Origin of the sequence: Luteolibacter sp. Y139, from assembly GCF_038066715.1 — a bacterium.
Lineage (GTDB): Bacteria > Verrucomicrobiota > Verrucomicrobiia > Verrucomicrobiales > Akkermansiaceae > Haloferula > Haloferula soli.
Window position 1 is genome coordinate 54,247 of record NZ_JBBUKT010000016.1, and the last position, 57,671, is coordinate 111,917.

Annotated in this window: 35 protein-coding genes (2 of these 35 only partly in view); 20 read left to right on the plus strand and 15 right to left on the minus strand. The window is 62.4% G+C overall.

Annotation, left to right across the window (positions count from 1 at the left end; genetic code table 11):
• Window positions 1-882 carry the 3' portion of a hypothetical protein gene (locus WKV53_RS26775; RefSeq protein ID WP_341407916.1) on the plus strand. 27 nt of this gene lie to the left of the window's left edge, so the window shows 882 of its 909 coding nt (coding positions 28-909); its start codon lies beyond the left edge, outside the window; its stop codon occupies window positions 880-882.
• Window positions 883-1,087: 205 nt separating this feature from the next.
• Here the strand turns inward: WKV53_RS26775 and WKV53_RS26780 are convergent, their stop codons facing one another.
• A complete protein-coding gene (locus WKV53_RS26780) occupies window positions 1,088-1,573 on the minus strand; it encodes a hypothetical protein (protein WP_341407917.1) in 486 nt (161 codons plus the stop codon).
• A 94-nt stretch (window positions 1,574-1,667) separates the two neighbouring features.
• On the opposite strand from WKV53_RS26780, the gene lpdA reads away from it, so the two are divergent.
• Window positions 1,668-3,056, plus strand: a complete 1,389-nt coding sequence (gene lpdA, locus WKV53_RS26785; protein WP_341407918.1) for a dihydrolipoyl dehydrogenase — start codon at window positions 1,668-1,670, stop codon at window positions 3,054-3,056.
• Window positions 3,057-3,150: 94 nt separating this feature from the next.
• On the opposite strand, the gene WKV53_RS26790 is transcribed toward lpdA, so the two are convergent.
• Together WKV53_RS26790 and WKV53_RS26795 are read right to left on the minus strand one after the other, a co-directional pair.
• Window positions 3,151-6,102: a LamG-like jellyroll fold domain-containing protein gene (locus WKV53_RS26790; RefSeq protein ID WP_341407919.1), complete on the minus strand. Its 2,952-nt coding sequence runs from the start codon at window positions 6,100-6,102 to the stop codon at window positions 3,151-3,153.
• 161 nt (window positions 6,103-6,263) lie between these two features.
• Window positions 6,264-7,988, minus strand: a complete 1,725-nt coding sequence (locus tag WKV53_RS26795) for a tetratricopeptide repeat protein (protein WP_341407920.1) — start codon at window positions 7,986-7,988, stop codon at window positions 6,264-6,266.
• Between the two features lie 205 nt (window positions 7,989-8,193).
• Between WKV53_RS26795 and WKV53_RS26800 the strand changes: the two genes are divergently transcribed.
• The 5 genes from WKV53_RS26800 to WKV53_RS26820 all read left to right on the plus strand — a co-directional run bounded on the left by WKV53_RS26800 (window position 8,194) and on the right by WKV53_RS26820 (window position 18,835).
• Window positions 8,194-9,084: a hypothetical protein gene (locus tag WKV53_RS26800; protein WP_341407921.1), complete on the plus strand. Its 891-nt coding sequence runs from the start codon at window positions 8,194-8,196 to the stop codon at window positions 9,082-9,084.
• A 48-nt stretch (window positions 9,085-9,132) separates the two neighbouring features.
• Window positions 9,133-10,749 (plus strand): ABC transporter permease, encoded by a 1,617-nt coding sequence (locus WKV53_RS26805; RefSeq protein ID WP_341407922.1) that lies wholly within the window; start codon window positions 9,133-9,135, stop codon window positions 10,747-10,749.
• A gap of 68 nt (window positions 10,750-10,817) precedes the next feature.
• A complete protein-coding gene (locus WKV53_RS26810; protein WP_341407923.1) occupies window positions 10,818-11,582 on the plus strand; it encodes a hypothetical protein in 765 nt (254 codons plus the stop codon).
• A 38-nt stretch (window positions 11,583-11,620) separates the two neighbouring features.
• Entirely contained in the window at window positions 11,621-13,687 is a 2,067-nt protein-coding gene (locus WKV53_RS26815; protein WP_341407924.1) for a hypothetical protein, read from the plus strand.
• A gap of 63 nt (window positions 13,688-13,750) precedes the next feature.
• Window positions 13,751-18,835, plus strand: a complete 5,085-nt coding sequence (locus WKV53_RS26820; RefSeq protein ID WP_341407925.1) for a DNA repair ATPase — start codon at window positions 13,751-13,753, stop codon at window positions 18,833-18,835.
• An 18-nt stretch (window positions 18,836-18,853) separates the two neighbouring features.
• Here WKV53_RS26820 and WKV53_RS26825 read toward each other — a convergent pair whose 3' ends face one another.
• The 3 genes from WKV53_RS26825 to WKV53_RS26835 all read right to left on the minus strand — a co-directional run bounded on the left by WKV53_RS26825 (window position 18,854) and on the right by WKV53_RS26835 (window position 20,333).
• Window positions 18,854-19,282 carry a nuclear transport factor 2 family protein gene (locus WKV53_RS26825; RefSeq protein ID WP_341407926.1) on the minus strand — a complete coding sequence of 143 codons (429 nt, stop codon included), beginning with the start codon at window positions 19,280-19,282 and terminating at the stop codon, window positions 18,854-18,856.
• A complete protein-coding gene (locus WKV53_RS26830; RefSeq protein WP_341407927.1) occupies window positions 19,279-19,881 on the minus strand; it encodes a pyridoxamine 5'-phosphate oxidase family protein in 603 nt (200 codons plus the stop codon). Before WKV53_RS26830 ends, WKV53_RS26825 begins: the two co-directional genes overlap by 4 nt.
• An 80-nt stretch (window positions 19,882-19,961) precedes the next feature.
• On the minus strand, window positions 19,962-20,333 hold the full coding sequence (locus WKV53_RS26835) for a hypothetical protein (protein WP_341407928.1): 372 nt from the start codon (window positions 20,331-20,333) through the stop codon (window positions 19,962-19,964).
• Window positions 20,334-20,470: 137 nt separating this feature from the next.
• On the opposite strand from WKV53_RS26835, the gene WKV53_RS26840 reads away from it, so the two are divergent.
• Window positions 20,471-21,355 carry a LysR family transcriptional regulator gene (locus WKV53_RS26840; RefSeq protein ID WP_341407929.1) on the plus strand — a complete coding sequence of 295 codons (885 nt, stop codon included), beginning with the start codon at window positions 20,471-20,473 and terminating at the stop codon, window positions 21,353-21,355.
• A 27-nt stretch (window positions 21,356-21,382) separates the two neighbouring features.
• Here the strand turns inward: WKV53_RS26840 and WKV53_RS26845 are convergent, their stop codons facing one another.
• From WKV53_RS26845 to WKV53_RS26880, 8 genes are all read right to left on the minus strand, one after another.
• Window positions 21,383-26,413 carry an RCC1 domain-containing protein gene (locus WKV53_RS26845; protein WP_341407930.1) on the minus strand — a complete coding sequence of 1,677 codons (5,031 nt, stop codon included), beginning with the start codon at window positions 26,411-26,413 and terminating at the stop codon, window positions 21,383-21,385.
• Between the two features lie 265 nt (window positions 26,414-26,678).
• Window positions 26,679-28,268: a family 43 glycosylhydrolase gene (locus tag WKV53_RS26850; RefSeq protein WP_341407931.1), complete on the minus strand. Its 1,590-nt coding sequence runs from the start codon at window positions 28,266-28,268 to the stop codon at window positions 26,679-26,681.
• A 57-nt stretch (window positions 28,269-28,325) separates the two neighbouring features.
• Window positions 28,326-28,871: a hypothetical protein gene (locus tag WKV53_RS26855; protein ID WP_341407932.1), complete on the minus strand. Its 546-nt coding sequence runs from the start codon at window positions 28,869-28,871 to the stop codon at window positions 28,326-28,328.
• A gap of 14 nt (window positions 28,872-28,885) precedes the next feature.
• Window positions 28,886-30,400 carry a DUF1501 domain-containing protein gene (locus WKV53_RS26860; RefSeq protein WP_341407933.1) on the minus strand — a complete coding sequence of 505 codons (1,515 nt, stop codon included), beginning with the start codon at window positions 30,398-30,400 and terminating at the stop codon, window positions 28,886-28,888.
• Window positions 30,401-30,419: 19 nt separating this feature from the next.
• Window positions 30,420-34,868, minus strand: coding sequence for a DUF1800 family protein (locus WKV53_RS26865; RefSeq protein WP_341407934.1), 4,449 nt, complete (start codon window positions 34,866-34,868; stop codon window positions 30,420-30,422).
• 289 nt (window positions 34,869-35,157) lie between these two features.
• Window positions 35,158-35,499, minus strand: coding sequence for an ArsR/SmtB family transcription factor (locus WKV53_RS26870; protein WP_341407935.1), 342 nt, complete (start codon window positions 35,497-35,499; stop codon window positions 35,158-35,160).
• Complete coding sequence (locus WKV53_RS26875) at window positions 35,499-36,026, minus strand: SRPBCC family protein (protein ID WP_341407936.1); 528 nt, start codon at window positions 36,024-36,026, stop codon at window positions 35,499-35,501. Before WKV53_RS26875 ends, WKV53_RS26870 begins: the two co-directional genes overlap by 1 nt.
• A gap of 127 nt (window positions 36,027-36,153) precedes the next feature.
• A complete protein-coding gene (locus WKV53_RS26880; protein ID WP_341407937.1) occupies window positions 36,154-42,288 on the minus strand; it encodes a beta strand repeat-containing protein in 6,135 nt (2,044 codons plus the stop codon).
• 536 nt (window positions 42,289-42,824) lie between these two features.
• Between WKV53_RS26880 and WKV53_RS26885 the strand changes: the two genes are divergently transcribed.
• The 3 genes from WKV53_RS26885 to WKV53_RS26895 all read left to right on the plus strand — a co-directional run bounded on the left by WKV53_RS26885 (window position 42,825) and on the right by WKV53_RS26895 (window position 45,639).
• Window positions 42,825-43,874, plus strand: coding sequence for a glycoside hydrolase family 43 protein (locus WKV53_RS26885; RefSeq protein ID WP_341407938.1), 1,050 nt, complete (start codon window positions 42,825-42,827; stop codon window positions 43,872-43,874).
• Window positions 43,875-43,949: 75 nt separating this feature from the next.
• Window positions 43,950-44,870, plus strand: a complete 921-nt coding sequence (locus WKV53_RS26890; protein WP_341407939.1) for an ABC transporter ATP-binding protein — start codon at window positions 43,950-43,952, stop codon at window positions 44,868-44,870.
• A complete protein-coding gene (locus WKV53_RS26895) occupies window positions 44,863-45,639 on the plus strand; it encodes an ABC transporter permease (protein WP_341407940.1) in 777 nt (258 codons plus the stop codon). Before WKV53_RS26890 ends, WKV53_RS26895 begins: the two co-directional genes overlap by 8 nt.
• 31 nt (window positions 45,640-45,670) lie before the next feature.
• Here WKV53_RS26895 and WKV53_RS26900 read toward each other — a convergent pair whose 3' ends face one another.
• Window positions 45,671-48,310 carry a PH domain-containing protein gene (locus WKV53_RS26900; RefSeq protein ID WP_341407941.1) on the minus strand — a complete coding sequence of 880 codons (2,640 nt, stop codon included), beginning with the start codon at window positions 48,308-48,310 and terminating at the stop codon, window positions 45,671-45,673.
• A gap of 162 nt (window positions 48,311-48,472) precedes the next feature.
• Here WKV53_RS26900 and WKV53_RS26905 point away from each other — a divergent pair, with 162 nt between their 5' ends.
• From WKV53_RS26905 to WKV53_RS26945, 9 genes are all read left to right on the plus strand, one after another.
• Window positions 48,473-49,051: an Hcp family type VI secretion system effector gene (locus WKV53_RS26905; RefSeq protein WP_341407942.1), complete on the plus strand. Its 579-nt coding sequence runs from the start codon at window positions 48,473-48,475 to the stop codon at window positions 49,049-49,051.
• A 7-nt stretch (window positions 49,052-49,058) separates the two neighbouring features.
• Entirely contained in the window at window positions 49,059-49,982 is a 924-nt protein-coding gene (locus WKV53_RS26910) for a type VI secretion system tube protein Hcp (protein ID WP_341407943.1), read from the plus strand.
• Window positions 49,983-50,000: 18 nt separating this feature from the next.
• Window positions 50,001-51,506 (plus strand): methyltransferase, encoded by a 1,506-nt coding sequence (locus WKV53_RS26915; protein WP_341407944.1) that lies wholly within the window; start codon window positions 50,001-50,003, stop codon window positions 51,504-51,506.
• A gap of 51 nt (window positions 51,507-51,557) precedes the next feature.
• Window positions 51,558-52,409: an alpha/beta hydrolase gene (locus tag WKV53_RS26920; protein ID WP_341407945.1), complete on the plus strand. Its 852-nt coding sequence runs from the start codon at window positions 51,558-51,560 to the stop codon at window positions 52,407-52,409.
• 48 nt (window positions 52,410-52,457) lie between these two features.
• Window positions 52,458-52,808: a DUF6370 family protein gene (locus WKV53_RS26925; protein ID WP_341407946.1), complete on the plus strand. Its 351-nt coding sequence runs from the start codon at window positions 52,458-52,460 to the stop codon at window positions 52,806-52,808.
• A gap of 167 nt (window positions 52,809-52,975) precedes the next feature.
• Entirely contained in the window at window positions 52,976-54,874 is a 1,899-nt protein-coding gene (locus WKV53_RS26930) for an RNA polymerase sigma factor (RefSeq protein WP_341407947.1), read from the plus strand.
• Complete coding sequence (locus tag WKV53_RS26935) at window positions 54,871-56,106, plus strand: hypothetical protein (RefSeq protein ID WP_341407948.1); 1,236 nt, start codon at window positions 54,871-54,873, stop codon at window positions 56,104-56,106. Before WKV53_RS26930 ends, WKV53_RS26935 begins: the two co-directional genes overlap by 4 nt.
• A 171-nt stretch (window positions 56,107-56,277) precedes the next feature.
• Window positions 56,278-57,255, plus strand: coding sequence for an amidohydrolase family protein (locus WKV53_RS26940; protein ID WP_341407949.1), 978 nt, complete (start codon window positions 56,278-56,280; stop codon window positions 57,253-57,255).
• Between the two features lie 83 nt (window positions 57,256-57,338).
• On the plus strand, window positions 57,339-57,671 hold the 5' portion of the coding sequence (locus WKV53_RS26945; protein WP_341407950.1) for a type II secretion system protein. The gene runs 117 nt beyond the window's last position; 333 of the gene's 450 nt are visible here — the first part of the coding sequence; the start codon lies at window positions 57,339-57,341; the stop codon falls past the right edge of the window.

The window sequence follows — 57,671 nt, forward strand, 5'->3', positions numbered from 1 at the left end:
ACCTGCCTGTTCACAGGCCTCCGCGCCGAGCCCGCCCCGGTCGAGGCTGCGGTGGAAGCGCCGGAATTCATCCGAGTGGAGGAGACCGCGACCGCCACCCAGCTTCAGACCGCCGTCACCCGTTACACCAAGGGCGGGGTTACCCTTGAACTGGTCGGGGCCGTCCACATCGCGGACAAGAAATACTACGAGGGCCTGAACACCCGCTTCACCGGCTACGACGCCGTGCTTTTCGAAGGCATCGGTTCCCCGCCGCCGCCACCCGCTGCCGGCGCTCCGGAGGCAGCGCCTGCGGAACCCGCCGAAGAGAAAGAGGAAATCCCCGCAGAGGAGGAGAAACCGGCGGCTCCGAAAAAGCCCGGCAAGCTGGACGGCTTGCATGCGGCCTACGAGTCCGGCGCGGATTGGCTGGGGCTGGCCTACCAGATGAAGGAAATCGACTACAAGAAGGCGAACTTCGTTCACGCTGACCTGACCGTCGAGGAGTTCACCGAGCTCCAGGCGGAGCGGAAGGAGTCGCTCCTCGGCTTCGTCCTCAAGGCCGGTCTCCAGCAGCCGACCAAGCCCATCAAGGAGCCCAGCACCATCCGGCTACTCACCTCGATCGTCCGCCGTGACAAAAACGGTATGAAGCGCGAACTCGTCCACACCCTCGGCGCGGGAGACGATCAGATCGCCGCGATCGCAGGGGACAGCGTCATCGTTTCCGACCGCAACGCCAAGTGCCTGCAAGTCCTCGACCAGGAGGTACAGGCCGGGAAGAAGAAGCTCGGGATCTTCTACGGCGCCGCGCACTACCCCGACATGGAGAAGCGCCTGCTGGCCGCCGGTTGGCAAAAGACCGGCCAAGAGTGGCTGGCGGCGTGGGATATCGCGAAGTGAGGGAGCGCTTTCGCTCTAGTCACCCCGGAGGGGTGTCAGCGAGTAGCCGGGTAAGCGAGGAACGAGTGCCATCCCCCGATGGCGGAGAGCGGGAAAGGAACCCCGGATGGGGTTCTAGCTGGGCTCGAAGAACGGACGCGGTTTGCCTGATTGGTTCGGACCGAAGGGCGGCACCAACCGCCCGCTGTGCGGGCTCGACCACCGGCTACTCGCTGGAATCCTTCCGGAATTTGCCGAGGAGGCCATGGGAGTTCGGCAGCACGGGGGTTACGCGCCTGTGGGTTTGGAACTGTCTCCAAAAAACCAAAGCTCCCGCCCAGAAGAAGGAGTAGGTCAGCACGGACAACCACAGAGGAACGTAGAACTCGTGAATCCGCCGGTAGCCCGTTTCCTCAAGCTCGTAGCCGAAATGTGCTGAAAGCCAGTATAATGGACGGTTGGAGGCCTGTCGGAACATCCCCGTCTCTTCTGCTTCAAGATGCCATTCGGAATCAGGATCGTATTCCCAGGCGATCATCAAGCACCCCTCATCGAAGAAGAAAGCAACCGCGGGGTTCGAGTCATTGACGCCATTGTCGAACCGCACCATTTGGGTTCCAGACCTCCACCAGCCCCACATCAAAAACACCAGTCCCGGCACCCCTAGCCAGAACAGCCGGGAGCGATACCAAGGTCGAATCCGGTCTTCCACCCGCTCAAAATGGCCCCGGCCCTTCCCCTTTGACAATCCGGGAACCCCCGACCACCCTCCGCGCGAACTTCCTATCGCATAACGCACTCCCACCATGGCCTACGATCTTATCGTCATCGGTGGCGGCCCGGCCGGCTACGTCGCCGCCATCCGCGCCGCCCAACTCGGCAAAAAAGTCGCCTGCGTCGAGGCTGACCGCGCCGGCGGTACCTGCTTGAACTGGGGCTGCATCCCGACCAAGGCCCTACTCAAGAACGCGGAGCTTTTCCACACGCTCTCGCACCGCGCCAAGGAGTTCGGCTTCTCCTTCGACAATCTCCAGTACGACTGGTCCGCCGTGATCGGCCGCTCGCGCACCGTTTCCAACAAGCTCGCCGGTGGCATCGAGTTCCTCTTCAAGAAGAACAAGGTCGACTACATCCGCGGCTTCGGCGCGATCACCGCCCCGGGCAAGGTGGAAGTCACCGCCGCCGATGGCTCGAAGAGCTCGGTCGAGGCGACGAACATCATCATCGCCACCGGCGCCAAGTCCCGCCCGCTGCCGCCGCTGCCCTTCAATGGCACCACGGTCATCGGCTCCAAGGAGGCCATGGTCCTCGAGAAGCAGCCGAAGAGCATGATCATCATCGGCGCCGGTGCCATCGGCGTGGAGTTCGCGTATATCTACAATTCCTTCGGCACCAAGGTGACCGTCGTCGAAATGCTGCCGCGCCTGGTGCCGGTGGAAGACGACGAGGTCGGCGACGCGCTTGAGAAGTCCTTCACCAAGCAGGGCATCCGCTGCCTCGTGAACCACAAGATCACCAAGACCGAGGACAAGGGCACCCATGTCGAGGTCACGGTCGAAGGCGCGAAGGAAACCGGCACGCTTTCCGCAGACGTGGTGCTCGTCGCCATCGGCGTGCTGCCGGTGCTGACCGGTCCCGGCGGCCTCCAGCCTGAGCTCACGGATCGTGGCTTCATCAAGGTGGGCGACCGCTACGAGACCTCGATTCCCGGCGTGTATGCCATCGGTGACGTCAGCGGCCCGCCGTTGCTCGCGCACACCGCATCCTTCGAGGCCATTCAGTGCGTCGAGGGCCTTTACGTCGACGGCCACACCCCGCGCAAGGTCACCGTTTTCCCGGGCTGCACCTACTGCCACCCGCAGGTCGCCTCCGTCGGCAAGACCGAGCGCGCGCTGAAGGAAGAAGGCGTCGAGTACACCGTCGGCAAGATTCCCTTCGTCGCGATTGGCAAGGCCATCGCTTCCGGCGAGCCGGACGGCTTCGCCAAGCTGCTCTACGGCAAGAAGCACGGCGAGCTGCTCGGCGCGCACATCATCGGTGAGAATGCCACCGAGCTCATCGCCGAGATGGGTCTGGCGCTCGATCAGGAACTCACCGCCGAGGAAATCCACGCGACCATCCACGCTCACCCGACCATGAGCGAGGTGATCCATGAGGCGACCCTCGCCGCCGAAGGCCACGCGATTCACTTCTAACAAAGTGGTCCGCACACTCCGTGCGCGGCTTCAGCTCCACTTCATCAAAAAGCCGCTTCGGAATTCCGGGGCGGCTTTTTTCGTGCCCGGCGACCTACCAATTCGCCGTGTAAAACCGCCGCGTCAGGTTGGTGGAACCGGTGTCCACGAACTGATAGGCACCCGTTTCATCCGCAGTCGTTTCGCCGAGTGTCGTCATCGGCAGCGTCAGATCGGTCGTGGCACGGATGGTGACCAGAGCATGGGGGAGGGTGATTCCTTGGATTACGAAGTGGCCATTCGGCTGGCGGTTCACCGCATCGACTTGGACCAGCGGGACTAGCGGCGACTTTGGCTGGAGCACCATGAACGCTGGTGCGCTGCCGGGGGCGAGGACTGCAAAAGGTGTGGCCACCCCGGACGGATCGATCTTCGTGATGGTGTCATCACCCGCGTTGCAGACGAAGCGGTTGCCGGCGAAGTCGATCTGCACGTCGCGGGGACCATTGAGACCGGCACTTGCCTCGGCAATGATGGAGCCGGTGCCGGTGGCGTCCGTCTCCACCAGACGATGACCGGTAGTGCTGGTGACCTGCGGGTTCCCGAAGGAAGTGATGGCCAGACCGGCGGGACTTGCCAGCAGGGGTGAAGAGGATTCGACCGACCATGTAGACGTGTCGTATTTCGTGACCAGATGGCTGCCGCTGTTAGAGACCAGCAGGTTTCCCCGGTCATCGAAGACGAGGCCGGTGGGATGATTCAAGGCAGCCAGCCCACCGGGCACCGCTCCGAGCGGCAGGCCGGCCGAATCGAAGACTTCCACGGCGTTCTGCGAGCTGCTCACCACATGCAGATTGCCAGTGCCATCGAAGGCGAGACCTTGCGGATCGATCACGGAGGCAAAGGACGAGAAGCCACCCGTGGTTGGGAACTTGAGGATCCGGCCTGCTCCGTTTTCCGCCAGGAAGAGCGAGCCGGCGGCATCGATGGCGAGGCCACGCGGATTGGCGAGCCCGGTGACGATGGGCACGCCGTTGCCGGTGGCATCGAGTTTCGAGATCGTCCCGCTACCGGCATTGGCCACGTAGAGCGCGAAGGTTTTCCGCTGGGCCCCTTGATAGATGCCCGCGATTTCCTGGGCGCTCAGCGCGCGATGGACGATCTGGAACTCATCGATGCGCCCAGCCTGGTTGGGAAAGCCGGGCGAGTATCCGAGCGACAGCGGACCTTGGACCGACGGCACCGGCGCGGATTGAATTTGGTCCCCGCCGACCTGCACGCCATCGACATAGAAGCGGAACGTGCTGCCGCTGCGGGTGACGGCGAGGTGGTACCAACGCTGGATGACGGGCACTACCGGATAGACCCCGGCATTGTTTCCTCCGGGCATCTGGAACTGGAGGGTGAAACCATTGAAAAGGAAGCGCCAACCCAAGCTGCCGCCGGGTTGCTCGTGGGCGGCGATGATCTGATACGAATCGCCCGCGAAGAAGCGGACCCACGTGGCGATGGTGAATTGCTCGCTGCCGAAATTCCACGCCGGGTCGTGGGGGATCTGGATGCCGGCCTGAGCCCCGTAGAGATCGAAGGCTTGCCCCACCACTCCGGGAGCAAAGGTGACGCCACTTGTTAGAGTCGCCACCCGGCCTTCTTGCAGATCGACGGCGGTGCGGTCGCCCGTCCACCAGGCGAGCAGATTGACCGGGGGCTCGACGACCGGGCGGCTCTTGCACTTGCCGTTCTCCCTCGCCTGATAGATGCCCGAGATCTCGGGAAGCGTGAGCGCGCGGGCGTACATCGCGACTTCATCGATCAAGCCGGCGAAGTGGCGCGGCGTGACGTTGTCGCTTTGACGACCGATCATCACCGGCACGTCGGAGGCCTGGATTGGCAGCCCGGTATCCGACTGGGCGACGGGCAGGCCATTCACGAAGATCGCGAAGACACCGGTCGCATTCTCATAGGCCACCGCGACGTGGGCCCATTGATTGAGTGGAAGGGTGCCGCCCTGGAGACTCATTTCCGCACCGACGCTCGTCGGATTGATCATCGCGCGGAGCTGGAGCGTGCCGCCGTTGTTGATGAGATACAGGCCGTAGGCGTCACCGGAGGAATTCTTCGCGGGATTGTTGTTCCACTTGGTGACGATCGCTTCCATCTGGCCATTCGCAGGCAAGGCAGACGGCTTTACCCACGCTTCGATGGTCAATGCACCCGCCTTGAGCACGTTGGGATTGCCAAGCGCGACGTAAGCGGCGCTGCCATCGAGGGCGAAGGCGCGATTCACCAGCCCGGGAGCGAATCCCGCACCGCCGGCGAGGGTGGCGTCGGCATTGGCCTGTAGGTCGAGCGCATTTCCGTCCGCAGCCCACCAGCCGATGATGCCTGCCGGGCGTGCGACGCAGGGCGATGCGGCCGGCGGACCGCCGATGGTCAACGTGAAGTTCTGAACGGTGTCGCCGCCGTCGTTATGGGCGATGATTTGGTAGGTGTAGGTTCCATCAGTACCCGCAGCCGGCACACCCTGGATCGAGCCGGAAGGACCATTGTCGGTGAAGTTGAGCCCCGTCGGCAGCGTCCCGCCGGTCAGGCTGACAGAGCCTGCTTCAGGATAGCCCCCCGCCGTCGTGACGGTGAACTGCGAGGGAACGCCCACGGTGAAGGAGGCATGGTCCGCGGAGGTGACTGAGGTCGGTTCAAAGACGTAGAGAGTGAACGGTTGGTCCGCCTGGGGATCCACCCCGTTGTAGGCGCTCAGGGCGAGCATGTACATCCCGCCGTCACCCGCAGCTCCTCCGGAAAAGGTGGCAGTGCCATTGCCCTGATCCGAGAAGGTGACGCCAGCCGGGAGGTCGCCGAAGCACGTGATGGACGGTGGCGGATAGCCGCCGGTTTGGACGGTGAATTCATTCGGGCTGCCCACCGTGAAAACGGCCTGCCCGTCGCTATTGAAGGACGGCGCCTGGGGCGGCTGGCCGGCCTGCACGGAGTGGGGAAGAAAACACGCCGCGGCGAAAAGAGACGCGGACACGAGACGCCGGAGCCGGGCGAGGGGCGCGGGATTCATGGGAGGGGAGGGGTTGGGAAGCGCGAGATCGCGGAAAGATGCTCCGCGTTCTCACAGCATCACTTTGCCTCCGATCCACGCGATGGAACAAGGCGAAACGATGGGCAGTCTTCCTGTCACGCGACCATCGGAATTTGGAATCGGGTGAGCTGGCGGTCTTCTCAGGAATCCTCCAGCGAGATTGGCTTGTCGGAATGCAGGCTTTCGAGGGCCGCGTCGATGGCGTCCTTGGCGTCGGGATGGAGCGCCAGCGATCGGGCGAGGGTTTGTCCGGCTTTCTCCTTGTTGCCCTCCTTCTGATAGATCGCGGCGAGCAACCGGGTCACTTTGAAATGCAGCGGGGCGGCCGGATCGGGAAGGACCGGCAGGATGCTCTCCCGCGCCTGATCCAAGGCTCCCTGGTAGAAGTAAGCCTTTCCCCGGATCATGAGGCCGCGGTTGAATGGTTGGGTTCCCGGCGGGATCTTCTCCATCGCCTCGCGGGTGATTTCCAGCGCTTCAGAAAAGTTGCCCTCCTTCACCGCGATCTCCGCCAGCGTCATGCTCGCCGAATCGAACCACGGTGCGTCGTGGAGGGCGGCAGTGGAAAGCTCCCTTGCCTTCGCCCATTGGTGGCGGGAATAGCAGATGTTCGCGGCGAAGGTTTTGCAGAGATACTGGCCGGGCCGGGTTTCTCCCGACCTGGTGTAGAGCAGCAGCGGATCCCTCCACAGACCGGCCTGATGGAAGAAGAAGGGAACGCCCGCCAGCTTCAGCAGGCAGACCGCGCCCATCGCACTCCAAGCCAGAGCGGTCAGACGAGGTTTCTCTCGGAGCTCGCTGGAAGCCATGTCACGCCTGACAAGAAGCCCCTCGGCAAGATCGGCGAGACAGATGACGAGCCCGATGCCAGGCAGCACCGTATAGTAGTCTTCGATCGGACCCGTTCCCAGCGGGATGAGATTGGACGTGGGGAAGCTGGCGAGCAGGAACCAGATGATCCCGAATGCTACCAGCGGAAGCTTCCGTGCGGTGAGGAACACCGAGCCGACCAGCGCAGTAAGAAAGATCCACCCGCCGGCGAGGTCGAGCGCCGTGGCGGATTTCCCCCAGATGAAGGTGCTGCAGAATTCAATGCGCCCGAAAGGAAAGAACCACATCGAGAAGTGTCGCCACAGCAGCCATGGGGCCGCGATGGTGAACTGCCATCCCGGCATGGCAGGCGCGAAGCCGAGATTGATGGAGCGGCTGCTGAGCGTGCTGCCTCCCTCCTGGCGCAGCATCAGGAAGGCGAGGGTGACCGCGCCGAGGCAGGCGTAGCGGACCAGCGATTCCTTCTTAAAGACGACCCGCTTCCGGAACCAATCGAGCGCGACTGCCAGCGGCACCGCGAAGATCGCGGTCTCGTAGGAAGCTAGGGCGAGAAACAGCAGGAGCAGCGACAGGCAAAAGGAGAGCGGGCGCTTGGAGTCGCGCGCCCGGTCATAGGCGATCAGGAATAGGGCGACGAAGGTCACCGCGATGCTGATATGGAGGCAGCTCATCCACACGACCGTGCTGGTATTCGTGGGGCTCAGGGCCCATGCCGCGGCTCCCAGGCAGCTCCCCGCGGCGCCAGCGATCCTCCGGAGAAATGCAAATACCGAGACGGTGGCTAACAGGTAGGCAATGAGTGGGACCAAGTGCCATACTTGAACCGAGGAAATCCCGTGAAGGTAGAAGTAGTAGAATGCGAGGTCTTTGAACGGTCGCGAATATTGGAAGGCGTCCGCCTTGAAGACATCGGTCCACTGCTGGAAGCCTGCCACGTGGCGGAGCGTGCTGTAGTCATCCTCCAGCGGCTCGGACCTCATGCCGGGCCACGCCACGACACAGACCACCATCAGCAGCATCACGAGGAATAGCACCTCGAGTAGGGGGCTGCGGCTACTTTGGCGGCCGGATATGGGTTTTCGAAGAAGCCCCATGGATTCACAGGCCGGCTGCCCGACGCTGCAAAAGGCTATCAGCGGCCAAGCGGGAGCCGGAAGAACTATTTCGGTGACATTAAGTTTCCAAAGCGGCGGCCCCTCGCTTGCAGAGCGCGGCCCCCGCGGCTAAAAGCATGGCCGGATGTCCGCGATGCTTGCCCGGTTTGCCCTCGTCTGCCTGACGATCCTGCCCATCGGTGCCGAGGAAGCCGCGCCGCCCTTCGTGCGCCAGGAGCCGAAGGTCTCCCTCCACTTGCCCGCAGTGAGCGAAGCCAGTGGATTGGCGGTTTCCCCGAAGAATCCCGACCGGCTGTGGATCGTCAATGACAGCGGCTGCTCGGCGGACCTCTACCGGGCGGGTACCGATGGCTCGGATCACGGAAAGGTCGCCGTGCAGGGCGCGAAGAACGTCGACTGGGAGGATCTTTCCTCCTTCGTTCTCGACGGGAAGCCCTACCTGCTGATCGCTGATACCGGTGACAACAACTCCAACCGGCCACAGTCGCAGCTCTACATCGTCCCCGAGCCTAAGAAGAAGGACCAGGAAGTCGCGGTCGCCTGGACCATTCGTTTCACCTTCGAGGACGGGCCGCGCGATTGCGAGTCGGTGGCCGTCGATGAGAAGGCCGGGAAGATCCTGCTGATCAGCAAGCGCACCTCGCCACCCTTTCTCTACGAACTGCCGCTGAAGCCGGCGGGAAATGAGCCTCTGGTGGCGCGCAAGATCGGTAAGATCACCGATCCGCTTTCTTCAGGCATGCCCCCGGTACCCTACGGCACCCAGCCGTGCGGGCTGGACCTGAGCCCGGACGGAAAGCTGGCCGCCGTGGTGACCTATTTCCGCGTGTTCCTTTTCCCCCGCTCCGAGGGTGAGAGCTGGGAGACGGCGTTTGCCCGGAAACCGGTGGCTCTTGAGCCCCATCGCCTGCGCCAGGCGGAATCCGTGTGCTTTTCGCGGGACGGCGCGTCGATTTTCGTGGACTCGGAGGGCGCGAAGTCGCCGCTGGTGTGCTGGCGCCGGGGGAAGGAATAGCGGGCACGCCTGCCTTGCCGGGCGGAGATATCGCGGCTAGGCAAGCGCATGGCCCGACGTTCCTTCAGCCTGATGCTTGCCTGGCGCTACCTCAATCCGCGCCGGGCGATGCTTTCCGCCGTCACGCTCATCTCGGTCACCGGTGTCCTGTTAGGCGTGCTGGTGCTGGTGGTGGTGATGTCGGTCATGGCAGGTTTGGAGAAGGAGGTGAAGGAGCGCTTCCTCGGCTACATGCCACACGTGCGGCTCGAGTTCGTGCCCTTCGGTGGCTTCCGCGAACCGCTGGAGCAATGGCGTGAAACGGCCGAGGCCGTGACCAAGGTGCCGGGCGTCAAGTCGGCTACCGCCTTCATGCAGGATTACGCCTTGCTCGATGTGGAGGGCAAGCAGCGGCCGGTATTCTTCCGCGGACTCGATACTCACGATCAGGCACAGATCGACGGCATCACCGCGATGCTCGATCAAAAGGACCATCCCGGCAGCAGCGCCGACATGGGGCTCGATGACCGGATCGTGATCTCGTCGATCATTGCCAGCCAATTCAAGGTCGGAGTGGGAGGCAAGATGAGCCTCTACTCGGCGCGCAATCTCGAGAGCGTGAAGCAGGTCTATGACATCACGGCACATCCGCCGGTGCGCGAGGAATTCGGGCCGGTTTTGGAGAAAGCGAAGGAATTGATCGCCAAGCCGTGGACGAAGCGCGGCGAACGCTTGTATCTGTCCGATGCTGAGGCTGATGCGATCTACCTGCCGCTTTTCGACATTTTCAAGCAAGGGGTGCGCGATCCAGAGAAGGAAATCATCACCAAGGCTCTGAAGCCCATCGATGATGGGGAGCAGGTCGAAGGTGGCGGGCTACTCTTGGATGCTGAAACTCCCAAGAAGATGGCGGCTGCTCTCGCCGAACTCGACACGACGGATGTGGCGCAAATGGATGCCGCCATCTTGAAAGGCATCAAGGAACTCGTGCTGCCGAAGGAGGCCACGGTCATTGGTGTCTACAAGGCATCCCAGATGGCGCTCTCCCCGGATATCTTCATGCCGTTGCCTTTGGCTCAAGAGCTGGCGGGCATGAAGGGTGCAGTTCAAGGGATCTCGGTGCGCCTTCATGATCCCTATCAGGCGGATCAGGTCGCCGGTGCGCTGATCAAAGAGCTGCCGCAGGGCTGGCGCGCGATCACGTGGACGGAAGAACTCGGTGACTTCTCACGCCTGATCGCGCAGCAGCGGATGATGATGTACTTCGCGCTTTCGTTCATCATTCTCGTGTCCGCGTTCTCGATGATGGCGGTGATGTTCACGGTCACGATCCAGAAGCGCCGCGAGATTGGTGTGATGAAGGCGCTCGGTGCGGCACCCGGCCAGATCGTGCGCGTGTTCGTTTATCAGGGGATGATCCTTGGTTTTGTCGGTGCGATTCTGGGAACCGCCTTCGGCCTGCTGGTCATCCGCTTCCGCGAGAACTTGCAGGAGGTCTTGCGGCAATTCGGCTTCGATCCGTTCTCGAGCGCTTTCGTTGGTTTCGATACGCTTCCGGCACAGATCAAGGCGAACGAGATCGTGATCGTGGCCATCGCCGCCTTCCTGCTGTGTTCGGTCGCGGCGTTCGTGCCCGCCTTCTTCGCCGCCCGCAGCGATGCCGCGAAGTCCCTGCGGAATCTCTAACTCGATTGAAATCGCCAGCGCTTTTGTAGTCGCAGGAAAGCAGGGAATCCGCTGGAATCTGCACAACCGTGAAGGAGATTTGGGAACTGGCAATTAGCCCGGCGATGCTGCCGCTGACGATTCTGTTGGTTCCGGTCGGCCTTTACTGGATATTGACCCTGGTAGGAATCGCAGGCCACGGGATTTCGCATGGCCACGGTCATGGTCATGTTTCCCACCACGGCGGAGGTCATCATGGTGGCGGCCATCACGGTCCCGTCCACGGTGCTCATGGCGCTGCCCATGGCCCGGGTCACGCTCACGGCCATGCCCACGCGCACAGCCATACCCACGGGCAGCATCATCATGGCCAGGGCGAGCACCACTTCTTCGCCGATCTGCTGCAAGGAGCGCTCCGCGTCGTCAATGCCGAGGAGATGCCCGTCATGGGAGTCCTCTCGGTTCTGATCCTCTTCCTGTGGGGCGGCGCGATGCTTGGCAACTACTGGTTCAACCCGGGTTCGAGCGGTTCCATGGGTGCGCTGGTCATCCTCGGGGCCCTTGTCAGCGCGGTGATTTTTACCCGGCTGGTGCTTACCCCGCTGAAGCCGCTTTTCAAATTCTTGCAAAACGATCCGGAGCCGGAAGCTCCTCTCATCGGCCGGACCGGCTATGTCCGCACCGCCTTTGTCGATGAGAAATACGGCCAGGTCGTGGTCGATAACCGCGGCGCCCCGATCATCGTGGGAGCCCGTACGGCCCAGGACAGCGAACCCATCGAACGGAATGCCCACGTCTTGCTCGTGAGCCGCGACGAGGACTCCGGTCTCTACGTCGTCCGTTCTGCCCAGTGATCCCGATCCATCCATTCTCCCCAACCAACGCTAATACCATGTCTGCGATTCTAGCTGACTTCAATGTACCGTCCGTAGTCACAGCGCTTATTGTCGGCGGCGTCCTCGTCGCCGTGATCGGTAGCGCGGTCGTCATGTCCATGTTCTACCGCAAGGCCCAGCGCGGCCAGGCGCTGATCAAGTCCGGTGCCCGTGGCACCAAGGTCAGCTTCAACGGCATGACCGTGTTTCCCGTGGTCGAGCGCATGGAGAGCATGGACATCTCCCTGAAGCGCGTGGAAATCGACCGCGTCGGCAAGAACGGCCTGATCTGCAAGGACAACATCCGCGCGGACATCAAGGTGGCCTTCTTCGTCCGCGTGAACCAGACGGAGGAAGACGTGCTCCGCGTGGCCCAGTCGGTCGGTTGCGATCGCGCCTCCAGCGCTGATGAGATCCGCGATCTCTTCGACCCGAAATTCTCGGAAGCCCTCAAGACCGTGGGCAAGCGCTTCCTCTTCACCGAGCTTTATGAAGAGCGCGAGACCTTCCGCGACGAGATCATCAAGATCATCGGCACCAACTTGAACGGCTTCATTCTCGACGACGCCGCGATCGACTACCTGGAGCAGACTCCGCTGGAAATGCTCGACCCCGAGAACATCCTCGATGCCCAGGGTATAAAGAAGATCACCGAGCTCACCGCGGTTGAAGCGAAGCTTTCTAACAACATCGTCCGCGACAAGGAGAAGGTCATCAAGCAGCAGGACGTGGAGACCCGCGAGGCGATCCTCGAACTCGAACGCCAGCTAGCTGAGACCGAGGCCAAGCAGAAGCGCGAGGTCGAGAGCGTTCGCGCCCGCGAACAGGCGGAAACCATGAAGGTGCAGGAAGAAGAGCGCCAGAAGGCCCAGCGCGCCAAGATCTCTGCCGACGAGGAAATCGAAGTCGCGACCCAGAACAAGGACCGCCAGGTCCTCGTCGCCCAGCGCAACAAGGAGCGCACCGACGTGGTCGAGGTCGAACGCGTGAAGCGCGACCAGGAACTCGAAGCGATCGAGCGCGAGCGCGTGACCACGCTGAAGGGCATCGAGAAAGAGAAGGCCGTCGAAGTGGAGAAGAAGGCGATCCAGGACGTGATCAAGGACCGCGTCGCGGTCGAGAAGCTCGTCGTGATCGAGCAACAGCGCATCAAGGATACGGAAGCCTTTGCCGGTGCCGACCGCGAGAAGCAGGTCAAGGTGACCCTCGCCGAGGCGGTGGCCCAAGAGGAAATGATCCGCAAGGTCAAGGAAGCCCAGGGCTCGCAAGAAGCCGCGAAGCTGCGCGCCGATCAGGAGCTCTACGGAATTGTCAAAGCCGCGGAAGGCGAGAAGAAGGCTGCCGAGCTCAAGGCCGAGCAGGTCGTCATTTCCGCCGAAGCCGAGCAATCCGCGAGCGAGAAGCTTGCGGTCGCCAAGAAGCAACTCGCCGAAGCCACGGCGAAGGAAATTGCCGCCCCGGGCCTCGGCGAAGCCGAAGTCCTGCTGGCGAAGGCCGATGCCGTGCAGAAGCAGGGCACCGCGGAAGCCGAGGTCAGCCGCTTGAAATTCGAAGCGGAAGCCGAAGGCATCAACAAGAAGGCCGAAGCCATGAAGCTGCTCGAGTCCGCCGGCCAGGCCCACGAGGAGTTCAAGCTCAGGTTGGAGAAGGAGAAGGCGGTCGAACTCGCCGGTATCCATATCCAGAAGGACATCGCCGAGGCTCAGGCCATGGTCATGGGCGAGGCGATGAAGTCCGCCAAGATCGAGATCATCGGTGGCGAGAGCAAGTTCTTCGACCAGATCGCCGGAGCCATCTCCCGCGGCAAGTCGGTGGATCGTATGGTCGCCCACAGCGAGGTGCTGCAGGACGTGAAGGAAACCTTCTTCAACGGTGACCCGGAATACTTCAAGTCCCAGCTCAAGGAATGGGCCGGCCAGTTCGGCATCTCCAGTGAGGACGTGAAGAACCTCACCGTGGGTGCCGCCATCGCCCAATTCCTCGGCAGCGCGACCGGTGACACCCGCAGCAAGCTGATCAGCCTGCTAGGTGCCGCCGACCGCTTCGGCCTGGCCGATCAGAATGCCGGCAAGGTGCTGAGCTGAACGCTTGATTTCTGAGACACGCGGTCGAAAGGCCGCGTGTCTCTGGCTTCCATTTTCCATCGTATGGCTGAGGAAACCCCCAAGCCCGACCAACTCGAAGGCGGCGCGTATGAAGTCATTCGCGCCCGGCTGGACAAGCACGCCGCGACTCTGCGAACCGGGCTCGATGCGTTGAACGTCGAACGTCTCCAGGTGTTCGGCGGCATCGAGACCGCATTGCTCGCCACCGAGCGCGTGTCCACGGAGCACAATTGCGTGGCCCGTGATCTGGTCGCGATCGGCAAGCACCGCTTCCTGTTCGGCTACAACATCCAGTTCGGCCTCAAGCAGACGACCGATATCAAGGACGTCTTCGCCGCCTACGATTTTAGCCCGGAGTCGCGCTCCTTCACCGCGCTGCCAGTGGAGGAAGTGCTCGCAGGCCCGCGCTTTGCCGAGGACTTCGCGTACCTCTTCAAGTACTACCGGGAGGCCGTCTTCCTGAAGTTCATGCTCATCGGCCCTCACCTTTACCTGGTGATGCGGGCCGGCAAGACCATCGACGACATCAAGGCCTTCAAGTGGCGGCTCGATGGCGATGGCACTCTCGAATACCTCGGCAACCGCTTCGATCACGAATGCGTTTTCCCGGCCCAGCAGGAGTTCCAGTGGCAGCGAGCCCACCGCGGCATGCATCGTGCCGGCGTCCACCCGCACATCTCGATTGAAGATCGCGTCTTCGTTGAAACCGTCGGCGGTGACCTGACCGTGAAGGTCGAGGATAACACCGCCACCGGCCAGGGCATCTACTCCGAGCCTGTCAGTGAAAGTGACCAGACGCTTGATGACGCGGAGATTTTCTACGCCACCGTCGGCTCGCTAATCCTGCTGAAGATTCTCCCCTATCGCGAAACCCTTCACCGCTATCTGGTCTTCAATGAAAAGACCAAGACGGTGCATCGCATCGATGCCATCGGCGACTCGTGCGTGCTGTTGCCCGACGATCACGGCCTGATCTTCGCCAATGGCTACTTGTTGCAAACCGGCGAAGCGAAAACCTTCGACCACGGTCTGTTAGACATGCGCTTCGAGCGCAAGGTCGCGAGCTCGAACGGTGAGGACGTCCTCTACTCCTTCTACAACCGTGCGGCAGGTGACTACGTCCTGCTCTCCTACAACCGGATCCAGCAGTCGGTGGAGACGCCGATCGTCTGCTCCGGATATTCGCTGTTCGGCGATGGCGAGCTCGTGCTGTTCCGTGGCGATGGCCAGCCGCAGAAGCACCACGCCCTGCAAATCTGGCAGACGCCTTATCTGGACGACGAGACGAGCACGGCGGCTGCCACCAATAAGGACTCCTTCCTCTACAAGATCGGCAATCCCGAGTTGGTCCGCGGCATGGCGGAGTCGCGCGAGCTACTCACCTTGCTGAACAAGGACGACTCCTTTGCCGGCCTCTACCTCGACATCGTCAAGCAAGCGGGTGACCTTCTCGATGCCTACTTCTGGCTGGATCGCAGCGAGTGCCAATCGCTCGCCGCGCCGGTTCGCGAGATCAAGCGGGCCGGTGAAGCGGCCATCGGCGAGTTCGAGAAGGTCCAGAAGCTCCGCGCCGTGGCTGCCGAACGCACGGCAGTGGTTCGCACGGCCGTCGAGAAGCTGGTCCGTGAAACGCAGACCTCTCCTCCGGATGCCTTGCAGGGCTTCGTTCATCAGCTCGCGGGGTTGCGGAAGCTTCGTGGCGAGATCATCGGCTTGCGGGATGTCCGCTACACGGACGCCGCGACTATCGCCGCGTTCGAGAAAGAGGTGGTCGAGACCTCCGATGCCGTGTCGGCCCGGACTGTCGATTTCCTGTTAGGCGAGGATTCCCTGAAATCCTACGCCGCAGCCATCGATACCCAGGAAGCCGCGCTCGCGAAGATCGCGAAGGTCACCGAGGCTGACGAAGTCGCCACGGCTCTCGACCAGGCGGCGACCGAACTGGAGATGCTGATCGAGATCGTCGGCGGATTGAAGATTGCCGATGCCACCCAGACCACGGCGATCATCGAGCGGATTTCCGCGCTCTACGCGCGACTGAACGGGACACGCGGCTCGCTGCGCAACAAGCGCAAGGAACTCGCGCGCGGCGAAGGCGAGGCGCAATTCGCGGCGCAGATGAAGCTGCTGTCGCAGGCGCTCGCGAACTACCTCGACCTCTGCGACACCCCGGAAAAATGCGATGAATCGCTGACCCGCCTGATGGTGCAGGTCGAGGAGCTGGAAGGGAAATTCGCCGAGTTCGACGAATACATCGAGCAGATCTCCACGCGTCGCGAGGAGATCTACGATGCTTTTGAAGGTCGTCGCACCCAGCTCGTCGAAGCTCGCGGCAAGCGGGCAGGTGCGTTCTTCAAGTCGGCCGAGCGAATCCTCGCCGGCATTCGCAATCGCGTCTCGTCCCTGGGCGAAGTGGAGGAAATCCATTCCTACTTCGCGGCTGATCCGATGATCGAAAAGGTCCGCGACTTGATCGGCCAGCTCCAGGAGATGGGCGACACGGTCAAGGCGGACGACCTCCAGACGCGCCTCAAGACGCTGCGCGAGGACGGCGTGCGGCAGCTGAAGGACAAGAAGGATCTCTACGTCGACGGCGAGAATGTGATCCGCTTCGGCAAGAATGCCTTCAACGTGAACACGCAGCCTTTGGAGATGGCCATCGTACCCCACGAGGATGCGATGGCGTTCCATCTCACGGGCACCAAGTTTTACGAGCCGATCACCGACGCGGAGTTCCTCGCTACGCGCGAGGCGTGGGATCTGGAAGTGCCAAGCGAGAGCCCGCGGGTGGCTCGAGTAGAGTATCTCGTGTGGCAGTTCCTTTATCGCGGAGCTGCATCGAATGACCTTCTCGCGGGCGTGCAGGCCTTCATGCAGCCCCGCTATGCCGAGGGCTACACCAAGGGCATTCACGACGAGGATGCGGCGAAGATCCTCGCTCTGTTGCTGCCGATTCATGCGGAAGCCGGGTTGCTGCGCTTCGGGCCGCGTGACCGTGCGGCGGCGGTACTGTTTTGGGAATCGTGGGACGATCCGGCGAAGACACGTCTCGCAGGACAGTTCGCGTCCTACGGGAAGCGTCGTAGTTTGTTCGCAGGAGGCGACGAGATTGAATCGTGGAAGAAGAGGCTCGCGGAATCGTTTGCGAAGTGGAGCGCCGACCACGGTCTGTTCACCGAAGTGCACGCGACCAAGGCGGCCGACTATCTTTCTGAGGAACTTGCAGCCGGAGGGGCCTTTCTTGTTTCTGCCGTCGCGGCCGAATTGAGCCGCCAATTTCAGCAAGCCCTGGTGGCGAAGCGGGCGGAGAGTATTTTCAAGGAGTTGCTCGGTGACCAGGACGCTCCCGCCTTCGTTCGCTACGAGATTGCCCGTGACTGGCTGGCGGGATTCGCGGTGAATCATCCGGAGGCTCTCACGGATACGCCTGCCGAGTTGCTGCCGGCAGTGATCGATGAAGCGGCGGTTCATTTCTCTCGCGGCGGCTTCGAGCAACGCGCGGTGAAAACGGTGCCTCTCTCGTTCCGTGTAGAGGGGCTGCGTTCCAGCCACACGCGGATCGTCGGTGGTGCGCTGGAGATTCACTATAGCGAATTCCTGGATCGCCTCGATCGGCATGAGCGCACCGATGCTACTGCCTTCCGTGCCTTGGCAGAGCGCAAGTCGCAGCTCACCGGTGCCAAGCGCCAGACCATGCGGCTGGATGAATTCAAGCCGAAGGTGATGAGCGCCTTCGTCCGAAACCGTCTCATCGACGAGGTCTATCTTCCATTGATCGGCGACAACCTTGCCAAGCAGCTCGGCACCGCCGGCGCGAACACGCGCACCGACCGCATGGGCCTGCTGCTGTTGATCTCGCCGCCCGGCTACGGCAAGACGACCATCATGGAGTACGTCGCCAATCGTCTCGGCCTCACGTTCGTGAAGATCAATGGTCCGGCTCTCGGTCATCGCGTGCTTTCGCTTGATCCCGCCGAGGCGCCGAATGCCTCCGCCCGCATGGAAGTCGAGCGCGCCAACCTCGCGCTGGAGATGGGCGACAATGTGATGCTATACCTCGACGACATCCAGCACACCGATCCCGAGTTCTTGCAGAAGTTCATCAGCCTCTGCGATGCCCAGCGGAAGATCGAGGGTGTGTGGAAGGGCCAGGCGCGGACCTATGACTTGCGTGGCCGGAAGGTCGCCGTCGTCATGGCGGGCAATCCTTACACCGAAAGCGGCGGCAAGTTCCAGATCCCGGACATGCTCGCGAACCGCGCCGACACCTACAATCTCGGCGACATCCTCGGCGGCCACGAGGCTGCCTTCAAAGGAAGTTACATTGAGAACTCGCTCACTTCGAACGCCACGCTCTCGAAGCTCGCCAGTCGCTCGCAGAAGGACGTGCTGATGCTCATCCGCGTCGCCGAAACGGGCACGCGCGATGGTGCCGACTTCGAGGGCAACTACACCCCCGCCGAAGTGGAAGAGATGCTCGCCGTGGTGAAGCACCTGCTCACCGTCCGCGACACCATTCTACGGGTGAACCTCCAATACATCGCCAGCGCCGCGCAGGAAGACGCCTATCGAAACGAGCCGCCCTTCAAGCTCCAGGGTTCGTATCGAAACATGAACCGCATCGCCGAGAAGGTGCTGCCGCTCATGACTCCGGAAGAAGTGCGGCAGATCGTCATCGATCACTACCGCAGCGAATCGCAGAACCTCACCACCGCCGCCGAGGCGAACTTGCTGAAGTTCTACGAGATGGAAGGCATGCTCGATGAGAAGCAGGCCACGCGCTGGGAGCAGATCAAGAAGGAGTTCGGCAAGCGCAGGCTGCTCGGCGCCGGCGGCGAGAACGATCCCATCGCCCGTGTCGTCGCGCAGCTCACCCAATTCAACGACGGCCTCGAAGCGATCAAGGACGGCATCTCACGAGCGGGCGAACGCTATGCCGCTCCCCAGTCACTCGCTGATCAAACCATCGGCCAGCTTCGCACCATCATCGAAGGCCTCCGTGCAGTTCCCGTGCAAGTGGACATCAAGGTCGTGCCCGTGCAGGACGAGAAGAGAAGCATTGAAAGCGTCGACTCGTCCGACAAACCGCCTTTGGCCTTCGAGCCGGAAGTGAGGCAAACGGATTAAAGGCGGGCGCTTGATGCATCACGACTCCCGCGACCATCGGAACTTGCGCTCCGCTTCAGTGATGGGCTGGTCGTTGATGCTGGCATAGCGGCGGGCCATGTAGCCGTGTTCATCGAACTCCCAGTTTTCATTGCCATGGCTGCGCCACCACTGGCCGGTTTCGTCGTGCCATTCGTATTCGAAGCGCACGGCGATGCGGTTGCCGGTGAAGGCCCACAGGGTTTTCTTCAGGCGATAGTCGAGCTCGCGCTGCCACTTCTTTGTTAGAAACGCGACGACCTCCTCGCGGCCGTTGAGGAAGTCGGTGCGGTTCCGCCATTCGGTGTCTTCGGTGTAGGCGAGGGAGACCCGTTGCGGATCGCGGGTGTTCCATGCGTCTTCGGCGGCCTGGACCTTTTGGAGGGCGGTTTCTTCGGTGAAGGGTGGGAGTGGCGGGCGTGGATTCATGGCGATGTCGGTGGATGGAGTTGGGATTCGAGTTCGGCGATGCGCGCCTTGAGAGGGGCGATCGCCTCAGTCACTTCGGCGGCAGTGTAGCGCGGGGTGATGTACTTCGGGCAGTTCCAGTCGTAGGAGACGATCCGGATCCGGAAGATGCGCTCGGTCAGCTTCACCATATCGGGCGCGGCGATTTGGGCGACCAATTCGGGATGCTCGCGGGCATCGAGCACCTCGGCGTGGCCGAGCAGTTTGAGCCGCACGCGCTGGGGATAGTCCATGAGGAACAGGCATACCCGGTCGTTCACGGCGAGATTGCCGGTGCTGAGCATCTGGCGGTTGCCCTTGTAGTCGGCGAAGGCGATTTCATTCGGCGAGATGACTTTCGCGAAGCCCGCCGGGCCGCCGCGGTGTTGGACATAAGGCCAGCCGGTCTCATTGACGCTGGACAGGTAGAAGCTGTCGCGTGATTCGATGAAATCAATCTCATCCGGCCCCAACGGATCGTTTTGGATCGCCGGAGGGAGCGATTGGGAGCGGCCATAGTAGTGCTGCTGTGCGGCCCGCACCGCCGGGGTGAAGGCGACTTCGAGGAATTTGTGGGCCATGGCGATGGGAATGGTTCGGACTGAATTGGATGGGGCTACCGGTGAGCACACTTGACGTGGCCGACCGGATTTTGGTGCGGTTAGAACACCAGCACCTGCCAGCCGTCAGCGAGGTAGCGCCTCAGGCTGAGCAGGCCGGTGGGACCCGCCGCAGTGTTGTCCTTCTTTTCCGGAACGCCGGAGGCTTCGAGGCCTTCGGTCGCACCGAAAACGGCCGCGCAGGCACAGGACGCGCCTACCACGAGGTCGCGCACTTCATTGTAGAGGGCATTGGCCGGATGAGTGATCTTCGAAAGCTGCTCGGGCCAGCGGGTGCCAGTGCCGATGAAGCTGACTTCTACCTCGTCTCCGGCCTGCTTGCCTTCGGCGGCCACGGCGAGCGCATTGAATGCCCGGGCAAGGGCTTCTTCTCCGGCCTTGGGATCGCTGATGAGAATGACGGCTGTTTTCATGGTGTCGCTTGATGTCTGTTGGTGGTGTGCTCGCGGGAATGGTTCCCGGTCGACGAGCACATCCTGCCGCGATCCGCGTACTTTGGATAATGCCGCTTCGCTGTTGCAGCTATGCCGGATCGGCATAACATAGTGGCGTGATTGATCGCATCCGTTCGTTGCTGGCCGTCATCGAAGAGGGCAGCGTCAACCGCGCCGCAGTCCGGCTACGCATCACCCAGCCCGCCCTGAGCCGGCAGATGAAACTGCTGGAATCTGAAGTCGGCGGGCGCCTGCTGGAGCGTGGATCCAGCGGTGTGACACCCACCGGCCTCGGCCACGCGCTGGTCAAGGTCATGCGTCCCGTCGTCGATTCCTACGATGCAGCGCTGGCCGACGTGCGTCGCCAAGCGCGCGGCTTCCGCTCGGAATTGCGCGTGGGATTCCTGATCTCCGCCGCGCAGCCCATCCTGACTCCTGCCCTCGAGCGGCTGCGCAACACGCATCCGGAGATCAAGCTCAAGCTCCACGACATGTCGCCCAAGGAACAGATCGACGCCTTGGAAGCCGGGGAGATCGATCTCGCCCTGATCGGCCAGGAAGGGGCGGTCGCCGCGCGTGATTTCCATAGCCTCAAGCTCGGCTCCCTCGGCGTGTGCGCCGCGCTTTCCTCCGGGGACCCGCTGGCAGCGCGGAAGCGGATCGCCATCAAGGATCTCGCCGGCCGCGATTTCATCGGCGCGGATGAAGATCATATGCCGGGAAGAAACCGCTGGATCGCTTCCCTCTGCCGGTCGGCTGGTTTCAAGCCGCGCTTCTTGTCGATCATCGACGGGATCACGCACATGCTGTCGATGGTGGCTTCCGAATCAGCGGTCACCTTGCTGCCGGATTACTTCAGGGCGGCCAGCCACCCGGGCGTCACCTTCGTGCCAGTCGCGGATGCGAATGCACGCTGGGACCTAATCGTGCTGTGGCAACGCGGCAAAACCTCCGCGGCCACAACCGCCCTCGTCGCCGCGCTCAAGGCGACCGCATCGTAGCTAGAGGCTCCTAACAGTCCGAGCCCCTTATTGAGGTTCCATCACCCTCAGCCGCAGGTAACCCTTGCCCATCTCCGGCTTCGCCACCGTGGCAGTCACCGGCACACCTCCCGAGCCGATCTCGCCTTGGTTGACGATTTCCCAACTCCACGAAAACTCCGAGAGATCGATGGAAAACTCGACCCGGAATTGAATGCCCGCGGCCACCGCCTGCACTGAAGGCGTGTAGGTGTAGCTGAGGACTTCGCCATCTCCATCGAAGGTGACCGGAAGCACGCCTGGCTTGCTGGGATCCATGCCCAGCGCGAACTTCACCAGGTTTGGAATATCATCGCCCTGCGGCGTCGCATCGTCTGCGCCGGGACCGTCGGTGCTGGTGCTGCCGGGGAAATAGGTCTGCCGCCAGCCTTCGAGGATCGTGGCCGTGGTGAAGAAATCGACTCCAGTGTAGACGGTCCCGATGCTGCTCGTGGCATAGGCCGCCACCGCATAGGTCGTATTCGGCTGTAGCCCGGCAGCGGTGGTATTGAAGGCCCCCGTGGTGCCGCTGACCACGATGCGCGTCACGCCTTCCGCCCCGATCCGCGGATTTTCACTCACGCTGAGGCTTGAGAAAACGATGCCGCGTTCCGTGACCAGAGCATCGCCTTGGGAAATCACGTCGCCACCGAGCACCGCGGTGTCATCCGTCACCTCGCCGATGGTCGGACCCGTGATCGTGGGCAGCGCAGGCGCGGGTCCTGTTAGAACGTGCACGTGCTCCAGCTTGCTCCCGATTCCCGTAACCAGCCGGCCGCTCAGCGCGCCGTTGCCCGTGATCTCCACGGGAGTGAGGCTCAGGACCGTGCTGCCATCGCCAAGGCCGGATGGGAGATAGCCCCACGCATACAGACGTCCATCCGATGTCACCGCGAGGCTGTGCCGCAGGCCCGCGCGGATCTTCACCACCGTCTTGCCCGCCAGCGCGCCGCTCATGTCCACCATCACCGGAGAGCTGCTGGAGTTAGCCGTCGCATCACCGAGTTGGCCGCTTGTATTCGCGCCCCATGCATATACCTCGCCCTCGCTGGTGACTGCGAGCGCATGGCTGTAGCCGCAACTGATCGCCGTGACCGTTTTCCCCGCGAGGACTCCCGTGACATCCACCCCCACCGGTGCGGCACGATCGGTAGTGGTGCCATCACCCAGCGCTCCTTGCCCGTTCGAGCCCCACGCATAGACCCTTCCTTCGCTGGTGAGGGCCAGACTCCTCTCGTTCCAGGCGCTGATCGCAGTGATCGTCTTCCCGGCAAGCGCGCCGCTCATGTCGACCGCCACCGGCGATGCTTCCGATGGCCCGGCCGCACCGGTGCCAAGCTGCCCGGCATTGTTCAGGCCCCACGCATAAAGTTCACCCCCGCTCGCCAGCGCCAGCGTGAATCCGTCGCCGACGCTCACCGCCGTCATCGTCTTGCCCGCCAGCACGCCGCTGTCATCCACCGGGTAAGGCGTATTCGCCGGGAAAAACCCTCCATGCCCGAGCTGGCCGTAGGCGCCATTGCCCCACATGAAGATCTTTCCATCGCCCGTCAGCGCGGCACTCGCCGCATTGCCCGCACTGATCGCGGTGACGGTGTGACCGAGTAGCGCGCGATGCATGTCCACCGGCACCGCCACATTGCTGAAGGTGCTCGTGCTATTGCCCAGCTCGCCATAAATGTTCGCCCCCCACGCAAACAGCTTCCCGTCCCCGGTCCGTACCAGCGTGTGTCCCCAGCCATCTTCCACCTCCGCGATCGTCTGGCCCCACAGCGCTCCGGATTGATCGATCGCCACCGGCTCGGCGCGATCCGTCGTGGTGCCATCGCCGATGCGTCCCGACTCATTGACACCCCACCCGAGGAAGGCAGAGCCCGAGGGCGCTCCACCATTTCCCGTCAGGATGATCTCGAATGTGGTCTGATCCGGATCGTTGCTCGTGAGGTAGAGCGCCGCCGTCTTCGTCCCCTCGCTGTCAGGAGTGAAGGTGACTGTTAGACTCGTGCTGCCTCCCGCAGTCACCGATGTCGAAGGCGGGGTCGTGATCGCAAACAATCCCAGATCCAGCCCGGCTTTCGTCACCGTGAGTCCAGCCATGGCACCCGTTCCTACATTGGAAATGTCGAAGGAGATCTCCTGGCTGCTGCCCACCGCTTGCGTTCCCCAACTGCAAACCGAACCGCTCACCAACGCCTTGCCCGGCGATTGCGACACCGCGATGTCCGCCTCCACCGGCAGCGCCCCATGCGCGAGCGCCACGAGGTGTTCTCCGCCGATGTCGATGCGCGAGATCATCTTGCCATGAAGCTGGCCGCTCATGTCACCCGCCACCGGACTCAGCCGATTGAACATCAGCCCGCCCGACTGCCCTTCGGCAAGGGCACCCCAGCCAAAATACTCCGTCCCGGAAGCCGAGGTCGCCATCGTCACCCCCTGTCCGGCGGTAATGCTCCCGAGAAGCTTCCCCGCCAGCGCGCTGCTCACATCCACCGCCACCGGACTCGTCCGCTGGCTCTTGGTGCCATCGCCAAGCTGGCCGCTCTCGTTCGCACCCCACGCATACGCCTTCCCGGCAGCAAGGACCGCGGTATATCCATAGCCGGCGGAAAGCTGCGACACGCGATTCCCCGATGACGGCTGTGGGATCGCTGACAGATCCACCAGCACCGGCGTGTTGCTGCTCGTCAGCGTCCCATCGCCAAAGGCTCCGGTGCTGTTGTCGCCCCACGCGTAGCACAAGTCATCCGTGGTCGTGACGATCGTGTGCTCGTCCCCCGCACTGATGAGGTCAATGAATTTGCCCGCCAGTGCTCCGGTGACTTCGGCAGGCGTGTTGTAAAACGCGCCGCCACCCGTCCCGAGCCTGCCATTGGAGTTGTAGCCCCACGCATAGAGCTTCCCATCGGAGGTCACCGCGAAGCTGTGATGCGTGCCAGCCTCGATCTTGATGACCGTCTTCCCATCGACCAATCCACCGGCACCAACTGCCACCGGTTGCGTCTGGAACAAATACGATCCGATCCCGAGCTGCCCCTGGCCATTGTCACCCCACGCATACACCTTCCCCTCCGAAGTCAGTGCCAGGCAATGCTTCCCTCCCACGGAAACCGTAGTCACGAACTTCCCCGCCAGAGCCCCGCTCGTCAGCACCGCCACCGGCGAAGCGCTGTCGACCTGATTGCCACTGCCGAGCTGGCCCACGTCATTGACGCCCCACGCATACACGAGCCCGTCCTGGTCCACCGCCACTGTGTGGTAGCTCCCCGCGTCCAGATCGCGCAGGAAGCGTCCGGCCAGCACGCCCGTCTTGTCCACATGCACCGCGGAGGTGCGGGAAAGGGTGCTGCCATCACCGATCTGTCCGAAGGTATTGCCCATCCACCCATAGCCATCCCAGTCCATCTCGGTCGCACCGGAGCCATCGACCGGAATCCGGAAGGGATTGGCAAAAGCGCCGCTGCTCGTGCTGGTCACACTCACCATCGCATTCTTCGCACCGGAGGAGGTGGGACTGAAACGCACGTGAAACACCGCCGTCTCTCCCGCCCCCAGCGTCGTCGCGGTGAGTCCCAGCACCTCGAACTGCTCCGCATCCGCACCCGAGGCCGTCACCGTCAGTCCCTCCAGCGGCAGTTGCCCGTCATTGCGGATCGTGAAAGGCCGGAGCTCCTGCGAATGCAGCGGCAGGTTGCTGAAATGAACCGTGCTTTGGTTGTCGGTCCGCTGCGATCCACCGGCTCCCACGCCATTGAAAACCTGGAGGTAAGGCGCGGGATCCTGTGCCGCGAGTAGATAGCCGCCGAAGGAGTTGATAGAGATCGCCGTCGCGATCTTCCGGTCCAGCGGCCCCGTCATGTTCACGGCCACCGGAGTGTGGCTGTCGGTCGTGCTGCCATCGCCGAGTTGACCGTGCTCATTTTGTCCACAGGCATAGACCTTGCCGTCCGACGTCAGCATCAGGTGGAAATCCAGACCCGCCACGATGTCCGTCACCGTCTTGCCCGCGAGAGCTCCGCTCATGTCCACGGCGACCGGCTCGTAGCGGTCGGTGGTGGTGCCATCGCCGAGCTGGCCGTGATCATTGCGCCCCCATGCATAGACCTTGCCGTCCGAGGTCAAGGCCATCGAGGTGAGCACTCCCGCTGAGACCTTGGCCACGGTCTTCCCTGCCAAGGCTCCATCCATGGTGATCAGGACGGGAGAACTGGCGCTGGCGGTGCTTCCCGTGCCCAGAGTCCCCCAGCTACCGCTGCCCCATCCGTAAACTTTTCCCTCTGTCGTCACGGCCAGCGAATGCGACTGGCCGGCACTGATGTCCGTCACCGTCTTGCCGGACAGCTCCCCGTTCATGTTCACAGCCACGGGTTCGGCGCTGATGCCCTGGCTACCGGTTCCGAGCTCGTATCCGAAGTTGCGGCCCCACCCGTAGATTTTTCCCTCCGAGGTCAGAGCCAGGCTGAACGGACCGCCTGCGCTGATCTTCGTGACCGTCTTGCCGGCGAGCGCTCCGGTCGCGATGACCTCCACCGGGACCAGTTCGGGATCCGGGAAGGTTAAGGGGGAGTCTTGATACATTTCGCCATTGCCTACGGCCCCGAAATAAGTGTCGCCCCAGGCATAGACCTTTCCTTCCGACGTCAGCACCAGCGAGTGATCGTTGCCGACTGACACATCCGTGATCGTCTTCCCGGCCAGCACCCCGCTCATGTCCACCGCTACCGGCTCGGGGCTTCCCATCACGGTACCATTCCCCAGCGCTCCGCCCGCTCCAGCGATTCCGCCCCATGCATAGAGTTTGCCATCGGACGCCAGCGCCAGCGCCGTGTGGTTCGAGCCCTGCATCAGCGTGATGGATTTCCCTGCCAGCGCGCCGCTGGTCACCACCGGGCTCGGCGTCAGGCGTTGCTCGGAGGTGCCATCGCCGATCTGGCCGAAGTTATTCCAGCCCCAGCCATAGCAATCGGCAGCTCGCGCCGGTTGGAGAACTCCGGAGAGGGTGGCTAGCAGAAGACAACTCAGGGAAACAAAGGTCGCTTTCATGGGAGGGGTCGTCAAAAGCCGGTCAGGAACAGGGAAGTCCTGCTGACCGGGGTGAGATGGGCGAGCTACTACCTAAATCACCGCCACAGATCAACGTTGCCTTTACTATCGGGCATTATGAAACATGCCCGGTCCCTTACAAAAGTTGGACCTTGTAGTGTGGATTGGCCTAACACCGCCAAAAAGCTCAGCGCTTCCTGCGGCGGAACCGGATCATGAACCCGTTCGTCGGCGATCTTCTCCCATGTCCCCGCATGGCGGATATTCAGGGACGTTCGTAGTGGAGCTCCACCAAATCGAAGTTTCCTGTGTCGCCGGGTTTGCCTGCAACAACGACGCCGACTCGGGGCGCGCGGTCCCATGGCGGGATGAAGGCGCCGTCAATCTCTTGGTCGCCGATGGCTTTCCATTCCTTGCCGTCGGTGCTGGAAGAGAAGCGGAACTTATGGCCTTCGCGAACGACCATGCGGAGTTGGAGCTTTTCACCCTCGGGGAGAGGGCTGGTAGCCAGTTGCTTTGGCTGGCCCTTCTCCACTTTCGAAAGCACCAGGCTTTTGTCTTCGATCCGAAGGACGAGCGCGCTCTTTGCTTCACCATAGATCGCGATACCCTCTTGCGCTGGACCACTAGGCTCGACGGTGGCGGTGAGTGTGTAGTCTCCTTGTTGCACACGAACGCCGAGGAAGGTTCCGGCCGGACTCGCCTCAGGCGCATCCGAGACGCCGAGATGAAGCGCGCCGTCCGCGATCTTGATAGTGGGTGAGTGACGAAGATCCCACTGCCATGCGAGTGCCGGTTTTGGATTGTCGAAAGAGTTCGCGAAATCCGCGGGGCTCGCCGCCTGCTGCTTGCCGAAGGGCGAGATTCCCGTCGCGCGAGGTGTTGGACCACCTGCGAAGACTGGCCAGCCATTGTCCTGCCAAGAGATTTCGCCGAGAAGACCCTGCCGGCCGGTGTAGACATTCTCCTTCGCGTTGTACGCGTGATAGAGGAAGAAGTCCCGCTTGTCCGGAAGCGTGACGAGGGTGCCGTGACCCGGGCACTTCCATTCGTCGCCGCCGGAAAGGATGGGATTCACGGGAGACGGTTCCCACGGGCCTTTCAGGCTCTTGGCACGAGAGACTTCGAGCTGATAGTCGCAGCCGCGGCCGCAGCAGCCCTTGGTGGAATAGAAGACGTAATACCAATCACCGCGACGGGTCATGACCTGGCCTTCGGCAGAGATTGGCTTGCCGCCTTCCTGCAAGAGTTCAAACGGCTCGCCCTTTAGCTTCAGGGCATCGTCCGTCATTTCGCTGGCGAGCAGGGAAACGGGGCGGTTCTTTTCCAGGCCATACGCTTTCCAGGAGAAGTAGAGCTTGCCGTCGTTATCCTTGAAAACGAAGCCGTCGATCGCCTCGGAGCCCCACTCCAGGATGATGCCTTTGTCGGTGAATCCTTTCGCCGGGTCGTCGCTCGTGGCCACGCCGATCACCGAGACGTTGTCGGATTTCCTACGGGCCGTGTAGTAGACGTAGAAGGTGCCGTTGTGGTGGTACAGCTCGGGTGCCCAGAAGCTGCCGGACGTCCATTCCGGCATCTTTTCAAAGACGTGGCCGATCTGCTGCCAATTGACGAGGTCCTTCGACGTGTAGATCGGGTAGTGAGGCGCCCATTCGGAAGAAGTACCCGCCGCATAGTAGGTGTCGCCGACGAGGATGATGCTCGGATCGCAGAAGTCTCCGCCGATCACCGGATTGCGGTAGGTGACGGCGGGTGCTTCCTGAGCCTGCGCCTTGAACGCTCCTCCGCAGAGAGCAAGGCCAGCAAAGGTCGAGATCAACGCGAAGGCGCCAACGTTGGAGCGGGGATTCATGGACCCATGAGGCCCTCATCATGCCGGAAAAAGCAAGGAACCTGTGAATCTTCGCCACTACCCCTGATTCAATATGATGTCGTCCGCGTTGAAGAGCTTGCCGTCCGGACCGGCGGAGCGCAGCCCGAGGACATCACGCGAGACCGGATGGAAGTAATAGGGCGTGCCCCAGCGATCCAACAGCCTGCCGGTGCTTGAGATAGCTGGGTGCTTCGCGGGCAGCACCGCGAAACCCTTGTCATTCCGGCCGGTGAGCTGACTGACGATCTCATCGTTTTCTCCCCCTGCGGGACTCGCCCCTTCGTTCGCCTTGCGGAAGATGGTCACCAATACATCCAGTATCTCCAAATCGTCCGCCGTAGTCGTGTCGGGCGCATTCAGCCGTCCCGCAATCTCGGCGGCTTCAGGAAGCAGCGTGATGGCAGGTTGGGATTTCCGCACCAATGTGGGAGGCCGTTTGACATCTCCATAGTCGCACAATGCGGGCGTCGCTACGGGAGCCCCACCAAGGGTGGAGGAAGACACCGCGGCCTTCCTCCACCCGATGGAGATTCCGATCATCGTCAGGGCGATTCCTGAAAGGAGGATCGTTTGTTTTTTCATCGGCCCAATCCAGATCAGAGGAACCCGAGATTCGCGCTGCTGCCGAAGGGATCTTCGAAGCGTGAGAGGTTCGGGAAGATGTCCGCAAGGTAGGTCGGCGAAACGCCGAGCCACTTGGCGGACACGGAGGCATACTGATCGACGGAGGTCGTGGGGATCCAGCGGCCGCGATTGCTGGACCCGGCATCGAGTCCCGCGCCGAGCACCAGCGAGGGGAACGAGCCATAGATCTGGCCGCCATTCACCGGCCCTCCGAGCACGATCTGGTGACCACCCCAGCCGTGGTCGGAGCCCGCGGTCGCGGCATCCTGTCCATTCGGCGTCAGCGTGCGGGTGAAGTCCGAGTGGGTGATGGTCACCACGTTGTCATTCACGCCGAGCGCCTTCAGCGTGTCGCTGAACGCCTTCAGGCTATTGCCCAGCTCTCCTAACAGATTGTTCTGGGCATCGAGCTGGTCCTGGTGGGTATCGAAGCCGCCGATGCTCGCGAAGAAGATCTGGCGGCTGTTCCCCAGCGCGGTGCGCCCCGCGATCAGCTTGGCAATTGCCTTGAGCTGGTCGCCGAGGTTCGACTGCGCATTCAGGAACAAGTTGTCGAAATCGACGCCCGTGGCGGCGGCGGCCGTGAGTGCCGCGCCGACGAGGCCTTCATTCGCGCGAGCCCGCTTCACGACCTTCGCATGATCATCATCGAGCAAGTGCTGGTAGGTGTGGTTCGTGATGTCATCGAAGGCCTTGAGCCGTTTGCCGACGGTGGTCGTCTTGTAGCTGCCGTCGCCATTCAGGGCATTGCCATAGGGATTGCCACCGGCGGCGTAGCCCGCCAAGGGGATCGCTCCGTCCGAAGTCACCGCGTATTGGACCTCCTGGTCCGCCACTTGCAGGCTGTTGATTCCGGAGAGGCTCACCGAAAGAGACACTTGTCCCTGCGCATAGCCTTGCGAGGCGAGGAGATCCGCAATGCGACCACCCCAGCCGCGGCTGAACGGCTGGTCTGGCACCGAGCTCTGCCACTGGACCTGCTGGTCGGAGTGAGAGAAAAGCTGCGGCGGCAGCGGCACCGTGCCCGCGTTATAGTCGGCCCGTGTGGTCGGATACACCAGCGTTCCCACGTTCGCGACGAAGGCGAGCTCGCCGCTGTTGAAGAGCTGGGCGAGACCTCCGGCCGCGGGATGCACGCCGTAGTCCGCACCTGCTCCTGTCAGGGGAATCGAAGCGGGCTGACCTGCCACGTAGGCGGGATCATTCGCATCGAGGATCTTCAGCACGCCGCGCGCACTCTTGTATTGGCTATACGAGCCGTGGCCCTGGCGCGGGATGAGCAAGTTATTCGAGTCGTTTCCGCCGAAGAGGAAGAGCACGACCAGGGCCTTGTAGTCGCCCGTCGGAACTCCTTGCGCGAGGGCCGAGTTCACCAACCGCAAGTGAGCCAAGGTGTTAATCACTCCCGTCATGCCAAGCGAAGCGCAAGCAGACTGGCGGAGGAAAGAGCGGCGATTCTGCAGCGAGTCTTTGTCCTGTGATTTCATGGTGAGGAATGGTGTGGGATTACTTCTGGTTCACGTATTCCGGTGAGGTGGCGAGCAGGTAGAGCAGCTCCTTCACCCGCACGGCGGTGGTGGTGGCAGCATCGAGTGATGCGGCCGATTGGATGATGATGCTGCGTGGATTTGGCGTGGCTGCGCTGGCGTAGCTCGCCTTGAAGTTCCCCGCAGTGAGCAGCAGATCGAGTTGGTCGAGCACCGCCGTGGACGCTTGAGTGACACTGTCGCCTGCGGTGATCCGCGCGTCGTAGAGCTGCTCGTAGACGGTGCGATCAAGCTTCACGTTTTCCTCCAGCGCATCGGTCGAGCCGACCAGCCGGTTCACGTTCTGGCCGTCATTGTTCTGGATGATGGTGTTCGCGTAGTTGGTGGTGCGGATCACGCCGGTCTCCGTGCTCAGTTGGAGCTCGGGAGCGACCAAACCTGCCTCGGCCAGTGCGCCACCCGGATTGAAGCCAGGCAGGAACCAGTTGAAGACGGTCGGCGCATTCTGTGGCGTCTGAGCGAGTGCGTCGTCCGTGTTCGGATAGCGATACAGCGTGGTGCCGGTGGGGAAGTTGTTGAGTTGGGCCGCCGGGTAACCGTAGGCGCTCAACGTGGACAGGGGCAGCGATGACTTGCCGTCGAAGGCACGCAGCAACTGGATGTAGCGGACGATTGGTTCCTTCTGCTTGCCGGAGCCGACTTGCTGCACGAGCGACAGGTCACGCGCTTCCGGATCGAGGAGGATGGCCCTGAAGACCGCCTTCAACGCTCCGCGGGTGCCGGAGCCGTTGTTCTCGAACTTCTGCGCGACGCGATAGACGTAGCCGCGGCTCGGGTTGGAAGTGACCAGCCGTTGGATCAGTTGCCGGCTGACAAATGGTCCGACATTCGGATGAGCGAAGATGATGTCCAACGCCGCATCCAGATCCGCCTGGCCTGCGAGACCGGCAGTGATGTTGCTTCCCAGCACGGTCTTCGCGCCGGTGTCGTGATAGGCCGCGAAGTTCTTCAGCGGATTCGTCCACGATGCCTGGTAGTAGGCCGGGCCGTTTCCTTGGAAGAAATTCGTATTGTCCTGCACCGGGTAACCGGAGCCCGCCGCGCCGTTCTTCTTGCTGAAGCTCCAGCCGGTGAAGACACGGGCGAGGTTCGTGATGTCGTCGTTGTCGTAGGTCGCGATCGGCAGGCCATCGCTTCCCAGCTTCAGCGTGCCATCCGGATGAAGCTCCACGAGACCGATGGAGAACAGCTGAAGGATCTCCCGCGCGAAGTTCTCGTCCGGGCTGATCAGCACGTTGCCATTGCCGTCCGTCACCTCCTTCTGGTTCTGAAGGTGGCTGAGGTATTTCCCCATCACCGGGCTCTTGCTCACGTCCCCGAGCAGGGTGCGGAAATTTCCGTCCGCGCGGGTGCCGAGCTGGTCGTAGTAGTTCGCAAGGCCATAGTGCTTGTTGCGAAGCAGGGCGAGATCCTCCGAGACCACGAACAGCTCACTCAACGCGAAGGCAGCCCGCTGACGGAGCTGGTCCTGTGCCTTCGTCGAAATGAGCCACCAGCCGCGGCGACGATTGTGGTAGGACGGTTCGTCGTTGTTCGTGAAGTTCGAGGGCGAGGCACCGCGCAGGTTCCACTCGTGGGCATCCGCCGCTTCGGTGTAGTCTAATAGCTTGGTCTGATCGTAGGCGAACTGGGTATCGATCCACGCCGAGTAGGCCGCGATGCGGTCGCCGCCATACGTGGTCTGGATCGAGTTCACCAGTGCATCGATCTCCGCCTTGGTCGGACCGAAGGTTGCCTGGGTCAGGAAGCGGGACACGTCACGCGTCAGCGCATCACCCGTCAGCACCGCTGGTGTGGGCGGCGCGGGTGGCGCCGTGAAGGTGCTGGAGCCGGTCTGCCGCGTGAAGGTGCCTGCAATCTCTCCGCCGGGATAGGTGCCGGTGCCGATGTTCAGGTAAACCCACTTGCCGCCACTCTGAAAGAGGCCATCGATGAGATCCTGCCCGGCCAGCGCGCCGACGGGATTGATGGTCCAGGTTTCATTCGACACCTGGCCGATCGGCAGGGTGGGCCGCAGTTCCGGTCCCACGCCCGAGGTCACGCCGTATCGCAGGTAGGCATTCACCTGATTCGATGTCAGGCCGCTGAAGCTGAGATTCACCCGTGCCGCGGTCTTCGATCCATTCAAAAACAGCGTCGCGACACCGGAGCCATAGCTCTGCGCCGTGCCCTGCCGGGTGAGATAGGCCACGAACAGCTGCTCGTTCTGCGGTGCATCGGTCGCGTCCTTGATCTTCACCGTCGCCGCGTTCGGCGAACCGACGGAGTATCCCGAGCCGGTGGAAACCGTAAGCGAAACGCTCTCCGGATACTCCTCCAGCGCATCAAGCGTGGGAACGATGAACACCGTTCGAGTAGTCTCCCCGGCCGCGAAGGAAACGGAGCCGCTGAGGGTCGCACCGCGGTCGTCCTTCACCACATAATCGCCGGACGATGCCGTGCCACCCAAGGCGAAAGCCACGGTCGCCGGTGCCACACCGTTTCGGGTGATCAGGAATGCAGCACGTCCGCCCTCTTTCTCAAAGGCATCCGGTGCCAAGGTGGTGACGGTGATGCTGCCGCTGCCATTCGCGGCATTCGGATTGGTCCCGTAAGTCTGCTCGGCGAGGTTGTTGAGCCCGTCGCCATCGGGATCGAGCGTGGCGTCGGCGGCGTTGTTAGGATTCAGGCCGTTGGCGAGCTCCCATGCATCGGGCAGCCCGTCCTCATCCGTGTCCAACGCTCCGGCGATTGAGAGAAAGCCGGTTTTCTCCGCGGTGTGGGCCACGTTGACGTCCAGCGACGTTTCCTCCTGCAGGCGCAGGTCCGCGCCGATCGCGCTGAGATTGCGGAAGCGCAGGGTCACCGGATCGGTGTCGTTGCGCGTCTGCACGTCCGCGAAGAGGAGGGGATCAGCGACCTTCCGGGTGAAGGACTGCGACTTGAAGAACTCTGTCACGTCCGCCGCTGTCACGACCGTGTTCACCGAAAGGAAAGGCGGCGTGATGAGACGGCCATTGCCCTGCTGCACCGCCAGGTAGTGCACCGCCTCGTTGACGTGCGTCTGATCCTGCGCGGCTTCTTCTTCGAGCCTAACAGAGAAGCCCGTGGCCGTGACTCCGCTGATTCGCGACTTCACCGCACTGGTGCCATTGCGTGTCGTCGTCTGCGTGAGCACCACCGGAGCCGCGGCAAATGCTTCCGAGAAAGTCAGTGCCGTGGCTGCCTGATTCACAGCGCTCGCACGTCCAAACTGCCAAAGCAGGCCACCGATGATGTAGCTGCCCTCCTCCGCCACCAGGTAGTGCACCTGCTCCTGCGCATGCGCGCCGTCCTGATAGTCCCATTCGTCGAGCTGCCACTCGAAGCCCGTCGAGGTCACATTGCGGACGCGGATCCCCACCGGCTCAGCATCGTTCTGCGTCGATGGTCCGAAGATGACGACCGGGTTCGCGTAGCTCGTGGAAAAGTTCACGGTCTGCCAAGTGCTCGCAGTCGCTTGGGCTTGCACTAGCTCGCCAAGCTCCAGCTTCGAACGCACCTCGCCTTCGGTTTCGCCAAGCACCAGGAAGCCGACATCCTCGGCATTGCCATGCAAGGTTTCTGTCCCCGCCGATTGCTCCTCTTGCAGGAAGATCTCCACTCCCGTGCTGCTGAGGTTCCGGCGCCGGATCACGAAAGGATCCACACCATTGTTCGTCTGCGACTGCGCGAAGATCAGTGGCTGCCGCACCGTGCTGCCGAAGGTGATCGCCTTCCACGCATCGGTGACGTTCGCGCCGGTCTTGGCCGCCTGGAAGACCGCACCATCCAAGGTGCCGGTGGAAGGCGCGATCGCGATCCAGCCGACCGACTCATTCGAAAGCGTCGCCGTATCCGACTCCTGCGTGATCGTCTTGAGCTGGAAATTTGTGGTGGTCACCGCCTGCACGCGGCTCGTCACCGCCTTGGCATTCGCGGTCGACTCTACCTGGGCCAGCACCACCGGAGCCGCGCTGAAGCCGCTGCCCAACGTCACCGTCTGCAAGGTGCGGGTCACGCTGGTGGTTCGACCCGCCTGCCAGGTCTTTCCATCGATCGTGTGCGTCCCCGGCTCGATCGCGAGGTAGTTCAGGGTCTCCTGACCGTGGACCCCATCAAGGTAGTCCCACTCATCGATCTGGTATTCGAAGCCGGTCGCCGTGACATTGCGGACGCGCGCCGCGAAGCCTGCGGCATCCGCATTCGTGGCTGTGCCGAGCACCACCACCGGAGTCGACGGAAAGGCCGTGGTGAAGGTCACCGCTTTCCACGTGCCGGCGTTCGGCTGGGAAAGAATCAGCGATCCGGATTCATACTTCGGGGCGGCTATCACGCTGGTGGCGAGACCAGCAGACAACAAGGAGCTAAGGACGGCGCTACGGCGCCATCCGGGTAAAGGATAGTTCATGTTAGAAACGTAAGGATTTCCAACGCCAGGAGCCACGTGGCCTGGGGCGAGGATTGGATTTCTCGGTTGCTTGGTCGCCCGGAGCCTTCCGGGCTGGAACCGCCGCCGTGGGGAAAACACGGTGGGCGAAATCGACGATCCTCTTCAGAGGTCTCAGTCGGCACTCAGGGACGCGGATTCACCGCGCAACCTTGAGCTGATCGAATCCTTACTAACTTGAGCGCTTTAGGCAATGAATAATTTCAAATCGGGATTCGACCCGAATGAAATCTCGCTAAGTCGCTCTCCCTCAATCCTCCTCCACATGCTTGCGCAGCCGCACCAGTGCGCGGTCCCAGCCAGCGGAGATGCCACCGAGAAATTCGCGGGCCTGGCGAAGCGGGCTCTCCTCCAGCGTGTAGAGGCGCTCGCGACCTTCCTTGCGCGCGGAAACCACGCCCGCTTCTTCCAAGACTAACAGATGCTTCGTCACCCCCTGCCGCGTTACGGGCAGCCCTTCGCCTAGCTCGCTCACGGAAAGGGGTGAGCGCTCGACGAGGCGATGCACCAGATGAAGCCGCGTGGCATCTCCCAGCGCGGAGAAGACACGCGACATCGCCGGATCGTTGGGACGTGACGGAGGCTTGGGCATCAGGACGCGCTCTCTTTATCAAGATACTTGGCGATGTTCTCCAGTTGCGATTCCCAGCCGCCGGTATTCATCAGGAAGGCACGCTTGCGCCGTGCGGGTGGCACGTTGTCGAAGCCGGACTCCACCACCTTCAAGAGCGTGCCATCGCCTTCGTCGGTGAGGTGGAACTCGACAAGTGTCTTCGGCTCGGTCTCCGGATCGATGCCGGCGTCGATCCCGAAGGGAATCCAGCGAAACGCGAATCGATGCTCGGGTTCGATGGCCTCCACCACGCAGAAGACTTCCGGAAGAACCTTCGCGATCGGTGATGGCGGTAGGCCGAGTTCCTTCAACCATTCATCGATCATCTCCTGCGAGAACTCACCCTTGAAGCGGCCCTTGATGGGCTTGCCCGCTACCCAAGGTCCATCGAGCTCGACGCCGAACCACGCACCGAATTCGCGGCTGTCGGTGATGGCTCGCCACACGCGCGCGCGGGGCGAACGGAGAACGATCTGTTTTTCAATGCGATCGGTAACGTCATTCATGGGCAACTAATAGGTTGCCAAAACGATGCGCCCTCTCCTCCAGAAGCGCAACCGAAAAGTTGCTTTTCCTTTAGGCCCGCCTCAGGCGCGCTTCATGGAGGAGATGCAGTAGCCTGACGGGCAAGGCTCATGGGATCGCGATCCGGACCCGCGCGAATTTCTTCGACGCGCCGCTCGCAGGAATCACCACGGTGATGTCATCGGGATCAGTACCATTTTCCACGACGGTCAGCGCCGGACTGGTGATGGCGCTGGTGGGAACGGTCACCGATGTCCACGGGGTTACGAGATTCGTGGAACTCTCCACGGTGACGGCGTAGGCCTTCGCGGCATCCACGCGCTTGAACTGAAGTACGATGTTTCCCGTAGCATCCAGGCTGCGCGAAATGATGGACGAACTGGCGGCGCTCGCCGGAGAGGTGCCGGTCATGAACTCGATGCCATTCGGCATGCCATCGTGATCAGGATCCGCATCGGGCGAACGGTCCGGCCCGGTGATGCTCGGATAAGTGGCGAGCCACCCATCATAGCCTGCCGGATTCGGAGTGACGGACACTTGGCTCGAGATCGGGGTTTCTTCCCCGCCATTCACCGCGGTCACCACGTAGTAGTAGGGTGTGCCATTGGTCAGGCCGGTATTCACGAAGTTCGTGGACGAGACGTTTCCGACAGTGGTGTAGGAGCTGCCGCTGATGGTCGATCGCTTCACGTTGTAGGAGGCGGCACCGGGAGTCGCCGTCCAGGCCAAGCTCGCCTGTGCATCTCCGGGCGTCGCCACCAGATTCGTCGGCGCGGACATCGTCGGCGCTCCATAGACCGCGAGCTGTGCGTAGCCCACCCAGCCGTTCTCTGAAGTCGGCGTGGTGAAGTCGAACTTCACCGCCGCCACGTTCGTGGCCAGCACGCCGCTGGATGCCGTCAAGGTGGACCGCGTCGTGGACTGCACGCCCGAGGGATTGGTCGGGTTGTAATTGACCGCGCGCAGCGTGATGAAGGTATTCGGCGTGGCGACCTTCGAGTAGGAGACCGTGTAGGCCTGCTGGTCGCGACCGGCATCCGCCCAACCGCCGTGGACCATGATCTTGGTCAACGTATGGCCGTTGGCGTTGGCCGGCAGCGTGTAGATGACCGAGGTTCCGGCGCCATTGCCATTGCCGCAGCTCAGGTAGTTGAAGCTGTTTTCTCCGCCCGTGGTCGGGCTGATCGAAAGGCTGCGAATCGTGGTGAGCGCGGCTGAGTTCTTGCCATTCGAATTGATGCTGAAGTTGCCCGCGGCAGTCGAGGGCGACATGCCACTGATGAGACTGTCATCTGCGGCCAGCTTCCAACTCGGAGTGAAGGTGGTGTTTCCGCCCAGCCCGGTCTGTGCCGCCATCGCGGCGATCACGTTGTTCACGGGAGCAGGTGCAGCAGTGACCGTTAGAGTGGACGCGTTGCTGGTGGCCGTTCCACTCGAATTGGTAGCCTTCAGACGGTAGCTTGCCGTGTCGCTGGTCTGCAGGTTGCTCAGGGTCAGCGTCGGCGTGTTCGCTCCGGCGATGTCGCTGGGGACGCCGCTCACCACCTTCTGCCATTGGTAGGTCAATGGGGTGGCGCCCGTGATCGAAGCGCTGAAGGTCACCTGGCCACCCACAACATCCGCCGCCGTTGCAGGGGAGGTCTGGAGGGTGATGGCGGGCTCCAGCGGCGTGCCATACACGGCGATTTCAGTGTAGCCGACCCAGCCATTTTCAGGCGCAGGCGTAGTGAAATCGAACTTGAGCGCGGCGACGCTGCTGGCGAGCGGGGCCGCGGTGGAGGAAGTCAAGGTGGAGCGGGTCGCGCATTGGACGGCCGCGGGGTTCGCCGGGTTGTTGTTGACCACTGCGAGCGAGATGAAGGTCGTAGGATCAGCGACGGTGGAATACGAGACCGTGTAGGCCTGTTGATCGCGACCGGCATCCGGCCAGCTGCCATGGACCACGATCTTCGAGAGACTGTAGCCAGCCGGCGCGGTGCCGAGATTGTAGGTCACTGATTGGCCCGCGCCTCCACCGGCGCTCACCTGTGTTGCGGTCGCGCCGCCGGAGTTATAGGCCGAGCGGCCCACGCTGCCATCGGTGAGAACGTTGGTGCTATTGGTGAAGTTGCCAGTGCCGATTTCTGACGGTGACTTGGAGGCGATCAGGCTGCCTGGTGCGACTTCCCAGGTCGATGTAAACTGCGGGCTCGCACTGCCGAGACCTGTCTGTGCCGCATGGCTGGTGATCACATCGTTCACCGGCGCTGGCACGCTGGTGACCGTGAGCGTGCTGGTTCCACTCACGGAAACGCCCGCCGTATTGGTGGCCCGGAGGCGGTAGGATCCCGCATCGCCCAGCTGGAGATTGGAAAGCGTCAGTGTCGGCGTGGTTGCACCAGCGATATCGATCGATTGCCCGTCCACGAGCTTCTGCCATTGATAGGTGGTCGGAAGGCCGGTGCTGAAGGCCGCGACGAAACTCACCTCGCTGCCAACCACATCCGTCGCGGTGGCAGGCGAGGTATTGGCGACGAGCGCGGGACCGGGATTGGCCGCGAGCGGCGGGTTGAAGCTGATGCTGTCGATGAAGATCGTGTTGTCGCCACCGTTCAGGTTCGTCCCCGCGAAGGTTAGCGTGTGATACGGCGCCGTGGCGGTGAAGGTCGCCGTGCGGGCCGCGAAGCTGGAAGTCCCGCCCGAGTAAGATTGGACCACTGAGTCATCGATCTTCACATCCCAGGTCTGCTGATTGCCCGAACGCTGCGCGGCCATGTAGGAGATGGTGTAGCTGGTTCCCGGGGTGAAGCCGGTGAAGGTCTGTGACGTGGTGCCGGTGAATTGAACGAAGCCTACCTGTGTGCCTTCCGGAGCAGTGGGACTGCCGAAGGCGCTGCCATTCGACGCAATGCCGGTCGCCGAGAATTTCCACGAGGCACCCGAAGGTGTGTACTGGTACTGGCCACCGCCGAGCGCCGGGGTCTCGAAGCCGAGATTCAGGCTGCTATTGGAAACCGCGAATTCCAATGGCACCGAATCGGCAAAGCTACCGTTGTTAAACAGCACGCGCGCATACGCCGTCTGGAGACCCGCTTTCACATCTCCCCAGGCGCAAGTATATGGCGCATTGGAATCCTGCCCGATCAGCGTCTTCCCGACGAAGAACTGCACCGCATTAATGGCATTGCCATTCGCCGTCACGGATGCCGTGAAGCTGACCGGCGCATTGTTGCCAAAGGCGGCATGATTCGCGGGGCTGGTCAGGGCGACAACGGGAGTCACCGGCAGAAGCGCATCGCTCCGGCTAATGGAGACATTGTCGATGAAGACGGTGCGGTCACCGCCGGAAAGATTGGTGCCGACGAAGGACAGCGTCTGTGTCGCTGCCGATGCCACGAAGTTGGCGGAGTAGCAGGTAAAGCTGTTGCTGCCTGCGGCGTTCGATTGGATCACCGTGTTGCCGATCTTCACGTTCCACGTTTGTCCGCCGAAGCTGCCCGGCCGTTGTGCGGCGAGGTAGCTCAAGGTGTAGGTCTTGCCGGAAGTGAATCCCGAAAGTGTCTGTGTGATCGTTCCGAGATTCTGGACGAAGGCGATCTGGCTGCCATGTGGCGCATTGGGATTGGAGAAGCCACTGCCATTCGCTGCAATGCCGGAGCCATTGCCGGGAGTGCCGCTGAAGGTCCATGATCCTCCCGTAGGATTGTAGCTATAGGCTCCGCCGCCCAAGCCGGGAGTTTCAAAGCTGAAGTTGGGGACCGCCGGACTCGCGACGAGGATCTGCACGTTGTCGATGAAGATCGTATTATCGCCCCCGGCCGTATTCGTGCCAACGAAGGACAAGGTATGGAACGAAGCCGTGGCGGTGAAGGTGTTGGTGCGGATGCCAAAACTTGAGCCACCACCCGAGTTGGACTGGAGGATCGTGTTGTCGAGCTTCACGTCCCAGGTCTGCTGGTTGCCGGGACGCTGCGCTGCCAGATAGGAGATGGTGTAGGTCGTGCCCGGTGTGAAACCCGAGAAGGTCTGCGAGATTGCCCCGGTCGACTGGATGAATGCCGCCTGGTTGCCTTCCGGAACGGTAGGATTGTTGAAGGCGCTGCCGTTCGTGACGAGGCCGGAGCCATTGCCCGCGACGCCGCCGAAGGTCCATCCACCCGTGCTGCCAGTAGGAGTGTATTGATGAGTGCCAGGGCTCAAAATCGGTGACTCGAAGCCACCCGCCACTGACAGCGCGAGGGCGCTGACTTGGGCGGAGGGGTTGCTCTCACCATTCGCGTTCACCGCGGTGACCACGTAGTAGTAGGTCACGCCGTGCGTGAGGTTACCGTCGGAATAATTGCTGGCAGTGACCGTTCCCAAGCTCGTGTAAGGCCCGCCCGGAGTGGTGGAGCGCTTCACATTGTAGCCGGTCGCCCCGTAGCTCGATCCCCAGTCCAGCTCGATCCGCAAGCTGCTGTTGAGCACCGCGGTCAAGCCAGTTGGCACCGGCGCATAGAGTTGATTGACGGCGATGACGACGCGGCGGTTCGTCTCGGTGAGCGTCGCATTGTTCACGTTCGTGATGGTCACGAAGAGCTCGAACTGCGCGGCATAGAGCGCCGGGTTATTGGCCAGCGCCCAGTAGTCCAGCTGCGCGTTGTTCGCCACGGTGACGACGCCGGTGTTGCTGATAGAGAAAGTGCCGCCGGTATTGCCCGAGGTGATCGTATAGACCAGCGGGCTGCTGTTGGGATTGGTGGCGGGCACGTTGCCGACCACTGTGCTGTTAGGCGCGCGCTCGTTCACGCTCAGACGCGTTGGCTGCCGTGCTCCGGCGACAGTGCCGGAGATGGCGTAGTAGCCAAGGCTCGCGTAGTTGGTGAAGCCATTGGTCAGCGGATCGTTCTTGCCGGTGCCGGTGACGCGGAAGGTGTAGGTGCCAGCTGCCAGGGTCGTCGTGATCGTGGACGAGACGTCGTCCTGCGCATTGGCAGTGGCGAGAATCGTTCCCGAGGCATCGGCGAGCGTGGCCATGGTGGCAAGGTCACCCCAATCGCCGGGAGCCACCGGATCCACCTTCAGGTTGATCGCGCCGCCGGTGGTGGTGAATTGAAAGGCGTCCGTGTCGCCGGTGCGCTCGATCACGCCTTCCGCGGATGCCGTGTTGTTCGCCTGGATCTCCAGGTATCGCGACGTGGCCAAGCTGTCGCCCGTGTCGTCGTTCCGGTAGCCGACGTTGTTGTTCGTCGTGGTAATCGTGCTGAGCTCGTCCTGCGGTTGGTTGGCATTCGCATACTCGCCCTTCGCCCAAGTGGTGACCGCTTGGTAATAACCCACTCCCATGATCGGCGCCCATCCGGTCTCACCGCCGCCGTGGCCCCCATAGTATTCCACGCCACCGGTCTGGCCTTGGTGAGCGAGCCCGAGCGTGTGACCCACTTCGTGCGAACCAACTTCCGCCGCTGCCTTGCCCACGTAGTAAACCGACCAACACACGGTGTCGTTGCCCCAGTTCCATGAGCCGAAGTAGGCCACACCCGCTGCCGTGACCGGCGTGGTGGTGAAGCAGCAGCGCTGGCGGCTGGCTGCTGGAGCCGCGAGGAAGACCTTGATGTCGGTCGTCACGTTGATGTTGAAGGGCATGTAGTCCTCCGCCACGCGCTTCCAGATGTCCTTGATCGTGTCGTTGCCGATGTTGGGACGAGCATAGGTGATACCGCCCCAGCTGTTCGTGTAGCCACCGGCGAAGTCTAACAGCATCACCGCCGGTGAACCGGGAAGGGTCTGCAGGGAGATGATCTCGTCATTGTGCTCCGGCACATAGTCCGGCGCCAGATCGGGGCGCAGCGGGGCGATCTGCTCGGCAAGCCACTCCGGATCGGCCTCCTCCATGTTCAAGCAGACCACTTCGTCCTGGCGACGCTTCCACAGCTCGGGCTCGCCATTGGTGCCGGTCGGCTCCACTCGATAGGCGACCTTGCTCGCCGGAAACTCGACCACGCCGACCGCCTTGCCGGCCTTCCCGCCCTCCGGCGGCGTGATGAAGAAGAACTTCCCTTTCTCCGGTGCCGTCAGTTCGCCGGACACGTAGGAGACGACCGCTCCATTGAACTGGACGATCTTGACGACGCCTTGGGCGATGGCTCCGTCTGTTAGCTCGAAGCGAACCGGGTCGCCTTCCTTCGCCTGCTGGAAGCTCTCGATGTAGCGGACATCCCAAGCCCGCTTCGAAGTGCCGGGTCCGTGCAAACTCGCCGCGTAGGGATTGAGTGCGACATTCATTTCGCGGGACGCGGGAGCTGTCGAAGCGGCAGCAGGGGAAGAAACCCCGGCCTCAGCGAGCACAGGAGCAGCCGCTTCCACCGCGGCCGTCATCGTGCCTTCGGCGGCTGGCGCGGACTCCCGCACATTTCTGGCCGTCGTCGGCGATGGGGCAGGGGAATGCTGCTTCCACAGTACGGTTCCAATGCAGAGCGCGAGGAGAAGTGCGGGCCACAGGAGCCGGCGAAAGCCAGGAGATGAGGAAGACACGGGATTTACGGGCGTTGGGTTGGGTGCCTTGGGTCGGCGGCACATGGGCAGACTCGCCCAATCGTCAGCCGTGCCCACACGGACGTGAGCAGTCGGAACGGCCTCGGAATTGGGTTTGGAAGTGTCGTCCCGACCCCGGCTGAGACACCGGTCGCGAGAACGAGCAATGATCTCAGTATCAGAAGAAGCGTGGTCCCGCCTACCTACGGGTTTCTAGAGGGTGGATCGCCCTAGGGGGGCAAATTGCCGTTTCCTTCTCTCCCCGGCGCTCGTAGGAATCCCATGCGATGAAATGGATGCCGAAGTTCCTGTTCCTAGCCGCCGCCCTTTTGGCGGGGGAGGTCCGTGCCGAAGATGAAGCGAAGGACGGCACCTGGGCGCTCGCCTATTTCCGGCAGCGCTATCCGACACGGGTCGAGGTCGATGCGAATGGAAAAGTCCACGATGTCCCCCTGCCGGACCCCATGAGCGTGGAGCAGTTGCATTTCGCGCTGAGCACGGATGGCCGGCACTGGACGCCGCTGGCGGGGAATGAGCCGGTATGGACTCAACAGCTTCGCGATCCCTTCATCCACCGCGCTCCCGACGGCGTGTGGCACCTGATGGGAACCGGTCGCGCTGCCGGTGACCAACGAAGGGGCCACGGGCCGGTGTGTCTCCACGCGACCTCGCGCGATCTGATCACCTGGGACACCGTCGAATCGCTGCCATTGATGGACGGCGTCAGTGACAAGGATGGAAGGCGGCCCCGCAATATCTGGGCGCCCGAGTGGTTCTTCGACGCAAAGGCCGGCGAGTTCTTCGTCTTCTGGTCCTCCAGCTTCGAGGACGCGGGCTGGAAGGACAGTCGGCTTTGGTTCTCCCGGACCAAGGACTGGAAAACTTTCACGCCCGCGAAGGTGCTGTTCGATCCCGACTACTCGGTCATTGATGGCACGCTCCGCGAGGTCGATGGGACCTACTACCTCTTCCACAAGGAAGAGGAATTCGGCGAACGCACCGGTGAGCGCCGCGCCATCCGGCTCGCCACCTCGAAGAACATCGAGGGACCGTATGAGATCCTGCAAGGCCCGCTCAACAAGGGCCAGATCGTTCCGACGATCACCGAAGGCTGCTCGATCATGCCCGACCCGAGCGGCTCCGGCTGGCTCCTGCTCTACGACTACTGCATGACGAATCGGTTCGGCGCCTCTTCCTCGCTCGACCTGAAGGATTGGAAGGTGGTGGATGACGTGAAGTTCCCGCCCGATGCCCGGCACGGCAGCGCTTTCCAGCTGAAGCCTGAAGAGGCAGAGCGGCTAAAGAAACAATTCCCATCGCCTGCGGAAGGGAAGTGACCGGGTGCTGCCGCGTTTTTCCTTTGCCGGATCAGCATATCTGCGGAGTTTGCCAGCGCTCCGCCGATCTTCTCCATGAACGATTCCCCGATTATCCAAGCCCGTGGTGTGGCGAAGCGCTTCGGGGACTTCGAGGCGCTTGCGGCGCTGGATCTCGAGGTGAGGAAAGGCCAATGCGTCGGTCTGCTAGGCCCGAATGGAGCGGGCAAGTCCACGTTTATCGGTTGCCTCTATGGTGTGGTCGCGCGAACCGGCGGATCGCTGGAAGTCTTCGGCCTCGATCCCGCGAAGCAGGCGCGCGATATCAAGCGCCGCATCGGCGTGGTGCCACAGGAGAATGCCTTGGATGAAGGCCTGACCGTGTTGGAAAACATGCGGATCTACGCAGGCTTCAGTGAAGTCCCCCGCAAGACCGCCGATCCCCGGATCGCCGAGCTGCTCTCCTACATGATGCTGGACGCCAAGCGCGACGCGACGATCAAAACGCTCTCCGGGGGCATGAAGCGCCGCCTCACCTTCGTTCGCGCGCTGCTCGCCGATCCCGAGCTGCTGATCCTCGATGAACCGACCACCGGTCTCGATCCCTCGGTGCGGCACCTGCTCTGGGAAAAGGTCATCGAGCTGCGTGACAAGGGAAAGACCATCCTCGTCACCACCCACTACATGCACGAGGCCGAAGTGCTCTGCGACCAGATCGTGATCCTCGATCGCGGCAAGGTGGTAGGCACCGGGGCGCCGAAAGAATTGATCGAACGCGAAGCTCCCGGCTTCGTCGGCATCTTCCCGCCCCACACGGACGAGGCGATCAAGCCACACCTCGATCCCTCTTGGGTGCTCTTCCATCAGGGCCGGCAATGCTGCGTGAGGGCCCCACGGTTCGACGATCTGTTAGAACTGCAGCGCGCCTCCGGCCAGACCGCCTTGCAAATGCGTCCCGCCAATCTCGAGGACGTGTATCTCAAACTCACCGGCAGCGAACTCAGCGACGATGAATGACCGTCTCCCAAGCCTCCGCCTGAGCTGGCAAGTGGTCATCCGGAACTGGATGGTCTACCGGAAGGATTTCCTCGCGAACATCTCACCGACGCTGGCGGACCCGGCGCTGATCCTGGGCTCGCTGGGCATGGGGCTGTCTGGCTACGTCGGGAGGATCGATGACATGAGCTACGCGCAATTCCTCGCGCCTGGCATGATCGCGACCACGGCCCTGTTCACCGCGTTCTTCGAGAGCAGCTACGGCTTCTATGTGCGCATGACCTTCGAGTCGGTATTCAAGGCGATGCTCACCACGCCCATCGGCGTGAACGAAGTGGTCACGGGCGAGTTCATGTGGGTCTTCGTCCGGGCCGCCCTGATGGGTCTCGGGGTGGCGTTGGTGCTGCTGGCGTTCGGCCTGCTGCCGAATCCCCTGGCGATCATGATTTGTCCGCTGATCGGAGGGGTCTTGGCGTTGCCGTGCGCCGCCATCGGGCTGCTGGCCTCGGCGTGGGTTCGGAACATCAATCAATTCCAGACCGTCTACTCCTTCCTCATCGCGCCGATCTTTTACCTGTCCGGAGTGTTCTTCCCCGTTCCTTCGAATTCATTCCTCGGCCACCTCGTGCAGTGGTCGCCCTTTTATCACGGGGTGAAGCTGATCCAGTTCACGGTCTGGGGAAAGGCGGACTGGAGTGCGGTTCTTTGGCACGCGGGCTTGCTCGGCTTCTTCGCCATCCTGCTCTGTGGCCTGTCGTTCCGGTTCATCGGCCGCAAGCTCACCACGTGACCCGGGCCTACCAGCACGGCGTTGGTGCTCGTCACTCCGAGCGCTCGCGGATGATCCGGTAGAGTTCGAGGTAGGCAGGCGAGTCGATGATCTTGAACTCCGGCTTGCTGCTGCCGGCGGTCATGATGGTGACGTTGCCGTTCTTGAACATTTTGTTCACCGGGCCCTGGCTTTGCTGGATGCTATCGACGCGATCGAGGATGATGCTCGATTCGCGGCGATACAGGACTCCCCAGCTGCTGACGATGCGGGTGGCCTCGATCCGATAGCGCCAGCGCTTTGTCTGAACGATCGTGAAGGGAAGAGTGATCGGCAGCAGCACGATGAACGGAACCAGAAGGATGCTCAGCAGGACGAGCTTCAGGACGGCATTGGCGACCGAGCGCGGTGCTTCTAACAAAACCTCCAGCGGCTCGGCGGGGGTTGCTTCTGGAACGGGATCGACCCGGCCGCAGAGAATGTCATCAAGCAGCAGTGCGGTCTCCCGGACATTCGCAAGGTAGGACGTGGAGAAGGAACAGGGACGCATGACCTTCTGCGCCTTTTTGTACCTCTCGGGGACGGATTGCTGATACTCTTCTTCACCCGCCACGAAGATCTGGAAAGTGCCTTGTTCACCGCCGGGATAGCGGGTGGTCACGGTACGCTTGAGGTTGCTGTAGCGCGCCATGTAGAAGCGCTTGGCGATGATCCCGGTCTCGGCTTCCACGTGATGGTCGTGGAAGCGGAGTCGTTGGCGGGATGCGGCCAGTTTCGAATAGATGCCGGCGCCCGCAAAGAGGAGCACGGGCAGCGCGAAGAGGTAGTAGAGCACAGGATCGATCTCCATCGCCACGAAGACGATGATCGCGGAGATCACCAGCAGGAGGGGGATGAACTTGATCTGGGCACGCAGCCACGTGAAGAGGCCGAAGGATGCGAGCACTTCGCAGGGCTCGGCCGACGGGGTGGGAATGCCGGCCTGCCGCAACAAGGCCGTCACATCGAGCTGGCTGGCGCTCACGTGGGCAAATTCGATGGGCAGCCCCGAACCAATCGACCAGAACTTGATCGTCAAGGTGCCGAACATGCGGTCCCACAGGTTCTGTTTGACCACCACGCCGGTGATCTTGTCATAGGCAAACTCGCGGTCGGTCAGGGTGAGGAAGCGATAAGCGTGGCGCACCGAGCCCGGACGCACCGAGTACTGCGTGGACATCAGCTTGATGCCGGTTTGAATCATCGCCGCGAGCCAGAGCGGAACGAGCGGGATCAGGAGCAAGAGCGGAACCAGCGCCCTGCCCGCGTGCATCCCGAGCTCTGCCACCATCGCTTCGCCGGCTGGCACCGCTTCGGGCTCGCTGCGCCGCGGCCGGGCGTGTGAGGCGAGGGCCTGCTTTGCCGCGGGCTTTTTCTTCTCGCGAGCGAGAACTACCAACTGATCGATTGCCGCCGAGAGCGCTGCGCCCTGCCGGAGGCGGCGGAACTTGATATCCTTGCTGCTGCCCTGGCAGCTCACCTGGACGTCGTAGAGACCGAAGAGCCGGTCGATGAAGGTGCAATTGGTGGTCGCGTCCGCGATGTTCTCGTAAGGGATGAAGGCGTTGTGACGCGTGAGAAAGCCTTCGTCGTAGACGACCATGTCATTGAAGACGCGGTAGGTCCGCCTCCGGAAATCGAGGAAGCGGACGATGACAAATGCCAGCAGACCGAGGACCACGAAACCGAGAAGTCCCAGGGCGATGGCGTCAAATTCAGGGGACTTGGCCGCTTGACTCGCGCCTGAGATCATGAGGCCCACGTAGACGAGCCCCAAGATCGTTCCGAAGAACATGCCCAGGCATTCGACGATGACGCCGATGATCGCAGGTTTGTCTTCGAAGAAGAGCTGCTGCTGGGTGAGATCGTAGCCATTCCGTTTCATCCGTTCCCGCACGCCGGCATAGATGGCTTCAGGCTCGGCGATGGCGCGCATGACCACGGGGTGGGAATTGCCGGCCGTCTCCACGATGACATTGCCCACGCCGTAGAACTTGTAGCGCAGCCACGGCAGCTTGAGCTTCACGTGGGTGATATTGCGGATCTCCAGCTCGGTTGTCTGGTCGCTCGCCAGGCCACCGCGATGGCAGATCACCCGGGAATCATGCAGTTCGTAGCGCTCCTTCCGGTAAGCCGCGAGACTGGCGATCACGCTGACGATGCATCCCACGATGAACACCGCCAGCCCGGGCCACGGAGGATTCTCCGAGCCGATCAGGATCACCACGGTCACCACCGCGAGAAGGAGCGAAATCATCGTCCCAACCATGATCCGGGGAGCGACGAACGAACCCTTCCGCGGCTTCAGCTCCAAGGCGGGCATGGACGAGGGAGCCGGTTCATCAAAGGCCACGCTCTCCCGCACGGGCTCCACGGCATTTGTTAGAGTCGCCGCAGAAGCAGCCTCGGCCAATGGCGCAGCGACAGGAACGGGAGGCGGAGCCACTACAGGCGCGGCCGCCCGCGCCGCCATCAGCTGATCCGCGATCTGCTCCGCGGGGACCCAATCCGGATATCCATGGCTCCAGACCAAGGTCTGCGGTCCCACTTCGCCCCGGCTGGCCAAGGCGCTGAGATCCTCAATGGTCACCGGCCCCACCCGTTCCCCATTCTTCGAGCCGTAGAACCAAGCCTGTTGCTCTCGCGCGGACATAATTAATACAACTTAAATATATCGCCCGTATCAGGGAGGCACGGAAAATCGTCCGCCCGGTGAGTGGCAGCCTCGTTAGATTGGGACGCCCGGCATTGCAATTTACCCAGACCATTCAGATTGATTGACTTCTGACGATCGGTCGCTCATTGAAGGCCTCCGATGAGCACCCTTCGTCCCTCCCGACTTTCGAAGACCCTTGCCCTGGTTCCGCCCGCGATGGCCCTCGTGGCTCAGCATGCGAGCGGCGCCTTCGATGCCTTCATCAAGCTCGGCGACACGATCGCCGGCGAGTCGACCGCTCAGAATCACATCGACTGGATCGAGCTGAAGGATGTGAGCTGGCAGGTCAGCCGCACCATCACGGGGACCGGCGCTTCGCGCACTGCGTCCACGCCGGCTGTTTCGGAGCTGACCATCACGAAAACCCTGGATCGTGCATCCACTGGAATCTTTCTCAATGCGGTGGGTCCGGTCAACGGCGCGATTCCCACGGTGACGATGGAATTGGTGGACTCCCACGCCACTGGCAACAATGGCATCTTCTATCGCCTCACGCTGTCGAACGTGATGGTGTCCAGCCAGAAGAACTCCTCACCACAAGGAGCCGACCATCCGACTGAAACGGTCACGCTGAACTTCACGAAGATCAAAGTCGAATACTGGTACAAGGATCTGGACGGTGTGCTGCATCAGGGGACGACGGTGCAGTTTGACATGGCAAAGGGGACCGCTTCCTGATCTTGCCATGCGCTGCCATCGGGCATCATTTGTTACGGCGTTGGCCCTGCCCGGCACCCTCATCGGGCTGAGCCTGGCCCGGGCTTCCGCAGCCCCGGCGGCGTGGCTGGATTTTGCAGGGACCGTTCCCGGTGAATCGACCGATCCGCGCCACACGGGGTGGATCGATATCGATGGCTTTGGTGTGGATACCAACCGGACCATTTCGGGCGGCTCGGCGACACCACCGCAAGTCAGCGAGATCGTCCTGACCAAGAGCCTCGACCGGGCATCGACTCCGCTGTTCCTCGCGGCGGTGGGTGGCACCGCAGCCTATCCGCTGGTGACGCTGGATTTGAACTACGGCGTCAACAGGCCGGTGGCCCGGCTGGAATTCGCAAACGTGCTTATCAGGACCCAATCCTTTCAAGCGCCGGAAGGTGCGGACCGAGCGGTGGAAACGATCGCGCTGAATTTCACCAAGATCACCTACTACTACGTGCTGCCGGACACAACGACCGCCTTCACGTCCTATGACATGGTCAAGGGCAAGGTGACTTCCGGCATCGAAGGCACGACGAATCCCGACAGTGACAACGACGGCATGCCCGATGCCTGGGAGACCACCTATGGCCTGAACGTGGGCGTGAATGACGCCGCGGGTGATGCCGATGGCGATGGCCTGAGCAATCTCGATGAATACCAGCTCGGCACGAATCCCAAAGCCGGGACGTCCTTCTTCAAGGCGACGCTTTCCGCCGTGCCGGCCACGCCCGGGAGCTATCAGCTGACGTGGAATAGCGTGGTCGGGAAAGCATACGTCATCGAGTGGTCGCCGAATCTCACCACGGCTTTCACGGCCGTTCGCACGGTCACGGCAAGCTCGACCACCAGCACGGAAACGCTGACAAATGCAGGCCCCATCGGCTTCTACCGGGTGCGTCCCCAATAGCGTAATGTATTGAAGGAAATGAGTTCGGTGAACCTGTTTCCCCATTTGGACTCTTGGGATCCCGCGCCCTTGCGTGTGCAGCTTGCCAAGGGCGGCTTCCATCGCGCGGCACTCCAGGAACTTGGTCTCCCGGAGCATTGGCTTCGTTCGCCCATGCGGCGCGCCGCCTTGCTCGGCCGCGCTCCCGCTGGTTCGACCATCCATACACTGATCCGGCTGTTCACCTTGGGAGACTCGGTTGAGCCGGCGGAGGCTATGATTGCGCTGGGCGAGGCGGCATCGGGTCTGTTAGAGATCGGCTTCTTGAAAGCCAGCGACGGGAAAGTCCGCTCGCTCTATCAGATTTCTCCGGTCGGTGACACTTGGGTCGCCTGTGATTTCAATCACCGGCAGGGCGAGGATGCGGACGAATTCGTGATGGGCGTGGGTCCTTCCAGCCTGCTGCTCGCCTCGCTGACGCCGCTGGTAAAGGGCCGCGTGCTCGAGCTTGCCTGTGGGATCGGCTGGCTGGCAGGTGCACTGGCTCGGAAGGGCTGCGAAGTCACGGGCACCGACCTGAATCCCCGCGCCCTTGAGTTCGCGCGCTTCTCCGCGCGGCTGGCCGGAGCGGAGGCCATCGACTTCCGCCATGGCGATGGCTTCTCGCCCGTGGCCGGTGAAACCTTCGATCTCATCGTGTCGAATCCGCCTTACGTTCAGTCACCCGGTGGCGGGATGATCTTCAAGGAAGCGCCGGCCGGCGATTCCGTCTGCGCACGGCTGCTTCGGGCGCTCCCGCAGCATCTCTCACCCGGTGGCATCGCCGTGGTGCTGATCAACTGGACGCACGCCAACGATGACGATTGGACAGAGGCTCCGCTCTCATGGGTGCCCGCCGAAGGAATGCGTCGCTGGCTTTTCCAATCCGACTGCTCCTCTCCCGCCGACTACGCCTGGAAATGGATCTCCGGTGATCTCCACTTCCAGGACGAGCAGGCAGCAGAGCAGGAAATCCAGCGCTGGCTCAGGCACTATCAGGAAATCGGCGCGCGTCGCGTCAGCGGCGGCTTCATGGTCCTCCAAAAATGCGAGCCCGGCGAGGAATGGACCCGCACCGAAAGCCGCGCCGCGGAAAGTATCGGGAGCAACGCTGGCAATGACGTGCTGCGCGTGCTCGCCAGCGAGAACTGGCTTCAAGCCGGCCATGATGTGCTCCACTCCCGCTACGAAGTGCCGGCCGGCATTGTCGCCGAAGCGCGGATGAGCCTCGGCGATGCGGGCTGGGTGCGTGACACCATCCGCCTCACCAGCCCGGCCCGGTTGTCCTACGACGGCCAGATCGACGAGAATATCCTGCGCCTCCTCGCCGTGGTCCACGCTGGCGGCACCCCCGCCGACATGGTGGCAGAAATCCGCACCCGCCCGCAATTCGCCGCCGTCCCTGATCTGCCGGAGCGTATCGCTGAACTTGTTCGGGAACTGGTATCCCACGGGATGCTAGTGCCAGTTACCGGGAGCGCGGAATTCATTCCGCCTGGACAGTAGGTTCGCTGGAAAGGTTCGCCCTGCGCCACACGTCCTGATGGAGTGATCCCCATGCGCTCGATTCTCGCGTCCCTCGTCGCCCTGTTTTCCGTCGCCGCTGCTGCCGAACCTCAGGTCTTCCCCCTGTGGCCGGATCAAGCACCGATCGGTGACGGCACCTTCGAGAAAACGGACGCGAAACTGACCCTGCACCGCCCGGAGAAACCGAATGGCACCGCACTCGTGATCTGCCCCGGCGGCGGCTACGGCACGCTGGTGAAGGACCCCGAAGGCCACGGCATCGCGAAGTGGCTGAATGCGCAGGGCATCACCGGCGTCGTGCTTGAGTATCGCCTGCCCAATGGCCGCTCAAAGGTCCCGCTGCTCGATGCCCAGCGCGCGCTCCGCACCGTGCGGGCGAATGCGAAGGACTGGGGCTGCGACCCCCGGAAAGTCGGCATCATCGGCTTCTCCGCTGGCGGCCACCTGGCTGCGACCGCGGTAACGCGCTTCGACGAAGGCGATCGCACCGCGAAAGACGCCATCGACCGCCAAAGCTGCCGGCCGGATTTTGCGGTGCTGGTTTATCCCGTGATCACCATGGGCGAGACCACGCACGGCGGTTCACGCAACAATTTGCTCGGCGCTTCGCCGACCGAGGAAGCCATCACGTATTACTCCGCGGAGAAGCAGGTCACTGCCAAGACCTCGCCGACCTTCCTCGCCCATGCCGTGGATGACCAGCTTGTGCCCGTTTCCCACAGCAAGTCGTTCTATGCCGCCCTGAAGGAAAAGCGCGTGGAGTGCGAGCTTCTGGAGCTTCCTTCCGGCGGGCACGGCCTGAATGGCTACCAGGGGCCGATGTGGGACAAGTGGCAGGCCGAGTCGCTGAAGTGGATGAAGGCGCAGAAGTTCGTGCGGTGAATTTGCGCATTGCGGGGCGCTGGGAACTCGCCAATCTGTGATGTTGCTATGAAAATCCTCACCACCATCCTCATGTCGGCAGCCGTTGCCGCATTCGCTTCCGGCGGATTTGCTGCGGAAGAAAAAGAAACCAAGGACCAGGCCAAGACCGTGACCCTGGAAGGCACCGCCACCTGCGCGAAATGCGATCTGGGAACCGCAGACACCTGCACCACCGTTCTCCAAGTGAAGGAGGGCGACAAGACCGTGGACTACTACATCACGGGTGAGCCCGACAAAGAGTTCCACAAGAAGATCTGCAAGAAATCCAAGGAGGCGAAGGCGACCGGAACCGTCAGCGAAAAGGACGGCAAGAAGACGCTCGAAGTCACCTCGATCGAAGAAAAGGCGAAGAAGTGACCGGGGGCTGCCCTAGTTCTCTGTGGGCGCGGTGGTCACGCCGCGGAAGCCACGGGTAAAGCGGACCTCAGCCATCGCATTGCGGTGGCCTGAGCGGTGCGCCCACATCGCTGCAAGATTTTCTGTCACAATTTCCGATCGGCGACGGATGATGAGCGGACCAATTCATGGACGACCGCTCACTGCTCGATCGATACCTTGCCACTCGCGACGAAAGCGCGTTTCGCGAGCTGGTGAGCCGTCATCTTGACTTGGTTCACACCGTGGCCCGGCGGGTGACCGGGAATGACGAGCTCGCCCGCGATGCCGCGCAAGCCACCTTCGTGAAGCTCGCCCGCGACGCTGCGAAGGTGCCACCTACGATTTCCCTCGTCGCATGGCTTCACCGCACCTCCCGCTGTGCCGCCGTCGACCTCGTCCGCAGCGAGGATCGCCGTCGAAAGCGCGAGCAACTCGCCCACCAGCACATGCCCATGAATGCGACTCCCGAGCCCGAATGGGAGCGGCTCGCTCCCGTGATCGATGAAGCCGTCGACTCGCTGCCCGCCGCAGACCGCGAGCTGGTGCTGGCGAAGTACTATGGAAATGAAACTTTCGCCGGCATCGCCACCCGCTTCGGCTGGACCGAGGCGAATGCCCGCAAGCGCGCATCCCGTTCGCTGGAAAAACTGCGCCATCTGTTAGGAAAACGCGACCTCACCACCACCGCCGTGGCACTGGCCACCGCCCTGCCGCTGCATTCCGTCTCACCAGCACCCTCGTCTCTAACAGGCGCGGTGCTTGCCGCCGCGTCGAAGACCGCCCCGGCCCAGACCCTTGGCTTTAATATCGCCATGACCACCGCACAGAAATCCGCCGCCGCTGCGGCAGTAGTGGCTCTTCTCGCCTCCGGCTGGACCGGGCACGCGCTGGGAAGCGCCAGTGGGCGGGAACAACAGCTTTCCTTGTCCACCGGCCGGCCGGGATCGGCGGCATCGCTCGTGACCGCAGCCGTCGATCGCCGTCCGGTGGAGGTTGATCCCGCGACCGCCTTCGAGTGCTTGCTCGCGGGTGAAGATCGCCGCACCTGGGCGGTGGTATCGAGGCTGGATGCGAAGACGATGCCGGTGTGGATGGAGAAATTGCACAAGCTCCAGGCTTCCACCCCGCGCGCATCAGCGGAGTGGGAGCGGCTGACGGAGATCGAGTCGGCCTTGTATTTCCACTGGGCGGATGCCGACCCCCAGGCCGCATGGAAGGAGGTGGCAGCGATCCCGGACTCGAACGATCACAGCGTGAGCGGGCACACGAAAGCCCTGGTGGAAAGCGTGCTCGCCGCGTGGATGCGCCGGTCTCCCGATGAAGCCTATAACGCCGCGAAGGATCACCCCGATCATGGCTATACCGCTCGTGACATGCTGATCCTGACGTGGACGCCCGAGACACTGGAGGAAAACCTGGCGAAACATGAGGACAAGCGCGACGACTTGCTTGGCTGGTTCTGCGGGTCGATTGTAGGCGACCAGGCCAAGCGCGAGGCAGTGATCAAGTATCTCCTGCAGGATCCTCCCCCGAAGGAAGCAGCCTGGGGGCGCAAGCTGTTCTTCCGGTCCTGGGGTTACGAGGACTTCCTCGCTGCAATGGCGCGCGCGGAAGAACTGAAGTTGCCCGACATGCAGAGGCTTCTTTTCCAGGACAATCTCCCTAACAACCCGATCACGGTCATGCCGTGGGCAATCTCAAAGGGCATGGCTCCCGGCGGACCGCAGTGGGAACAAGGCTATCAGCAATGGCTTCAGGTGGAGCCCGCAGAGGCGCGGGCGTGGTTCGAAACGCAGGCCCCGGCATGGGAACGCGACGGGCATGACTCGGCTGTCGCCGGATTCTTCGCCTCCGAACTGGCGATTGCCAGCCTGTCCGCAAAGTCCGGCAAGCCTGACCCGGCGGCGGAGCAGGCGGCGGCGAAGCGGCTCTCCGAATTCCTCAGCCGCTGGAGTGCGAAGGACTCCGCTGCGGAATTGAAGTGGCGCAATGCCGCTTCAAAGGAAACGCGGGATCGTCTCGCTGAAACGGAGGCATCCCGATGAAACGATACGCTTTCTTTATCGTGCTCGGCGTCGCTTGCTTTGCCGTCGGGTTCTCCAGCTATCGATTCGGTCGTGACCGGGCGATCGCGTCCGCATTTCCTGAGGATGCCGCGGAGAAGCCAGTGCAGGCCGTGGGCACCGCTGTGGAGGCGGTTTCATCACGGCCGGCCGCGGAGTTGATTTCGCTGAAGGAAAAACTGAAGCACAGCTACACGACATGCCCGTCCGCCCAGCACGATTGGATCCTGCGTGGCCAGACCGCGGCGGTGCTGGCGACGATGACGACCGCCGAGCTGAAGTCTCTGTTAGAGGAGCTCTTGTCTTGCTGTCCCCAGGCGCACTATAGGCACGTGACCGAGCCGAATCTCGTCCTGATCACAGACCTCTTGCGCGAGTGGGGTCGGAAAGACCCGGTGGCGGCGTGCAGGGCGATGGCTGATGCGGCAAGTACTGCCGATGGCCGGATGGCGGCGTTCCAGGACTGGCTGCTGCGCGATCCCTCGGCGGTGACGCGCTGGATGGCTTCCAGCGATGAGGTGCCCTCGGATTTGCGAAGGGCATGGCTCTCCGAACGGGTGAAAACCGATCCGCGCGATGCGATCCATCAGCTGGCGGGCCTCCCGCCGGAGTCGCGCGCGTCCTCGTTGATCGAGTGGAGCAGCTCCTGCGCGCTCTTGCCCGCCGAGCGGAAGGTGTTGCTGGAAGCGGTTCAGGACGATCCCGCCTTGCTGCTGAAGTGCGCGGGCCGGATCGCGGGAGCCCTGGTCGATCAGTCCGTGCAGGAAGCTTACGGATTCGTGGATAGCCTCGATCTCGACGAGGAGATGGCGACTTCACTGGACGATGGCATCTTCGCGAAATGGTCGGTCCGCGATCCTCAGGTCGCCTTTGCCGAGTGGGCGAAGCAGAAGGAAACACGGGTGCCAGACTCCTTCCTGAACGCGCTCGACACATGGAGCCTGAACTCGCCGGGTGCCGAGCAAGCGATCGAGTGGCTGGACACGGTCGAGGCCGGCCCTGCGAAGGAGAAAATCCAGGTTCACTTCATAGAGGAGCTGACCGACGGCGAGCGCTTCGAGCAAGCGGTGCGTATGGGCATGTCGATGGACAATCGCGAGGAAGGCAAGCGCCAGGTGCTGCGCACGGTGACGACGTGGAAGGAGAAATTTCCCGACCATGCCCGCGAGCGGCTAGCGGCAATGACTCGCGAAGACGGCGTGGAGGTGAAGTGACTTTACGTAGGCGCGGTGGTGACACCGCGGAAGCCACCGGTAAAGCGGTCTTCACTCTTGCTTCCGCATTCTCACGAATGTGCCTGCGGTGGCTATTACGGTCCGCCCCAACACACTCGCCGCTCGACGCGCGGGGCCCCGTGACCTTGCATGGGCGGAGCATTCTTCCTCATGCGCATCGACTGCCACGTTCACATTGTCGGCACCGGTACCGGTGACACCGGCTGCTGGTATCGGCCGAAGGGCCTCACCCGGGTCGGCGAGCCGTTCCTGGTGAAAGCCGTTGGCTTGACGGTGCGCGAGCTGCACGGGCCGGAGTTCGATCAACTCTACATCAGGAAGCTGTTAGATTTCATCCGCGGCTCATCGGTGGACCGCGCCGTCCTGCTCGCCCACGAGCTGCCGCACACGGAAGACGGCACAGCTTTGCCCGAGCGCTCGTCGCTCTACGTGCCGAATGAGTGCGTACTGAAGCTCTCCCAAGATCATCCCGAATTCCTCGCCGGTGTCTCCATTCACCCCGCGCGGAAGGATGCGATGGAGGAGCTGGAGAAATGCCTCGCCGGTGGTGCCGCCGCCCTCAAGTGCCTGCCGAACGTCCAAGGCATCGATTGGAATAACCCTCGCTACACCGCCTTCCTTGAGCGCATGGCAGAAGCCGGTCTGCCACTGCTCGCGCACACAGGCAGCGAGCGGACCATGCCCGTCATGGATCACGCTCTCGCTTCCCCACGGGTCCTCACCCGTGCTCTGGAAATTGGCGTGAAATGCATCGCCGCCCACTGCGGCACGGGCATGATGGTGCTGGATCCGGATTACTTCGACGTCTTCGCCGAGATGCTCGCGAAGCATCCGAACCTCTACGGTGACAATAGCGCCCTCGCGGGCCTGAGCTTCCGCCTGCGCCCCTCGGCGCTGCGCACCATGATCTCCGCATCCATGGACGGACGCATCCTTCATGGCAGCGACCTGCCGGTGCCACCCAGCGGCCTGCTGCCGTGGGCCTTCGGCATGATCGAGTGGGAAGATTTCATGGATAGCCGAGGCATCGCGAATCCCCTGGAACGCGACGCCCACCTGAAACGCATGATGGGCTTCAGCGAGACCTCGTTCACCCGGGCTGCAAGCGTCCTGCGCGGGGTGAAATGACGGTTGGGTCGCCCTCCGCGATCACGTGATGTTGCAAAGTGAGATCCGTGGTAATTTCCACGCATCCCCCAAACCTCCCTCTGATGAAAACCGCATCCCCCCAGCGGTCTTCGGCAAAGAGCGGCATGACCCTACTGGAACTCACCGTGGTCATCGCCGTCCTCCTCGCCCTGACCTGTATCCTGTTCCTCGGTGCCCGCGCATGGAAATCCGGTGCCGATCGCACCGCGTGCATCATGAACATCCGCAACGTGCAGACCGCTGTCCGCTCGTATCAGAATCTCTACGGCTACAATGCCGGCAGCATGCCCTATGCTGAGGGTGGCACCCAGGACATTGGCGTCCACATGCTCGCGAAGGGCTACATCTCGGAGACCCAGCTTTCCCGCATTCAGGGCGGCGAAACCTGCCAAGGT

Excerpts from the sequence above, each read along its gene's own strand:
- WKV53_RS26930 (WP_341407947.1), top strand. The coding sequence starts at position 52,976 with ATGGACGACCGCTCACTGCTCGATCGATACCTTGCCACTCGCGACGAA.
- WKV53_RS26830 (WP_341407927.1), bottom strand. The coding sequence starts at position 19,881 with ATGGCCCACAAATTCCTCGAAGTCGCCTTCACCCCGGCGGTGCGGGCC.
- WKV53_RS26890 (WP_341407939.1), top strand. The coding sequence starts at position 43,950 with ATGAACGATTCCCCGATTATCCAAGCCCGTGGTGTGGCGAAGCGCTTC.
- WKV53_RS26895 (WP_341407940.1), top strand. The coding sequence starts at position 44,863 with ATGAATGACCGTCTCCCAAGCCTCCGCCTGAGCTGGCAAGTGGTCATC.
- WKV53_RS26900 (WP_341407941.1), bottom strand. The coding sequence starts at position 48,310 with ATGTCCGCGCGAGAGCAACAGGCTTGGTTCTACGGCTCGAAGAATGGG.
- WKV53_RS26855 (WP_341407932.1), bottom strand. The coding sequence starts at position 28,871 with ATGAAAAAACAAACGATCCTCCTTTCAGGAATCGCCCTGACGATGATC.
- WKV53_RS26905 (WP_341407942.1), top strand. The coding sequence starts at position 48,473 with ATGAGCACCCTTCGTCCCTCCCGACTTTCGAAGACCCTTGCCCTGGTT.
- WKV53_RS26920 (WP_341407945.1), top strand. The coding sequence starts at position 51,558 with ATGCGCTCGATTCTCGCGTCCCTCGTCGCCCTGTTTTCCGTCGCCGCT.
- WKV53_RS26845 (WP_341407930.1), bottom strand. The coding sequence starts at position 26,413 with ATGAAAGCGACCTTTGTTTCCCTGAGTTGTCTTCTGCTAGCCACCCTC.
- WKV53_RS26790 (WP_341407919.1), bottom strand. The coding sequence starts at position 6,102 with ATGAATCCCGCGCCCCTCGCCCGGCTCCGGCGTCTCGTGTCCGCGTCT.
- WKV53_RS26875 (WP_341407936.1), bottom strand. The coding sequence starts at position 36,026 with ATGAATGACGTTACCGATCGCATTGAAAAACAGATCGTTCTCCGTTCG.
- WKV53_RS26805 (WP_341407922.1), top strand. The coding sequence starts at position 9,133 with ATGGCCCGACGTTCCTTCAGCCTGATGCTTGCCTGGCGCTACCTCAAT.
- WKV53_RS26935 (WP_341407948.1), top strand. The coding sequence starts at position 54,871 with ATGAAACGATACGCTTTCTTTATCGTGCTCGGCGTCGCTTGCTTTGCC.
- WKV53_RS26870 (WP_341407935.1), bottom strand. The coding sequence starts at position 35,499 with ATGCCCAAGCCTCCGTCACGTCCCAACGATCCGGCGATGTCGCGTGTC.
- WKV53_RS26820 (WP_341407925.1), top strand. The coding sequence starts at position 13,751 with ATGGCTGAGGAAACCCCCAAGCCCGACCAACTCGAAGGCGGCGCGTAT.
- WKV53_RS26885 (WP_341407938.1), top strand. The coding sequence starts at position 42,825 with ATGAAATGGATGCCGAAGTTCCTGTTCCTAGCCGCCGCCCTTTTGGCG.
- WKV53_RS26835 (WP_341407928.1), bottom strand. The coding sequence starts at position 20,333 with ATGAAAACAGCCGTCATTCTCATCAGCGATCCCAAGGCCGGAGAAGAA.
- lpdA (WP_341407918.1), top strand. The coding sequence starts at position 1,668 with ATGGCCTACGATCTTATCGTCATCGGTGGCGGCCCGGCCGGCTACGTC.
- WKV53_RS26915 (WP_341407944.1), top strand. The coding sequence starts at position 50,001 with ATGAGTTCGGTGAACCTGTTTCCCCATTTGGACTCTTGGGATCCCGCG.
- WKV53_RS26850 (WP_341407931.1), bottom strand. The coding sequence starts at position 28,268 with ATGAATCCCCGCTCCAACGTTGGCGCCTTCGCGTTGATCTCGACCTTT.
- WKV53_RS26800 (WP_341407921.1), top strand. The coding sequence starts at position 8,194 with ATGTCCGCGATGCTTGCCCGGTTTGCCCTCGTCTGCCTGACGATCCTG.
- WKV53_RS26925 (WP_341407946.1), top strand. The coding sequence starts at position 52,458 with ATGAAAATCCTCACCACCATCCTCATGTCGGCAGCCGTTGCCGCATTC.
- WKV53_RS26880 (WP_341407937.1), bottom strand. The coding sequence starts at position 42,288 with ATGAATGTCGCACTCAATCCCTACGCGGCGAGTTTGCACGGACCCGGC.
- WKV53_RS26865 (WP_341407934.1), bottom strand. The coding sequence starts at position 34,868 with ATGAACTATCCTTTACCCGGATGGCGCCGTAGCGCCGTCCTTAGCTCC.
- WKV53_RS26860 (WP_341407933.1), bottom strand. The coding sequence starts at position 30,400 with ATGAAATCACAGGACAAAGACTCGCTGCAGAATCGCCGCTCTTTCCTC.
- WKV53_RS26815 (WP_341407924.1), top strand. The coding sequence starts at position 11,621 with ATGTCTGCGATTCTAGCTGACTTCAATGTACCGTCCGTAGTCACAGCG.
- WKV53_RS26825 (WP_341407926.1), bottom strand. The coding sequence starts at position 19,282 with ATGAATCCACGCCCGCCACTCCCACCCTTCACCGAAGAAACCGCCCTC.
- WKV53_RS26910 (WP_341407943.1), top strand. The coding sequence starts at position 49,059 with ATGCGCTGCCATCGGGCATCATTTGTTACGGCGTTGGCCCTGCCCGGC.
- WKV53_RS26940 (WP_341407949.1), top strand. The coding sequence starts at position 56,278 with ATGCGCATCGACTGCCACGTTCACATTGTCGGCACCGGTACCGGTGAC.